General features: G+C 53.5%; 58 protein-coding genes and 1 tRNA gene (2 of these 59 running past the window's edge). 40 read left to right on the top strand and 19 right to left on the bottom strand.

Annotated features, from left to right (window positions below):
* The 10 genes from TLL_RS08855 to uvrC form a co-directional block, all read left to right on the top strand.
* Positions 1–219, top strand: the 3' portion of a protein-coding gene (locus TLL_RS08855) for a VOC family protein (protein WP_011057581.1). It extends 207 nt beyond the left edge of the window; only the last 219 of its 426 coding nucleotides appear in the window; the start codon falls outside the window, past its left edge; the stop codon is at positions 217–219.
* 55 nt (positions 220–274) lie between these two features.
* Positions 275–1,768 (top strand): leucyl aminopeptidase, encoded by a 1,494-nt coding sequence (locus TLL_RS08860; protein ID WP_011057582.1) that lies wholly within the window; start codon positions 275–277, stop codon positions 1,766–1,768.
* Positions 1,769–1,775: 7 nt separating this feature from the next.
* Positions 1,776–2,504 (top strand): RsmE family RNA methyltransferase, encoded by a 729-nt coding sequence (locus TLL_RS08865; protein ID WP_164920927.1) that lies wholly within the window; start codon positions 1,776–1,778, stop codon positions 2,502–2,504.
* A gap of 56 nt (positions 2,505–2,560) precedes the next feature.
* The gene (gene rpsL, locus TLL_RS08870; protein WP_011057584.1) at positions 2,561–2,965 is read left to right on the top strand and encodes a 30S ribosomal protein S12; all 405 of its coding nucleotides are present in this window, start codon (positions 2,561–2,563) and stop codon (positions 2,963–2,965) included.
* Between the two features lie 67 nt (positions 2,966–3,032).
* Positions 3,033–3,503 carry a 30S ribosomal protein S7 gene (gene rpsG, locus TLL_RS08875; protein ID WP_011057585.1) on the top strand — a complete coding sequence of 157 codons (471 nt, stop codon included), beginning with the start codon at positions 3,033–3,035 and terminating at the stop codon, positions 3,501–3,503.
* A gap of 74 nt (positions 3,504–3,577) precedes the next feature.
* A complete protein-coding gene (fusA, locus tag TLL_RS08880; protein WP_011057586.1) occupies positions 3,578–5,653 on the top strand; it encodes an elongation factor G in 2,076 nt (691 codons plus the stop codon).
* A gap of 17 nt (positions 5,654–5,670) precedes the next feature.
* Positions 5,671–6,900 carry an elongation factor Tu gene (gene tuf / locus TLL_RS08885; protein WP_011057587.1) on the top strand — a complete coding sequence of 410 codons (1,230 nt, stop codon included), beginning with the start codon at positions 5,671–5,673 and terminating at the stop codon, positions 6,898–6,900.
* 102 nt (positions 6,901–7,002) lie between these two features.
* Positions 7,003–7,317 (top strand): 30S ribosomal protein S10, encoded by a 315-nt coding sequence (gene rpsJ, locus TLL_RS08890; protein ID WP_011057588.1) that lies wholly within the window; start codon positions 7,003–7,005, stop codon positions 7,315–7,317.
* An 87-nt stretch (positions 7,318–7,404) separates the two neighbouring features.
* A complete protein-coding gene (locus tag TLL_RS08895; protein WP_197524104.1) occupies positions 7,405–9,123 on the top strand; it encodes a M61 family metallopeptidase in 1,719 nt (572 codons plus the stop codon).
* Between the two features lie 12 nt (positions 9,124–9,135).
* Positions 9,136–11,016: an excinuclease ABC subunit UvrC gene (gene uvrC / locus TLL_RS08900; RefSeq protein ID WP_011057590.1), complete on the top strand. Its 1,881-nt coding sequence runs from the start codon at positions 9,136–9,138 to the stop codon at positions 11,014–11,016.
* 55 nt (positions 11,017–11,071) lie between these two features.
* On the opposite strand, the gene TLL_RS08905 is transcribed toward uvrC, so the two are convergent.
* Positions 11,072–11,143: transfer RNA gene (locus TLL_RS08905), tRNA-Gly, on the bottom strand.
* A gap of 238 nt (positions 11,144–11,381) precedes the next feature.
* On the opposite strand from TLL_RS08905, the gene TLL_RS08910 reads away from it, so the two are divergent.
* The 5 genes from TLL_RS08910 to TLL_RS08930 all read left to right on the top strand — a co-directional run bounded on the left by TLL_RS08910 (position 11,382) and on the right by TLL_RS08930 (position 16,304).
* On the top strand, positions 11,382–12,398 hold the full coding sequence (locus TLL_RS08910) for a succinate dehydrogenase/fumarate reductase iron-sulfur subunit (protein WP_011057591.1): 1,017 nt from the start codon (positions 11,382–11,384) through the stop codon (positions 12,396–12,398).
* A gap of 45 nt (positions 12,399–12,443) precedes the next feature.
* A complete protein-coding gene (locus TLL_RS08915; protein WP_011057592.1) occupies positions 12,444–12,602 on the top strand; it encodes a chlorophyll a/b-binding protein in 159 nt (52 codons plus the stop codon).
* Positions 12,603–12,605: 3 nt separating this feature from the next.
* A complete protein-coding gene (locus TLL_RS13070; protein ID WP_011057593.1) occupies positions 12,606–13,679 on the top strand; it encodes an ABC transporter ATP-binding protein in 1,074 nt (357 codons plus the stop codon).
* Between the two features lie 94 nt (positions 13,680–13,773).
* The gene (gene sds, locus TLL_RS08925) at positions 13,774–14,745 is read left to right on the top strand and encodes a solanesyl diphosphate synthase (protein WP_011057594.1); all 972 of its coding nucleotides are present in this window, start codon (positions 13,774–13,776) and stop codon (positions 14,743–14,745) included.
* A gap of 203 nt (positions 14,746–14,948) precedes the next feature.
* Positions 14,949–16,304 carry an LCP family protein gene (locus TLL_RS08930; RefSeq protein ID WP_011057595.1) on the top strand — a complete coding sequence of 452 codons (1,356 nt, stop codon included), beginning with the start codon at positions 14,949–14,951 and terminating at the stop codon, positions 16,302–16,304.
* On the opposite strand, the gene TLL_RS08935 is transcribed toward TLL_RS08930, so the two are convergent.
* The gene (locus tag TLL_RS08935) at positions 16,301–16,957 is read right to left on the bottom strand and encodes an ATP-dependent Clp protease proteolytic subunit (protein WP_011057596.1); all 657 of its coding nucleotides are present in this window, start codon (positions 16,955–16,957) and stop codon (positions 16,301–16,303) included. The two genes, TLL_RS08930 and TLL_RS08935, sit on opposite strands and share 4 nt — an antisense overlap.
* A 106-nt stretch (positions 16,958–17,063) precedes the next feature.
* Between TLL_RS08935 and TLL_RS08940 the strand changes: the two genes are divergently transcribed.
* From TLL_RS08940 to TLL_RS08970, 7 genes are all read left to right on the top strand, one after another.
* On the top strand, positions 17,064–17,927 hold the full coding sequence (locus tag TLL_RS08940) for a prohibitin family protein (RefSeq protein WP_011057597.1): 864 nt from the start codon (positions 17,064–17,066) through the stop codon (positions 17,925–17,927).
* A 54-nt stretch (positions 17,928–17,981) separates the two neighbouring features.
* Entirely contained in the window at positions 17,982–19,334 is a 1,353-nt protein-coding gene (lysA, locus tag TLL_RS08945; protein WP_011057598.1) for a diaminopimelate decarboxylase, read from the top strand.
* Between the two features lie 20 nt (positions 19,335–19,354).
* On the top strand, positions 19,355–20,233 hold the full coding sequence (gene cdaA / locus TLL_RS08950; protein ID WP_011057599.1) for a diadenylate cyclase CdaA: 879 nt from the start codon (positions 19,355–19,357) through the stop codon (positions 20,231–20,233).
* 22 nt (positions 20,234–20,255) lie between these two features.
* The gene (uppS, locus tag TLL_RS08955) at positions 20,256–21,005 is read left to right on the top strand and encodes a polyprenyl diphosphate synthase (protein ID WP_164920928.1); all 750 of its coding nucleotides are present in this window, start codon (positions 20,256–20,258) and stop codon (positions 21,003–21,005) included.
* Positions 21,006–21,093: 88 nt separating this feature from the next.
* Positions 21,094–21,756: a uracil phosphoribosyltransferase gene (upp, locus tag TLL_RS08960; protein WP_164920929.1), complete on the top strand. Its 663-nt coding sequence runs from the start codon at positions 21,094–21,096 to the stop codon at positions 21,754–21,756.
* Between the two features lie 3 nt (positions 21,757–21,759).
* Positions 21,760–22,665 carry a homoserine kinase gene (gene thrB / locus TLL_RS08965; RefSeq protein WP_011057602.1) on the top strand — a complete coding sequence of 302 codons (906 nt, stop codon included), beginning with the start codon at positions 21,760–21,762 and terminating at the stop codon, positions 22,663–22,665.
* Between the two features lie 92 nt (positions 22,666–22,757).
* Positions 22,758–23,828 carry a RuBisCO accumulation factor 1 gene (locus TLL_RS08970; protein WP_011057603.1) on the top strand — a complete coding sequence of 357 codons (1,071 nt, stop codon included), beginning with the start codon at positions 22,758–22,760 and terminating at the stop codon, positions 23,826–23,828.
* A 7-nt stretch (positions 23,829–23,835) separates the two neighbouring features.
* Here the strand turns inward: TLL_RS08970 and TLL_RS08975 are convergent, their stop codons facing one another.
* Together TLL_RS08975 and TLL_RS08980 are read right to left on the bottom strand one after the other, a co-directional pair.
* Positions 23,836–26,058, bottom strand: coding sequence for a polysaccharide biosynthesis tyrosine autokinase (locus tag TLL_RS08975; protein WP_011057604.1), 2,223 nt, complete (start codon positions 26,056–26,058; stop codon positions 23,836–23,838).
* An 11-nt stretch (positions 26,059–26,069) separates the two neighbouring features.
* Complete coding sequence (locus TLL_RS08980; protein WP_011057605.1) at positions 26,070–27,203, bottom strand: SLBB domain-containing protein; 1,134 nt, start codon at positions 27,201–27,203, stop codon at positions 26,070–26,072.
* Positions 27,204–27,349: 146 nt separating this feature from the next.
* Between TLL_RS08980 and TLL_RS08985 the strand changes: the two genes are divergently transcribed.
* Positions 27,350–28,072 carry an ABC transporter ATP-binding protein gene (locus tag TLL_RS08985; RefSeq protein WP_011057606.1) on the top strand — a complete coding sequence of 241 codons (723 nt, stop codon included), beginning with the start codon at positions 27,350–27,352 and terminating at the stop codon, positions 28,070–28,072.
* Positions 28,073–28,104: 32 nt separating this feature from the next.
* Positions 28,105–28,413, top strand: a complete 309-nt coding sequence (locus tag TLL_RS08990) for a DUF427 domain-containing protein (protein WP_011057607.1) — start codon at positions 28,105–28,107, stop codon at positions 28,411–28,413.
* Here TLL_RS08990 and TLL_RS08995 read toward each other — a convergent pair.
* On the bottom strand, positions 28,343–29,275 hold the full coding sequence (locus tag TLL_RS08995; protein ID WP_126986764.1) for a methylenetetrahydrofolate reductase: 933 nt from the start codon (positions 29,273–29,275) through the stop codon (positions 28,343–28,345). The two genes, TLL_RS08990 and TLL_RS08995, sit on opposite strands and share 71 nt — an antisense overlap.
* Positions 29,276–29,330: 55 nt before the next feature.
* Entirely contained in the window at positions 29,331–30,701 is a 1,371-nt protein-coding gene (gene glmM, locus TLL_RS09000; protein WP_231833758.1) for a phosphoglucosamine mutase, read from the bottom strand.
* Between the two features lie 183 nt (positions 30,702–30,884).
* Between glmM and rfaE1 the strand changes: the two genes are divergently transcribed.
* Entirely contained in the window at positions 30,885–31,907 is a 1,023-nt protein-coding gene (rfaE1, locus tag TLL_RS09005) for a D-glycero-beta-D-manno-heptose-7-phosphate kinase (protein WP_011057610.1), read from the top strand.
* Here rfaE1 and TLL_RS09010 read toward each other — a convergent pair.
* A complete protein-coding gene (locus TLL_RS09010) occupies positions 31,904–33,628 on the bottom strand; it encodes an N-acetylmuramoyl-L-alanine amidase (protein ID WP_165442186.1) in 1,725 nt (574 codons plus the stop codon). The two genes, rfaE1 and TLL_RS09010, sit on opposite strands and share 4 nt — an antisense overlap.
* A gap of 413 nt (positions 33,629–34,041) precedes the next feature.
* On the opposite strand from TLL_RS09010, the gene TLL_RS09015 reads away from it, so the two are divergent.
* Positions 34,042–34,266, top strand: a complete 225-nt coding sequence (locus tag TLL_RS09015) for a hypothetical protein (protein ID WP_011057612.1) — start codon at positions 34,042–34,044, stop codon at positions 34,264–34,266.
* 68 nt (positions 34,267–34,334) lie between these two features.
* On the top strand, positions 34,335–34,613 hold the full coding sequence (locus TLL_RS09020; protein WP_011057613.1) for a hypothetical protein: 279 nt from the start codon (positions 34,335–34,337) through the stop codon (positions 34,611–34,613).
* On the opposite strand, the gene TLL_RS09025 is transcribed toward TLL_RS09020, so the two are convergent.
* Together TLL_RS09025 and TLL_RS12655 are read right to left on the bottom strand one after the other, a co-directional pair.
* On the bottom strand, positions 34,610–35,812 hold the full coding sequence (locus TLL_RS09025) for an anion transporter (RefSeq protein WP_011057614.1): 1,203 nt from the start codon (positions 35,810–35,812) through the stop codon (positions 34,610–34,612). The genes TLL_RS09020 and TLL_RS09025 overlap by 4 nt on opposite strands.
* Positions 35,813–35,986, bottom strand: coding sequence for a hypothetical protein (locus tag TLL_RS12655; protein ID WP_011057615.1), 174 nt, complete (start codon positions 35,984–35,986; stop codon positions 35,813–35,815).
* Between the two features lie 273 nt (positions 35,987–36,259).
* On the opposite strand from TLL_RS12655, the gene TLL_RS09030 reads away from it, so the two are divergent.
* Positions 36,260–36,565 (top strand): DUF3155 domain-containing protein, encoded by a 306-nt coding sequence (locus TLL_RS09030; protein ID WP_041429094.1) that lies wholly within the window; start codon positions 36,260–36,262, stop codon positions 36,563–36,565.
* A 241-nt stretch (positions 36,566–36,806) separates the two neighbouring features.
* On the opposite strand, the gene TLL_RS09035 is transcribed toward TLL_RS09030, so the two are convergent.
* Complete coding sequence (locus TLL_RS09035; protein ID WP_011057617.1) at positions 36,807–37,226, bottom strand: hypothetical protein; 420 nt, start codon at positions 37,224–37,226, stop codon at positions 36,807–36,809.
* A 51-nt stretch (positions 37,227–37,277) separates the two neighbouring features.
* Entirely contained in the window at positions 37,278–38,234 is a 957-nt protein-coding gene (locus tag TLL_RS09040; RefSeq protein WP_011057618.1) for a hypothetical protein, read from the bottom strand.
* A gap of 110 nt (positions 38,235–38,344) precedes the next feature.
* On the opposite strand from TLL_RS09040, the gene TLL_RS09045 reads away from it, so the two are divergent.
* Positions 38,345–39,190, top strand: a complete 846-nt coding sequence (locus TLL_RS09045; RefSeq protein WP_011057619.1) for a transglutaminase family protein — start codon at positions 38,345–38,347, stop codon at positions 39,188–39,190.
* On the opposite strand, the gene cax is transcribed toward TLL_RS09045, so the two are convergent.
* Both cax and TLL_RS09055 read right to left on the bottom strand, forming a co-directional pair.
* A complete protein-coding gene (gene cax, locus TLL_RS09050) occupies positions 39,187–40,254 on the bottom strand; it encodes a calcium/proton exchanger (protein ID WP_011057620.1) in 1,068 nt (355 codons plus the stop codon). The genes TLL_RS09045 and cax overlap by 4 nt on opposite strands.
* A gap of 96 nt (positions 40,255–40,350) precedes the next feature.
* On the bottom strand, positions 40,351–41,790 hold the full coding sequence (locus TLL_RS09055) for a DUF3084 domain-containing protein (protein WP_011057621.1): 1,440 nt from the start codon (positions 41,788–41,790) through the stop codon (positions 40,351–40,353).
* Positions 41,791–41,892: 102 nt separating this feature from the next.
* Between TLL_RS09055 and xth the strand changes: the two genes are divergently transcribed.
* Entirely contained in the window at positions 41,893–42,678 is a 786-nt protein-coding gene (gene xth, locus TLL_RS09060; RefSeq protein ID WP_164920930.1) for an exodeoxyribonuclease III, read from the top strand.
* On the opposite strand, the gene surE is transcribed toward xth, so the two are convergent.
* Positions 42,664–43,461: a 5'/3'-nucleotidase SurE gene (gene surE / locus TLL_RS09065; RefSeq protein WP_011057623.1), complete on the bottom strand. Its 798-nt coding sequence runs from the start codon at positions 43,459–43,461 to the stop codon at positions 42,664–42,666. The genes xth and surE overlap by 15 nt on opposite strands.
* Positions 43,462–43,641: 180 nt before the next feature.
* Here surE and TLL_RS09070 point away from each other — a divergent pair, with 180 nt between their 5' ends.
* From TLL_RS09070 to TLL_RS09110, 9 genes are all read left to right on the top strand, one after another.
* A complete protein-coding gene (locus tag TLL_RS09070) occupies positions 43,642–43,878 on the top strand; it encodes a hypothetical protein (RefSeq protein ID WP_011057624.1) in 237 nt (78 codons plus the stop codon).
* A gap of 182 nt (positions 43,879–44,060) precedes the next feature.
* The gene (locus TLL_RS09075) at positions 44,061–44,642 is read left to right on the top strand and encodes a thioredoxin family protein (RefSeq protein WP_011057625.1); all 582 of its coding nucleotides are present in this window, start codon (positions 44,061–44,063) and stop codon (positions 44,640–44,642) included.
* A gap of 118 nt (positions 44,643–44,760) precedes the next feature.
* Positions 44,761–46,788, top strand: a complete 2,028-nt coding sequence (locus TLL_RS09080) for a BamA/TamA family outer membrane protein (protein ID WP_011057626.1) — start codon at positions 44,761–44,763, stop codon at positions 46,786–46,788.
* Positions 46,789–46,799: 11 nt separating this feature from the next.
* Positions 46,800–47,657, top strand: a complete 858-nt coding sequence (gene lpxC / locus TLL_RS09085; RefSeq protein WP_011057627.1) for a UDP-3-O-acyl-N-acetylglucosamine deacetylase — start codon at positions 46,800–46,802, stop codon at positions 47,655–47,657.
* 61 nt (positions 47,658–47,718) lie between these two features.
* Positions 47,719–48,180, top strand: a complete 462-nt coding sequence (gene fabZ, locus TLL_RS09090) for a 3-hydroxyacyl-ACP dehydratase FabZ (protein WP_011057628.1) — start codon at positions 47,719–47,721, stop codon at positions 48,178–48,180.
* A gap of 12 nt (positions 48,181–48,192) precedes the next feature.
* On the top strand, positions 48,193–48,999 hold the full coding sequence (gene lpxA / locus TLL_RS09095) for an acyl-ACP--UDP-N-acetylglucosamine O-acyltransferase (RefSeq protein WP_164921189.1): 807 nt from the start codon (positions 48,193–48,195) through the stop codon (positions 48,997–48,999).
* 35 nt (positions 49,000–49,034) lie between these two features.
* Positions 49,035–49,496, top strand: a complete 462-nt coding sequence (locus TLL_RS09100) for a tRNA (cytidine(34)-2'-O)-methyltransferase (RefSeq protein WP_011057630.1) — start codon at positions 49,035–49,037, stop codon at positions 49,494–49,496.
* 323 nt (positions 49,497–49,819) lie between these two features.
* The gene (locus TLL_RS09105; protein ID WP_164920931.1) at positions 49,820–51,070 is read left to right on the top strand and encodes an HlyD family secretion protein; all 1,251 of its coding nucleotides are present in this window, start codon (positions 49,820–49,822) and stop codon (positions 51,068–51,070) included.
* A 3-nt stretch (positions 51,071–51,073) separates the two neighbouring features.
* Positions 51,074–53,242, top strand: coding sequence for a glycosyltransferase family 2 protein (locus tag TLL_RS09110; protein WP_011057632.1), 2,169 nt, complete (start codon positions 51,074–51,076; stop codon positions 53,240–53,242).
* Here the strand turns inward: TLL_RS09110 and TLL_RS09115 are convergent.
* The 3 genes from TLL_RS09115 to TLL_RS09125 all read right to left on the bottom strand — a co-directional run bounded on the left by TLL_RS09115 (position 53,239) and on the right by TLL_RS09125 (position 55,896).
* The gene (locus TLL_RS09115; protein WP_011057633.1) at positions 53,239–54,423 is read right to left on the bottom strand and encodes a hypothetical protein; all 1,185 of its coding nucleotides are present in this window, start codon (positions 54,421–54,423) and stop codon (positions 53,239–53,241) included. The two genes, TLL_RS09110 and TLL_RS09115, sit on opposite strands and share 4 nt — an antisense overlap.
* 222 nt (positions 54,424–54,645) lie before the next feature.
* Positions 54,646–55,230: an RdgB/HAM1 family non-canonical purine NTP pyrophosphatase gene (gene rdgB / locus TLL_RS09120; protein ID WP_011057634.1), complete on the bottom strand. Its 585-nt coding sequence runs from the start codon at positions 55,228–55,230 to the stop codon at positions 54,646–54,648.
* A 3-nt stretch (positions 55,231–55,233) separates the two neighbouring features.
* Positions 55,234–55,896: a retropepsin-like aspartic protease family protein gene (locus tag TLL_RS09125; protein WP_011057635.1), complete on the bottom strand. Its 663-nt coding sequence runs from the start codon at positions 55,894–55,896 to the stop codon at positions 55,234–55,236.
* An 87-nt stretch (positions 55,897–55,983) separates the two neighbouring features.
* On the opposite strand from TLL_RS09125, the gene TLL_RS09130 reads away from it, so the two are divergent.
* Positions 55,984–56,553, top strand: a complete 570-nt coding sequence (locus TLL_RS09130) for a Uma2 family endonuclease (RefSeq protein ID WP_011057636.1) — start codon at positions 55,984–55,986, stop codon at positions 56,551–56,553.
* A 6-nt stretch (positions 56,554–56,559) separates the two neighbouring features.
* Here the strand turns inward: TLL_RS09130 and TLL_RS09135 are convergent, their stop codons facing one another.
* Entirely contained in the window at positions 56,560–56,964 is a 405-nt protein-coding gene (locus tag TLL_RS09135) for an NIL domain-containing protein (protein ID WP_011057637.1), read from the bottom strand.
* Between the two features lie 310 nt (positions 56,965–57,274).
* On the bottom strand, positions 57,275–57,364 hold the 3' portion of the coding sequence (locus TLL_RS09140; RefSeq protein WP_011057638.1) for a CapA family protein. It continues 1,434 nt past the right edge of the window; only the last 90 of its 1,524 coding nucleotides appear in the window; the start codon falls outside the window, past its right edge; it ends in the stop codon at positions 57,275–57,277.

Here is a 57,364-nt window from a genome sequence, read left to right on the forward strand (position 1 = left end):
GGCTACTACCATCTTTCCTTTGATCTCAGTGACCATCCTGACCCCCTTGAAACATGGCTCAATCAGGTGGGAGAAACCCTAAAGGCCCAGAGTTTACCCTTTGAGCTATTGCTAAAGCCAACGCAGCAGGTGATTGGTTCATCCCTTTATCACATCGCCTTTATCCGAGACTGTGATGGTTTGCCCATTGAATTTTTGCAGTGTCTGGGTTCCTGCTGAGGCCTAAACGCCGATAAAATAAGGGGGCTGAGAGATTTTTGGGTCGTAGATAGGCATGCAACTGCAAACGGTTCCTACAGCAATTCCCGACTGGTCGGGGGATCTACTGGCGATCGCCGTCTTTCAAACGGAAGGCACCCTCACCCTCACCGACCCCTACACGACCCTCGATCAACGCCTCAATGGCCTATTGCAGGAACTCATCAACGAAGGGGAATTTCAAGGCAAGTCTGGTACCTCCCTCCTGATGCGCCTATTACCCAACTTTCCCCTTAAAAAACTCCTTCTTGTTGGCCTTGGCAATCGCGAAGACTTTAACTTAGAAGCCCTCCGTCGCACTGCCGCTACCATTGCCCGCACCGCCCGCCGTGAACGCGCAAAAACCTTAGGCATGGCACTGCCCCATGAAACTTTAGAGGCGGCTGATGCCGCCCAAGCCATTGCCGAAGGGGTTATCCTGGCCCTCCACAGTGATGTCCGCTTCAAGACTGACCCCGAAGCGCGCAAACTTTTGCCCTATCCAGAAGTCGTCACCCTTTTAGGGCTAGGGGAACAAACTGCCGCCTTGACCCGGGCGCAGCAGATTTGCGATGGCGTGATTCTGGCGCGGGAACTTGTCAACGCCCCCGCCAATGAAGTAACCCCCGTCACTCTTGCCGAAACCGCTCAGCAGTTGGCAGCCACCTATGGTCTGACGGCAAAAATTCTGGAACGAGAAGACTGTGGGGCCTTGGGGATGGGTGCTTTTTTAGGGGTGGCTCAGGCCTCTGACCTGCCGCCAAAATTCATCCACCTCACCTACACATCCCCCGGTACTGTTCATAGGAAAATTGCCCTTGTGGGCAAGGGGTTAACGTTTGATTCCGGCGGCCTCAACCTCAAGACCCAAGGGGGCATTGAAACCATGAAAATGGACATGGGGGGAGCCGCAGCCGTTTTGGGAACAGCCAAGGTCCTCGGTCAACTCAAACCCCCTGGCATTGAAGTCCACTTTATTATTGCCGCCACGGAAAATATGATCAGTGGTCGTGCGTTGCATCCAGGGGATATTCTCACCGCCTCCAACGGTAAGACCATTGAGGTCAACAACACCGATGCGGAAGGTCGCCTCACCCTTGCTGATGCCCTTGTCTATGCCGAAAAACTGGGCGTAGATGCGATTGTGGATTTAGCCACCCTGACGGGTGCCTGCATTGTTGCCCTGGGGGATAATATTGCCGGTCTTTGGAGCAATAACGCAGAGTTAGCCCAGGCGCTGCAAAAGGCCAGCGATCGCTGCGGGGAAAAATTCTGGCAAATGCCCCTTGAAAATAAATACTTTGAGGCTATGAAGTCCCAAGTGGCCGACATGAAAAACACAGGCCCGCGATCGGCAGGGTCAATTACTGCCGCCCTATTCCTTCAGCAATTTGTCGACCATACCCCTTGGGCGCACCTTGACATTGCTGGCCCAGTCTGGACCGAAAAAGAGGATGGCTACAACAATCCCTGTGGAACCGGCTACCCCGTGCGTACCCTGGTGGAGTGGCTATGCAGTCTCAGTTCCTAGGCACTCAATGCGATCGCCCCAACGGCTCATTGTTCAAGGTCGCCAAATTCTCGATCAGTGCGTTACCTTGACTGCTGAGCAGCAGCATTATCTATACCATGTGCTGCGTCTCAAAGTAGGAGATGAACTCTGGATTCTTGACGGTCAGGGTCAGCGGTGGCTGGGGCAAATCCAAGGGAAGACCGTCAAGCTGCTGCGCCCTGATTGCCGTGAGACGGAACTGTCCACTGAGATTATTCTCTGTCTAGCTCTACTCAAAGCAGCGAACTTTGAGCAGGTGTTGCAACAGGCAACGGAATTGGGGGTCAAGCGCATTGTGCCCATTCAAACGGCGCGATCGCTCCTGCAACCCAGTATCAATAAATACCAGCGCTGGCAACGCATTCTCCAAGAGGCCGCCGAGCAAAGTGAGCGTCTTTATGTGCCTGCCCTCAGTGACCCCCTCTCGGTTGCCGAAATGGTCAGCCTCACCCCCAAGGGCTACATTGCCAGTTTGGCTGCCCCGGAACTCCTGTGGGACTGCTTGCCCCAGATGAATCTGTCTGAGCCCATTTATCTAGCGATCGGGCCAGAGGGCGGATGGACAGCCTCAGAACTCGAGCAAGTCTTAGCTGCTGGGTGGCAAGCAGTTTCCTTGGGGCGGCGGACCCTGAGAGCCGTCACCGCCGCGATCGCCAGCCTGAGCGTGGTGAGTCATTATGCTGAGCGACATTGCGTCAGCCCACAACAGCATTGACAACACAACGGCTACCTCGATACACTAGAGTTTCGGTGAAATTAACGTAAGCAGCAATGCCCACCATCCAGCAACTGATCCGCCAAGAGCGGGAACTGTTGAAAAGAAAAACAAAGTCTCCTGCCCTCAAAGGCTGCCCTCAACGACGTGGGGTATGCACACGGGTCTACACAACAACACCCAAAAAGCCCAACTCTGCCCTGCGTAAAGTGGCACGGGTACGCTTGACCTCTGGCTTCGAAGTGACCGCTTACATTCCGGGAATTGGCCATAACTTACAAGAGCACTCCGTGGTCATGATTCGCGGCGGTCGTGTTAAAGATTTGCCGGGCGTGCGCTACCACATTATTCGTGGCACCCTGGATACCGCCGGTGTCAAAGATCGTAAGCAAGGTCGCTCCAAATATGGTGCCAAGCGTCCCAAACCCGGTGAGGCTGCTGCGACCGGTAAGAAAAAATAATTTCCACTCTCTTATCTTTTTGAGTTCATCCTGGAAACCTTAAGCTTCACTAGAACACAAAACACCTATGTCTCGTCGCACTCGCGCTCAAAAACGGCCTACTGCCCCTGATCCGGTCTATAACAACGTGCTGGTGAATATGTTGATCCAGCGGGTCATGCGCAATGGCAAAAAATCCCTTGCCAGTCGCATCGTCTATGAGGCAATGAAAACCGTCCAAGAGCGCACCGGTGAGGATGCCCTGCAAATTTTTGAGCGTGCAGTGAAAAATGCAACGCCCCTAGTGGAAGTCAAAGCCCGTCGTGTGGGGGGTGCCACCTACCAAGTCCCGATGGAAGTTCGTCCCGATCGCGGGATTTCCCTGGCCCTGCGCTGGTTAGTGCAATTTTCCCGCAAACGAGCCGGTCGGTCGATGTCAGCCAAACTGGCCAATGAATTGATGGATGCTGCCAACGAGACGGGAAGCACCATCCGTAAACGGGAAGAAACCCACAAAATGGCAGAAGCCAACAAGGCCTTTGCCCATTACCGCTACTAAACCGTCACACGGTCCAAGAGTTGGATACAATTATTTAAGAATTCTAACGTAATGCAACAAACAAGGAGGTAGCTGTGGCACGGACGACCCCGCTAGAGCGAGTGCGAAATATCGGGATTGCCGCTCACATTGATGCGGGTAAAACAACCACAACTGAACGTATTCTCTTCTATTCCGGTGTGGTGCACAAAATTGGTGAAGTGCACGAGGGGACCACGGTTACCGACTGGATGGAACAGGAGCGAGAGCGGGGCATCACCATTACAGCAGCCGCCATTAGCACCTCTTGGAGAGATCACCAAATCAACATTATTGACACTCCCGGCCACGTGGACTTCACGATTGAGGTGGAGCGCTCCATGCGGGTTCTCGATGGGGTGATTGCGGTATTCTGCTCCGTTGGTGGTGTGCAGCCCCAATCAGAAACCGTGTGGCGGCAAGCCGATCGCTACAGCGTTCCCCGCATCGTTTTTGTCAACAAGATGGATCGCACGGGGGCAAACTTCTACAAAGTCCATGACCAGATTCGCGATCGCCTACGGGCGAACGCCGTGCCGATTCAGTTGCCCATTGGTGCTGAAGATCAATTCAAAGGCATCGTTGATCTGGTGCGCATGCGCGCCAAAATCTACAAAGACGACCTTGGCAAGGAAATCGAAGACACTGAAATTCCTGCCGAGATGACTGAACTGGCACAGGAGTATCGCACCAAGCTCATCGAGGCTGTTGCCGAAACCGACGACGCCCTCATGGAAAAATACTTCGAGGGGGAAGAACTCACAGAAGAGGAAATCCGTGCGGCTCTACGCAAAGGGACGATCGCTGGCACCATTGTGCCCATGCTTTGCGGCTCTGCCTTCAAAAATAAAGGCGTGCAATTACTCCTGGATGCCGTGGTGGACTACCTACCGGCGCCCATTGACATTCCTGCCATTAAAGGTCGTCTGCCCGATGGCACAGAAGTGGAGCGGGCTGCCGATGACGATCAACCCCTGGCGGCACTCGCTTTTAAGATCATGTCGGATCCCTATGGCCGCCTTACCTTTGTGCGTGTTTATTCCGGTGTTCTGAAAAAAGGTAGCTATGTGCTCAATGCCACCAAAGGCAAGAAAGAGCGCATTTCTCGTCTAATCGTGCTGAAGGCCGATGAACGGATTGAGGTGGATGAATTGCGAGCTGGCGATCTAGGAGCTGCCTTAGGTCTCAAGGAAACCTTCACAGGGGATACCCTCTGCGATGAAAGCTCGCCCGTGATTCTTGAGTCGCTGTATATTCCAGAGCCAGTTATTTCCGTGGCCGTAGAACCCAAAACTAAACAGGACATGGAAAAGCTCTCCAAGGCTCTGCAAGCCCTCTCTGAGGAGGACCCCACCTTCCGCGTCAGCGTTGATCCTGAAACGAACCAAACCGTGATTGCGGGAATGGGGGAACTACACCTCGAGATTCTTGTGGATCGGATGCAGCGGGAGTACAAAGTGGAAGCCAACATCGGCCAACCCCAAGTGGCTTACCGCGAAACCATTCGCAAACCCGTCCGGGCTGAAGGCAAGTTTATCCGTCAAAGTGGTGGTAAAGGTCAGTATGGTCACGTTGTTATTGAAGTAGAACCTGCTGAACCCGGTACTGGGTTTGAATTTGTCTCCAAAATTGTCGGTGGTGTCGTACCCAAAGAGTACATTCCACCCGCTGAGCAGGGGATGAAGGAAGCCTGTGAATCGGGGATTTTGGCAGGGTACCCAGTGATTGACCTCAAAGTCACACTAGTGGATGGCTCCTACCACGAGGTGGACTCCTCAGAGATGGCTTTCAAAATTGCTGGCTCCATCGCCATTAAAGAGGCAGTCATGAAAGCCAATCCAGTACTGCTGGAGCCAATGATGAAGGTCGAGGTCGAGGTTCCAGAAGAATTCCTTGGGACAGTGATGGGAGATCTAATTGCCCGTCGCGGTCAAATTGAGGGACAAACCGTAGAAAATGGCATTGCCAAAGTGACGGCAAAAGTTCCTCTCGAACGGATGTTTGGTTATGCCACTGACATTCGCTCGAATACCCAAGGTCGGGGAATTTTCTCGATGGAATTTAGCCATTACGAGGAAGTCCCCCGTAATGTGGCTGAGGCGATCATTGCCAAAAATAAAGGGAACGCATAGTCTATACGAGGAACAACATGGCACGCGCTAAATTTGAACGAACCAAACCCCACGTTAACGTTGGTACCATTGGTCACGTCGACCACGGTAAAACGACACTGACTGCAGCCATCACCATGACACTGGCTGCCCAGGGGAAAGCTCAGGCTCGCAAATACGATGAGATTGATGCTGCCCCTGAAGAAAAAGCCCGTGGGATTACGATCAACACCGCTCACGTGGAGTATGAAACTGAGAAACGCCACTATGCCCACGTGGATTGCCCCGGCCACGCTGACTATGTGAAAAACATGATCACGGGTGCCGCTCAAATGGACGGTGCCATTCTGGTCGTGGCCGCAACGGATGGTGCAATGCCCCAAACCAAAGAGCACATTCTCTTGGCCCGTCAGGTGGGGGTGCCCAGCATCGTCGTCTTCCTGAACAAAGTGGATATGGTGGATGACGAAGAGCTGTTGGAGCTGGTGGAACTAGAACTGCGAGAACTGCTTAATGAATATGAATTCCCCGGCGACGAAGTGCCCATCATCCGTGGTTCGGGTCTGAAAGCCCTCGAAGCCATGACCGCCAACCCGAAAACTCTGCGCGGTGAAAACGAGTGGGTAGATAAAATCTACGAGCTCATGGATGCCGTGGATAACTACATTCCTACCCCTGAGCGGGATGTGGATAAGCCCTTCCTGATGGCTGTGGAAGATGTTTTCTCCATTACCGGTCGCGGTACTGTGGCGACGGGTCGGATTGAGCGCGGTCGCATTAAACTCAACGAAACCGTTGAACTCGTGGGCCTGCGGGAAACGCGGACAACGACGGTCACCGGTATTGAAATGTTTAAGAAGAGCCTCGAAGAAGGGATTGCCGGTGACAACGCCGGTTTGCTCCTGCGGGGTCTAAAAAAAGAGGATGTGGAGCGGGGGATGGTGATTGCTAAGCCCGGCTCCATTACGCCCCACACCAAGTTTGAGGGTGAAGTGTACGTGCTCACTGAAAAAGAGGGCGGTCGTAAAACTCCCTTCTTTGCGGGTTATCGTCCTCAGTTCTATGTGCGTACCACTGATGTGACTGGCACGATTACCTCCTTTACGTCTGACGATGGTAGTGCCGCTGAAATGGTGATGCCTGGTGACCGCATCAAAATGACCGTGGAACTGATCCAGCCCATTGCCATTGAGCAGGGGATGCGCTTTGCGATCCGTGAAGGTGGTCGTACCATTGGGGCGGGTGTCGTCTCCAAAATCATTGAGTAGTTGATGCTTGAGGCCGTTAGCCCCTTTGCAGGGTTAGCGGTCTTTTTTTGTCTTAATTTTTGTTTGGTTGTTTTTGAACCTTGACAAGTAAGGAAGATTCCTATGGCTGCTTTACAACAGAAAATTCGTATTCGCCTTAAGGCTTTTGATCACCGCTTGCTCGATACCTCCTGCGATCGCATTGTCGATACCGCGAAAAGAACCGGTGCTTCTCCGGTGGGTCCGATTCCCCTACCTACGCGCCGTCGAATTTACTGCGTCCTGCGATCGCCCCACGTGGACAAGGACTCGCGGGAGCATTTTGAAACCCGTACCCACTGCCGTATTCTCGATATTTACCAACCTTCGCCCAAAACCATTGATGCCCTGATAAAGTTGGACCTGCCGGCGGGCGTGGATATTGAAGTGAAATTGTAAGCCTTGCCAAAGTTCACTACACTGAGGGATATGACGCATACGATCATTCATCCCTCTTCCTCCAAATCTTCTTTTGAGTCCCCTGCTATGGCCTACCGCATTAACTGCCAGCAGGGGCAGACCCATCTTTTATGGGTGACGCTGCGGCTAACGGCACCGCAAACCGATGTCCTTGATCTGCATTTACCGGTGTGGACGCCCGGCTCCTACCTCGTGCGGGAATATGCACGGCATCTTCAGGACTTTACAGCAGCAACTGCCGATGGCACGCCCCTTGAGTGGTGGAAGTGTACTAAGAACCAGTGGCAGGTAGCCTGCACGCCGGGTCTAGAACTCAAAGTACGCTATGCCATCTATGCCCATGAACTCTCAGTACGCACGAGCCATTTTGATCGCAGCCATGCCTACTTCAACCCAGCAGCGGTTTGCCTCTATGTGCCGCAGTATCGCGATCAGCCCCTCACCATCACGATTGAAGCGCCACCGGACTGGCGGGTGACGACTCCCCTGGAGGGGTGGGGTGAAGATGGCCGCACCTTTTGGGCGCCTAACTACGATCTCCTTGTGGATAGCCCCTTTGAGGTGGGCACCCATGGAATTTACACCTTTGAGGTGGACGGCAAACCCCATGAATTGGCGGTCTGGGGCAAGGGAAATTTTGATCCAAAGCGGGCGATCGCTGACATACAGCGGATTATTGAGACGGAGGCCAGTTTTTTTGGCGGACTGCCCTACGATCGCTATGTCTTTATTTTGCACCTTACCCACAAAGGCTATGGCGGTCTCGAGCATTTGAATAGCTGCTCGTTAATTTTTCATCGTTTTGGCTTTCAGCAGCCAGAGCAGTATTGCCGTTTCCTTTGTTTAGTGGCCCATGAGTTTTTCCATCTCTGGAATATCAAACGCATCCGTCCCCAAGCTTTCGAGGTCTTTGACTACGACAGCGAGAATTACACCACCAGCCTCTGGTTTGTCGAGGGGGTGACCAGTTATTTTGATCAGCTCATTCCCCTGTGGGCGGGGCTATTTGATGCACCGACCTATCTGAAACTGCTGAGCGACAGCCTGAATCGCTATTTCCACACACCGGGCCGCTTTGTCCAATCCCTGAGTGCTGCTAGTTTTGATGCTTGGATTAAGCTCTACCGTCCGGACGAAAATAGTATTAATTCCCAGATGTCCTACTACCTCAAAGGGGAGTTGGTCGCACTGCTGCTGGATTTGCGGATTCGCTTGAACTTTAATCACCAGCGATCGCTCCTGGATGTCCTGCGGCGGCTATGGCAGCGGTATTGTGAAACCGGTGAAGGCTACACGCCGGATGAGTTGTGGCAAACCATTGAAACTGTTGCCGATGAAAACCTGAGCACCTGGCGCGAGCAATTCATTGAAGGAACAGTGGAACTTCCCCTTCAGGAGTGGCTGACTAAAGTTGGGCTAGAACTGGTTCCCCAAGACGCGCTGCCCTATACGGGACTTCAATTTCAGCAGGAACAGGGGTCTCTTCAAATCAAGGCCGTCCTGCGGGACTCCCCCGCTGAACAGGCAGGCTTAGGGGCTGGAGATGAAATCATTGCCCTCAATGGTTGGCGCGTCAAGGCACAAGACTGGTCAGAGCGATTGCGGGAATACACAGCGGGAGAGACGATTCACCTGACATGGTTCCATGATCAGCAATTGCAGTCAGGGGATTTGATTTTGGGAGAACCCCAACCCCACTATCGCTTGCAATGTCGAGCCGATGCCACGCCGAGCCAGCGGGCACATCTGGAAGCCTGGTTGGGAGCAACCGCCACTCAGCTCTAGGGAAGTAGCCCCATGCTTCAGCCCTTAATTCAAGATCGCGATCGCTTGGAACAGGTGCTGCGGCAGTTGCCTTTGGCACCGGGCGTCTATTTCCTTAAGGATAAGACAGATCAAATTCTCTACATTGGCAAGTCCAAACGCCTGCGATCGCGGGTGCGTTCCTATTTTCGTGAACCCGCTCAACTGGGACCCCGCCTTGAGCGAATGGTCTATCAGGTGGCGGAGATTGAGTTCATTGTCACAGATACGGAAGCTGAGGCGCTGGCTCTGGAAGCCAATTTAATCAAGCAGCATCAGCCCCACTTCAACGTTCTCCTCAAGGATGACAAGAAATACCCCTACGTTTGTATTACGTGGTCCGAACCCTATCCCCGTATTTTCATTACTCGCAAACGCCAGTTTGGCAATGGGGGGGATCCCCGCAGTGATTCTGCCAAGGATCGCTACTATGGTCCCTACGTGGATAGCTTTCGCCTGCGCCAAACCCTAGCCCTGGTGAAGCGGCTTTTTCCACTGCGGCAACGTCCCCGCCCCCTCTTTAGGGATCGCCCTTGCCTCAACTACGATATTGGGCGCTGTCCGGGGGTCTGCCAAGGCCTGATTTCTCCCCAAGAGTATCGGCAAACGCTACAAAGGGTGGCAATGATCTTCCAGGGACGCACGGGAGAACTGGTGGCACAGTTGCAGGCACAAATGGCCCAAGCGGCAGCAGATCTCAATTTTGAATTGGCAGCCCGACTGCGAGATCAAATCCGCGGCCTGGAACATTTAGGCGTGGATCAAAAAGTTTCCTTGCCCGATGACACCGTCTCCCGAGATGCCATTGCCCTTGCGGTGGGCGATCGCCATGCAGCCATTCAACTGTTTCAAATTCGCGCTGGTCGCTTGGTGGGGCGTTTAGCTTTCGTCGCCGATGCCCAAAGCGGCAGTGCCGGTACAATTTTGCAGCGGGTCCTTGAAGAGCACTATGCCCAAGTGGAGGATGTAGAAATTCCCAGTGAAATTTTGCTACAGCATCCTCTCCCCGAACCAGATTTCCTACGCACGTACCTCAGTGAAAAGAAAGGCCGCGCCGTTACCCTCACCGTTCCCCAACGGCAGGCAAAAGCAGAACTCATTGCCATGGTGCAACGAAACGCAGAATTAGAATTGGCACGGCTACAACAGGCTAGCGATCGCACCCAAACTGCCCTTGAAGATTTAGCCCAGCTCCTTGGCCTTGACACCCTCCCCCACCGCATTGAGGGCTACGACATTTCCCACATTCAGGGGTCTGACGCGGTGGCCTCACGGGTTGTCTTTATTGATGGCCTGCCCGCCCAGCAGCACTATCGCCACTACAACATCCGCAATCCCGAGGTAAAGCTTGGCCACTCCGACGACTTTGCCAGTCTTGCTGAGATTCTGCGTCGCCGCTTTGCCCCCTACCTTGAAGGGCAGGGGGAGACCCCCGATGACTGGCCAGATATCATTCTCATTGATGGCGGCAAGGGACAACTGTCCGCTGTGGTTCAGGTGTTGGAGCCGCTCCTAGAGGAACTCACCCTTGTTAGCTTGGCCAAACAACGGGAAGACATTTTTCTCCCCCATCAACGCCAACCTCTCCCTGCAGATCCAGAGCAACCAGGGGTGCAATTACTGCGCCGCGTGCGTGATGAGGCCCATCGCTTTGCCCTTAACTTCCACCGTCAGAAACGTGCCCAACGCCAACGGCGATCGCACCTCGACCAAATCCCCGGCTTAGGCTACCAACGTCAAAAGGAACTCCTCGCCACCTTCCGCTCCATTGACTATATCCGTATGGCCACCCCTGAACAGTTGGCACAGGTGAACGGGGTTGGCCCCCGCCTAGCGGCAAGAATTTACCGCTATTTTCATCCTGATGCTGATTAGAGAAAAGCTAGGCGTTTCCCAGTTTTCCAAGGAGGCAGTTGATTGCCATTTTCAAAGCGGGTAACGCGATTCGAACGCGCGACATCAACCTTGGCAAGGTTGCGCTCTACCACTGAGCTATACCCGCAACAGATTTTTAGCTTAAAAAATCAGGAGGCATCTTGTCAAGCCCCCCAAGGGGCTACCCAATGAATCATTAACACGAGGGGATAACACCGTCTTTCCCCTTTGAAGAGTCACACAAGAGAGGCTCCCCCAAGCCCTAAGAGGGCTGGGGTGAGGAACGAAAGTTGGGATTTGGTGACTTTCGTCATGACCGCAGTGCGTGGTATAGACTGGAAACTAGATTGGGCTAACAGCCGCATATGACCATTCAGTTGAGGATTCGTCGCCAAGGGCCCGACAAGAACGCCTACTGGCAAACCTTTGAACTAGAGATTGATCCTTCCCTCACGATCCTGGATGCCCTCATTCAAATCAAGGAATCCCAAGACGGTAGTCTTAGCTGTCGCAAAAATTGTCGCAACACCATCTGCGGCAGTTGCGCGATGACGATTAATGGTCGTTCTGCCCTTGCCTGTCAGCAAAGTATTCTTGCCGAGCTAGCCAACAGCCCTGTGCCCAACCAAATTGCGATCGCCCCCTTGGGGAATTTGCCAGTCCTCAAAGACCTTGTCGTTGACATGAGCGATTTTTGGCAAAAACTTTCAGCCGTCAATCCCTATGTGAGTACAGCAGCACGGCAAGTGCCTGAGCGAGAGTTTCTCCAATCCCCCAGCGATCGCGCCAAGCTCAATGCCTCGGGCAACTGTATCCTCTGTGGTGCCTGCTACGGTGCCTGCAATGCCGTGGAAGTGAATCCCGCCTTTGTCGGTCCCCATGCCCTTGCCAAAGCCGCTCGCCTTGTGGCTGATACCCGCGATAGCGACACTGACCAACGCCTAGACCAATACAACACCGCCACCAGTGGCGTGTGGGGCTGTACCCGCTGTTTTAATTGCAATACGGTTTGCCCTGTGGGTGTGCAACCCCTTGATCGCATCAGTGAGATCAAGCAGGCGATCCTCGCACGCTCAGGGGAAGCAACCCACAATCAAGACCGTCCTTTGCGTCATCGTCAAGTGCTCTTGGAACTGGTCAAAGAGGGTGGCTGGGTGGATGAGCGGCAATTTGGCCTACGGGTGGTGGGCAATGGCTTTCGAGATGTCGGCGGAGTTATGAGCCTGGTCCCCTTAGGTTGGCGGTTATTGCGGCGCGGCAAGTTTCCCCTGCGATTTGAAAAGTCCGCCGGTCAAGCACAAATTAAGGCGGTGGTCACCGCCCTACAGCAAAAACAGCCCTACTCTAAAATAGAAGCTAAAAAAAAAGGGATGAAATGCTAAAGTCCCTAGGGCAAGCTAAAGAAGTTGTTTTGCATTCGTAACACCATGAGTGAACCGACACCCGATGATTTGACCCCCCAATTTGGTTGGTCGCGCTATGCAGAGCGGATGAATGGTCGCTTTGCGATGATTGGCTTTATTGCCCTGCTCCTGCTGGAGTGGGTGAGTGGCGAAGATTTCTTTACGTGGGTGGGCCTGCGATAGGTTGTGACGGCAACACTGCGCCTCGAGGGAGTTACGCGACGATTTGCGCCGGGAGTAGGGATTGGTCCCCTATCTTTAACCGTACCCGCAGGGGAGTTTTGGGTAATTGTTGGGCCGTCTGGTTGTGGTAAATCCACCCTATTGCGGCTCATTGCCGGCTTGGAGCAGCCCACTAGCGGCGACATTTATATTGGCAAAACCTGTGTCAACGGCCTCAGTGGGCGCGATCGCGATGTGGCCATGGTCTTTCAGAACTATGCCCTCTATCCCCACATGACGGTGGCCGAAAACCTTGGTTTTGGTCTGAAAATGCGCGGTGTTGATCCGACAGCACGGCAGCAGCGGGTACTGCAAGTGGCTAAGCTACTGGGGATTGAGTCCCTGTTGCAGCGCAAACCACGTCAACTGTCTGGTGGTCAGCAGCAGCGGGTGGCCCTGGGACGAGCCTTGGCGCGATCGCCCCAAGTGTTTTTGCTCGATGAACCCCTCTCCAACCTCGATGCACAACTGCGGGAGCAAACCCGTGCTGAACTGAAACAATTACATCGCCAACTCGGCATTACCACCCTCTACGTCACCCACGATCAGGTGGAAGCCATGACGCTTGGCGATCGCATTGTGGTGCTGGATCGCGGCCAAATTCAGCAAATTGGCACCCCTGCGGATCTCTATGAGAGACCGGCTAATACAATGGTGGCGCGATTTTTGGGCACCCCACCGATGAATTTACTGCCCGCTCGCTGGCATAGCAGTCGCCTTTGGATAGGACAGCAGCCCTTGCCCTGTCCTGATACCCCCTCCTGGCCGCTCAACAGTGAACAGACCCTCACCGTCGGCATTCGCCCAGAACATTTGCACCTCGGCGAGCAGGGTTTAGGAGCGATCGCCACCCTCGTTGAACCCCTAGGCCGCGAAGCCATTGTCCGCTGTCGACTCCTGGAGAGTCCCCAAGACCTGCTGTGGCTGGCCCCTAGTCACCAAATCCCTCAAATTGGTGACCCTCTCCAGCTGCAGGTCAGCCATCTTTATCTGTTTGATGCCACAACCGGGGCGGCCCTCAATTCTAAGCCTTCCTGAAAATTCATCGGAACCCTTACCCAAGATTGGAGGGTTCGCTTAGAATACAACTAGGATTCTGTAAAATTTCGTAACTTATGCGGCCAGCCCGTCCATGACTTCGGTAACCTCTCTTTTTTCACCTGTCGAAGCGGATCTCTGCGTACTCACGGAGAACCTGAAGGCACTCATTGGAGCTCAACACGCCGTACTCTCTGCTGCCGCCGAACATCTTTTTGCCGCCAGTGGCAAACGCATCCGACCCGCCATTGTCTTTTTGGTGTCGCGAGCCACGCTCCCGGATCAGGGGATTACCCCCCGGCACTGCCGCTTGGCAGAAATTACGGAAATGATTCATACTGCCAGTCTCTTTCACGATGATGTAGTGGATCAAGCGCAACTGCGGCGCGGTGTGCCCACAGTCAACAGCGTCTTTGGCAATCGGGTGGCCATTCAAGCGGGAGACTTTCTCTTCGCCCAAGCCTCTTGGTACTTAGCGGATTTGGATAACCTGCAAGTGGTGAAGCTCCTCTCCCAAGTCATCAAGGACTTCGCTGAAGGGGAAATTCGCCAAGGCTTTAACCGCTTTGACACCAGCATTACCCTAGATGACTATCTGCTGAAAACCTACTACAAGACGGCCTCCCTCATTGCCAACAGTGCCAAGGCCGCTGCGGTTCTCAGTGAAGCGCCGCCAGAAACCATCGAAGCCATGTACACCTACGGCAAAAATTTGGGCTTGGCCTTTCAAATTGTGGATGACATCCTCGACTTCACCCGCTCAACGGCAGAACTAGGGAAACCTGCGGGCTCGGATCTGCGGGATGGCAACCTAACGGCGCCTGTCCTTTTTGCCCTACCCAAAGCCCCCTACCTACACACCCTCATCGAGCGCGAGTTTAGTGAAGAAGGTGATCTGGAAACCGCCCTCAACCTAGTGCGCCAAAGTGGGGCCATTGAAGACGCTCGTAATTTAGCCAAGGAATATGCCCAAGCGGCTCTACCGGCGCTTGAAGTACTGCCGCCATCAGAACCCCGTCAGGCCCTTAGCCAGTTGACGGATTATGTCCTTGAACGGCTCTACTAAGCTGACAGCGGCACAATCGGCAATGACCCATCCCCAATGCATAGATATCAGGGACTGATCGAAAAGTAAAAACAAGCCTTCCTTGGGGCAGTCCAATAGGTATCAGTGCGGGGTTAGTCATCAGTCCCCTACACTTACACTAGAGACAGGGGTTGCGTCTACCCGACCATCCCACGATTTGTGTTTGTTTTGGGAGTGAATTTGTGGCACGAGGCGTTAAACAACGGAAACCGGTGAGTTCTACTGCAGGTGGTCGGGGAAGTCAAAGAGCGTATCAAAAAAGCAGGGGCCAGCGATCGCGCCCTTCGCCGTGGCGTACCCTAGGTTGGATTGCTGCCTTTAGTGGCGTGTCCCTAGTGTCCGCCTTTGCAGGCATGACGGTTGTTTTGATGTCACCCTTTCAGGGGACCAGCCCTCGTCGGGATCTCTCTTGGCTGGAAATGATGACACGGGGGTTCCAGTATGGCATGAGTCGGCCAGTGAACCTCTTGGTGCTGGGGGTGGATAACGTCTTGGATGCCCCCAAAGGCTCCTCGGCACGGTTCCGTGGTCGCACTGACACGATGCTGCTGACGCGGTTTAACCCTGAAAATGGCACGATTACGGTCTTGAGTATTCCCCGTGATACCCGTGTGGAAATACCCGGCTATGGTACCAGCAAAATTAATGCCGCCAATGTCTATGGGGATGTGGAACTAACGGTGCAAGTGGTGAGTCAAACCCTCAACTATACTCCCATTGATCGCTACATTCGCATCAATACAGATGCATTTCGAGAACTGGTAGATCTGGTGGGTGGTGTCGAGGTCAATGTGCCCAAGCGGATGGTTTATACCGATCACACCCAAAAACTCTACATTGATCTTCAACCGGGTCTGCAAACCCTGAACGGGGAGCAAGCGGAGGGCTTTGTTCGCTTTCGTTACGATGAACTGGGGGACATTGGTCGTGCCCAGCGGCAGCAACTGCTGATCAAGGCACTACAAGAGAAACTGGCGAATCCCGTCATGCTGACCCAGTTGCCAAAACTCTACAGCGTTCTCCAAAAATATGTGGATACGGATTTAACCTTTGCCGAACTGATGGCGATCGCTCAATTTAGTCTGCGCATTCAACCAGACAATCTCCATTTGATCCTATTACCGGGGCACTTTAGTGGTGATGGCTATGGGACGAGCTACTGGCTTCCTGACTATGACCGCATTGATCGGGTGGTTGCTGAGCACTTTAGCGATCGCCCCTCGAAACTGGTTGACCAGAGGGGGAGTGAGACGGGTACGCTGCGCATTGCTCTGCAAAATGCCTCTGGTAGCAGTGGTGCCGCCCAAGACATGGCGGATTTTCTTGCCCGCCACGGCTATACCAATGTCCTCATCAGTGAGGATTGGTATCAGCAAACCAGCGAAACAGAGATCGTGGCCCAACAGGGGGATCTGGGAGCGGCGCAAGTGATTCGCTCTGTCCTTGGCATGGGGCGAGTGTCCGCTAACTCTACAGGTGTGCTGTCTTCCGATATTACCATTCGCATTGGTCGCGACTGGGCAGCCGTCTTGCACTAGGTGAGAGTTGCGGGTAGTTTCTTGGTCACCGCTTCGGGTTCAAGAATGCGGTCAATAATGCCGTATTCCTTGGCCATTTGAGGGGTCATATAGAGCAGCCGATCCATATCGCGGGTGATGCGCTCCGGGGGTTGACCGGTATTTTGTGCCAAGATCTCCACCATCATCGCCTTATTGGCCAGCACTTCCTTGGCCCGAATTTGGATATCGGTGGCCTGCCCTTGGGCATAGCTTTTGGTTTGGTGCAGGACAATTGTGGCGTGGGGTAAGCTGGCGCGACATCCCTTGGTGCCGGCTGAGAGCAGCATGGCTGCCATGCCCATGGCCTGGCCAATACAGATGGTATGCACAGGGGGCTTAATGTAGCGCATGGTGTCGCAGATGGCAAAGGCTTCCGTTTCAAAGCCAACGGGTTCACCATCGTAGCGGGATGTACCCGTCGAGTTAATGTAGATGCGGATGGGTTTTTCAGGATCGTCGTATTGCAGATAGAGCAGTTCCGCAATGATCAATTCCGTAACCGCTGGCACCAAAGGCATGCCAAGGTAGACGATCCGCTCCTTCAACAGCAGGGAAGGGAGATCGGGAGGGGGCGTGCGATAGTAGGCATCACCATAGTAAGCCGCTTGGGCAGCAGTAATGGGCAACGGCATAGGACGCTCAGCAAATGACAGACTATCTGTACTCTAGCAAGGAATTGCCTTCAGGATCGGCGGGAAGCACCCCCTATAATCAAAGCAGAAATCCAATTCTTTGGGTATGAATCAACGCCTCAGTTCACGGCTCACCTCCGCAGTGGCGGCGATCGCCATTGTCTTGCTGGTTCTGCTTTTGAATGCAGTGGTGATTATCAATCCTGGCCAAGCAGGGGTGCTGAGTATCTTGGGAAAGGCTCAAGATACTCCCCTCCTTGAGGGGATTCACTGGAAACCTCCCTTTATTGCCAGCGTGGATGTCTATGACGTAACCGTACAGAAGTTTGAGGTGCCAGCGGAAAGCGCTACCAAGGATTTGCAGGACATTACCGCCAGTTTTGCCATTAACTTTCGCCTAGACCCTATGGCCATCGTGGATGTGCGCCGCACCCAAGGCACACTGGAAAATATTGTTGCCAAAATCATTGCCCCCCAAACCCAAGAGGCCTTCAAAATTGCTGCGGCGCGCCGCACGGCTGAGGAGGCCATTACCAAGCGAGACGAATTGAAGCAGGATTTTGATCACGCCCTAGAGGAACGCTTGTCTAAGTACCACATTCTCGTGCTCGATACCAGTGTTGTGAACCTTGACTTTTCGGAAGAATTTTCCAAGGCGGTGGAGGATAAGCAAATTGCGGAACAGCGGGCACAACGGGCGGTCTACATTGCCCAAGAGGCAGCTCAACAGGCGCAGGCGGAAATTAACCGTGCCCAAGGGAAAGCAGAAGCCCAACGCCTCCTTGCCGAAACCCTCAAAGCGCCGGGTGGTCAGTTAGTGCTGCAAAAGGAAGCGATCGAGGCATGGCGCGAAGGTGGTGCCCAAGTGCCCCAAGTGATTGTCATCAATGGCCAGGAAGGACTGCCCCCCTTTTTGCTGAACTGGAGCAGCGAGCAATCGGTAAGGGAGCGATCGCCCAAATCCCCCTAGAATTGAGAATAGCAATTTGTCCTTTTATTCTTTAATTGCTCGCGATATTGACCCATGATCTCCACCTCTCTTGCTGCCAATCAACAAATTTTACCTTTGACTGCGCAAACCAATGCCCGCGGCCATCTCACCATTGGCGGGTGTGATGTGGTGGAGTTAGTGGCCCAGTTTGGCTCTCCCCTCTACATTCTTGATGAATTCACCTTTCGCACCGCCTGCCGTCAGTATCAAGAAACGCTCCAGCGGGCCTATGGCGGTGAATCTTTGGTGCTGTATGCCTCAAAGGCTTGGAACTGCTTGGCCACCTGCGCCCTTGCCCACAGTGAAGGTTTAGGAATTGACGTCGCCTCAGGGGGCGAGCTCTATACTGCCTTGAGTGCCGGCGTCCCTGCCAGCCATATTTACTTCCACGGCAATAACAAGTCCCCCCAAGAACTCCTCTATGCCCTTGAGGTCAATTGCACCATTGTTGCCGATAACTGGCTAGAGCTAGAACGCCTTGCTGCCTACGTTGAGGAGCATGATCTGTCGACCCCACCCCGGGTCATGTTGCGGTTGACACCGGGAATTGAATGCCACACCCACGAATATATCCGCACCGGGCATCTAGACAGTAAATTTGGCTTTGATCCGCAACAGTTTCCAGAGTTGCTCCAGTTTGCCAAGGCGCATCCAGAACTAGACTGGGTCGGACTGCACGCCCACATTGGCTCTCAAATTTTTGAGGAGCAACCCCACTTAGACCTCTGTGATGTACTGGTGGATTGGCTGGCTCAAGCCCGTGCGGCGATGCTACCCATGCGCGAACTGAATGTAGGGGGTGGACTGGGCATTCGTTATGTAGAATCCGATAATCCGCCGGCGATCGCCCACTGGATAAAGGCAATTAGCCATCAACTGAGCCAAGCCTGTCAGCAACGCCATCTTCCCTTACCAAAACTCATCTGTGAGCCAGGTCGCTCCATCGTGGGGCCGGCGGCAGTGACTGCCTACACTGTGGGTAGCCGTAAGGTGATTCCTGAGCTACGCACCTACATCGCTGTGGACGGCGGCATGTCCGATAATCCACGACCGATGACCTATCAGGCACAATATACAGCCCTGTGTGCTAATCGCATGACCACTGCGGCGACGGAAACCGTCCGCGTAGCCGGCAAGCACTGCGAATCGGGCGATATTCTGCTAGCCCATGCTACCCTACCGCCCCTACAAGCCAACGATATTTTAGTGGTGGCCAGTACGGGTGCCTACAACTACAGCATGGCCTCCAACTATAATCGCGTGCCGCGGCCAGCGGCTGTCATTGTCTGTGATGGCGAAGCTAACCTGATTCTGCAACGGGAAACCTACGCCGATTTGGTGGCTCACGATGTCCTACCCCTGCGCTTGAGCACCCCTACCCCTTAGGAGGTGACGACAAAGATGGGATGATGGCTCTCCTAGGTAACTTGCCGTGGTTACTCCTCTCCTCGGAGACCCTGGCCAAGGTGCGCACCGTCGTAGATGTGGTTTTGGTCTTGGCTTTAACCTACGGTATTTTGCGGGTCGTGGCTGAGCGGCGAACCCTGTGGATGGTACGGGGCTTTATCGTCCTCCTCTTTGCTGCTTCCTTCAGTCGTGCCATTGAGCTTTATTTTTTAGGCTTTGTTCTCCACAACCTGGTCATTGGTTCAGCGGTTGCCTTAGCGGTAATTTTGCAAGGGGAAATTCGCATTTTTCTTGAACAACTGGGACGGGGTCAACTTCTTAGCTTGATGCAACCGGTGGTGGAGTCGAGTCTGACCAATGATGCTGTTGATCTAATTGTGACGGCTGTAAAGGGGTTATCTCAGGATCGTACGGGAGCACTCATTCTGCTGGAAACCCATACAAAGCTCAGTCCCCAAGATTTTACCCATGCAGGGATCGCCCTCAATGCCCGCCTTTCGCCAGAACTCATTACCTGTATTTTTCAGGTGAGTTCACCCCTGCACGATGGGGCAATTTGGGTGCGGGGCAGTGAAGTGGTTGCGGCAAAGCTGATCTTGCCCCTGTCGGATCGCACGGGACCGTGGCAGTTGGGCACTCGCCACCGCGCGGCCCTAGGCATTACCGAACGCATTAGCCACTGTGTCTGTGTGGTGGTCTCTGAGGAAACGGGGTCAATTTCCCTTGCCTTTAAGGGAGAGCTTCAGCGTCCCCTCACAAGCAGTAAACTAGGGGAGCTATTGCGGCAATATGTGCAAAATCAGGCAACAGAAACTTCACAACCGACTCAACGTCGTCACAGCTTAAAATTTTGGAAAATGGTATGGCCACTGCGCTAATTTCCCTCAGTAGGATGTGTCCATGACGCTACAGCCCCATTCACTGATTGAGTTACCCGCCGATTTAGATCGCGATCGCCTACCACGGCATGTGGCGGTGATTATGGATGGCAATGGCCGCTGGGCAAAGCAACGCAATTTACCGCGCATTATGGGACATCAACGGGGGGTGGACACTCTCAAGGATTTGCTGCGCTGCTGCAAAGACTGGGGCATTGAAGCGCTGACCGCCTATGCCTTCTCCACAGAAAATTGGGGACGACCCCTGCCAGAGGTAGAGTTTCTCATGACCCTCTTTGAGCAGGTATTGCGGCGAGAGCTCGGGGAAATGGTGGCCGAGGGTGTGCAAATTCACTTTGTGGGTGACTTGACGTGTTTGCCAAAATCCCTGCAAGCAGAAATTGAGCGAGCCGTGGCAGCTACGGCCAATAACCAAAAAATTAAATTTGTGGTGGCAACGAATTATGGTGGGCGACGGGAAATCATCCACGCTTGCCGTTCGATTGCCGCCCAAGTAAAAGCTGGACTCCTGGATCCTGCGGATATTGATGAGGTGCTCTTTGAACGCCACTTATACACAGGTGGCCTGCCGGATCCCGATTTACTCATTCGCACCAGTGGCGAGCTGCGCATCAGTAACTTTTTCCTGTGGCAGGTGGCCTATGCGGAAATTTATGTCACCAAGACCCTGTGGCCAGATTTTGACCGGTCTGCTTTCCATGAGGCCCTGCGGGATTACCAACAACGACAGCGGCGCTTTGGCCGTGTCTAATTTGGCCGTGTCTAAGTACATCTAAATAAAAGCGATCCGTTTCGATGGACAATAGGAAAGCCCATCGGGTATGTGTTGGAGCGATACTGTGACCCCCCAATTGCGCGTTTACGTCCCCCCCCACCCGCTGATTCAGCATTGGCTAACCGTGGCTCGCGATCGCAACACGCCCACCCCTTTATTTCGGGTGGCCATGACCGAACTGGGGCGCTGGCTGGCCTATGAAGCGGTGCGGGAATGGTTGCCAACAGTGGAAACAGTGGTTGAAACCCCCTTAGCCCCCTGTGGGGCCATGGTCGTGAATCCCCAAGTACCCCTGGTCGTGGTACCAATTCTGCGGGCGGGTTTAGCCTTGCTGGACGGTGCCCAAGGGGTCTTACCAACGGCAACAACCTACCACCTCGGGATTGTGCGGGATGAGACTACCCTTGAACCCAGTTGCTATCTCAATAAGTTGCCCCCTCGGCTCGACCCCCAAACCCGTGTCCTCATTAGCGAGCCGATGTTGGCGACGGGAGGTTCAATCATGACAGCCATGCAGGAATTGGTGCAGCGGGGCATTGATCCCGCCTTGGTGCGCATTATTTCGGTGGTCACTGCCCCCCCGGCGCTGCAGAAACTCGGTGCCCATTTTCCCGCAGTGCAAGTCTATGCAGCCACAATTGATGAGACATTGAATGAGCAGGGCTTTATTGTGCCGGGCTTAGGGGATGCGGGCGATCGCGCCTTTGGTACTGGGGAGGAAGCATAGGGGATGATAACAGTGGTCACTGTGCCGGCGACAACGGCTAATTTGGGTCCGGGGTTTGACTGTTTAGGGGCCGCTTTGACCCTCACCAATAGGTTCACCTTTTCCTTGAGCGATCGCCCCCATGTCAGCGTGCGGGGGCCTGAGGCAGCCGCTGTCAGCAGTGGCCCCAACAACCTGGCCTATCGTGCCTACAGCCGTTTCTATGAATATCTAGGGCGGGAAGCTCCCCCCGTATATTTAGAGATTGATCTAAGGGTTCCCCTCGCACGGGGTCTTGGCAGCTCAGCAACAGCAATTATCGGTGGCTTAGTGGGGGCAAATCGGCTGGCGGGTTTTCCCCTCAGTCATACCGAGGTTCTGGAATTGGCCATTGAAATGGAAGGCCACCCCGATAACGTGGTGCCAGCTCTACTAGGGGGCTGTCGTCTGGCTGTGCAGGAGGATGCTGGCGGATGGCATTGGCTAGAGATTCCTTGGGATCAGGATGTGGTGCCTATTTTGGCAATCCCCGACTTTGAGCTGGCCACGGAAACCGCACGGGAGGTACTGCCCCCCCACTGTGCCTACGGTGATGCCATCTTTAATATCAGTCACCTTGGTGCCTTGTTGCGGGGGTTGGAAACGGGGCAACGAGAATGGCTGCAACTGGCGTTGGCCGATCGCCTGCATCAACCCTACCGCCAAAGTCTGATCAAAGGCTATCCCGATCTCCACAGGGCGGCTCTTGAGGCGGGTGCCCATGGCCTCGTTATTAGTGGAGCAGGCCCAACTCTCTTAGCTCTTGGGGATCCCGTAACTGCTTCAGCCATTGCCACTGCCCTCAAGGAGACTTGGGCAAAGTTTGATGTGCAGGCACAGGTGGAGATACTGGCAATTCAACACCAAGGCACGACGGTGTGCGATCGCTAGAAATCATAGAAGTCAATGTATCGTCTCAATGTATCGTCAGTGATCCGTCAAATGAAAAATGAAGTGCTTCCCGGCCGCTAGGAGGTGATTTGATGAGTCAAGACCAAGATGCCCTGACAACGGAAGTGCTGCAACGCCTGCGCCGCAAAGAGGGAACTTGGCAGGATTGGGGGGCAGGATGCCGCCAACTGCAAAAACAGGGGCTATCTCCCCAAGCAATTTTTGAGGCCACGGGCATTGAACCCATCCACCAAAATCAACTCATTACTGCCCTGCAAGTGAGTCAGAGCCTAGGGGAAGCACCCGAATCGGTGCGTGCCTATTTTCAAACGCGGGGCAGTGATCTGCTCTATGAACTGCGGGTGTTGTCAGCGGGCGATCGCCTGGCAGCAGCGACGCTGATTGTCGAGAAACAACTGGATGTCACTGCGGTTCATGAGGTGTGTCGTGCCCTAAAAGCGGTGAGCTATCGCAAGGATAACAGTGAAGGCTTTGGTGAAAGTGTTGGCGATCGCATTGGTCGCTACTATTGGCAACTGGCACGGCAGCAGCGAGATTTAGCCCAGCGATCGCGCCTCATTGCCCAAGGGCTGCGCTTTGTTGAATCTGCTAGCGGTCGGCAAGCCCTAGAAAAATTACTCACGGACTTCACCGTTGTCCCCGCGGTCAATCAACCCCGCCTCCCCCTTTACCGCTTGGATACGGCTGAGGAAGTTCCCTACTTGGTTCCTGTGGCCGGTACCGCCCCCCTGACAGCGACTGTCTTGCAGCAGGTTCCCCGCCTGAGCTGCACTGAAGTATTTCGCGTGGTTGCGGTTCCCCAAGGAATGAGTCTTGTCGCTCTCCCTGCTTGGCAAGTGCTCCTCAATGCCGTTGATCCAGTGGCGATCCTTTGGCCAGCGGCAGACCTCCCGGCAGAATTACCACCAAGCCCGGAGGGACTGCCCATTGCCCAGGTGCTCCTGGTTGTGGATCGGGGTCTGGCCGAGTGGGACCGCGATCGCTACCTGTTGATTGCCCCTAGCCCCTCTGAGGCAGTTCAACTGGCTTGGTTGCCTGAACCGCCTACAGCTACGGTTGTTGGCCAACTCCTGCTAGTTCTGCGCCCTCCCCAAGTGTTGGATGAGAGCCTCAATAGGGAACTCTGGTTTTTTGAGGAATAACTTCGCTTCAGGCGAGATTAACCACAATCCCCAGAGGGCTGACACTCCCTAAGCTGTAATCTGCCAAGGCTAAAGCCACAGGCTGCCGAGGGGCCCCCAAATTCACCACCACAAGGGTCTGCTCCACCAGTCCCGACCAGAGTTTGCCATCAGCAAAGTGGGCCAAAGGCGGTGTATCCACAATCACCAGATGAAAGTAATTTTTAAGGTGAGCCATGAATGGTTTCAGCGTGTCTTGACTGAGGAGCCGCATCGGCTGTTGCTGCAACTCGCCGGCGGTTAAAATGGCGAGGCCGCGCTGAGTCTGGGCAATGTTATGCCAGTGTCGCCGATGAATTAACCAATCTGCCAAGCCCTGTTCATTGGTCAGTCCAAGATAGCGGTGAATCTTAGGTTGGCGCAAATCCCCATCAATGAGCAGAACCCGCTGACCCGTGCCTGCGGCAGCCAGGGCAAGATGGAGAGCAACGGTGGTACGCCCATCCCCAGGTAGGGCTGAAATGATGGCCAATGACTGCCCCAGACCCACCGCTTGCAGGTTAGCCAACAGATGGTGAAAGGACTCTTGGAACTTCATTCCTTCCCCCACAGTGGGTAGGACTTGGGTCACTTGCCACAACCCCAAGTTGCCCTTGACGACGCGCTCTAGGCGGAGATTGATTTGGGGGGTTGCCTTGGGAATGTTGCCAAGGAGGGGCAAGCCTAGGCTTTCTTGCACCTGGGCTGGACTGACAAACGTAGGGGCGGCAGCATCTGCCAGATAAATGGCCAAAACGCCCAACAGGAGACTGGCGATCGCCCCTAGCGCCAACAGCAGTAAGCGCGGGAATGTGGGTTGGATAGCAGGATTCTCTAAATCCGTCAACACTTGCCAGGCGAAGTTATTCTGCGCCAGTTGCAGTTGCACTGCCTGTCGGGCTTGATGAAGCATCTCTAGGGAGAGCTTCGCCCTCTGAATCTGATGTTGAAGGCGCTCAATGGCGGGGAGTTGGCTACTCAGTTGTTGTAATTGTTGGGCAATCGCCGCTTGGGGAGCTGCCAGCTCAGCATCATAGCGCCGCTGGTTTTCGTATTCAATCCACGCCGTAATGTAGTTGGTAATTAGCGTTTGCGAGACCGTTCCCTGAAAAGCTAGGGCAGTGGGGTTATCCACTGGATATTGCTGACCAATCACTTGGCGGGCGATCGCCTGCAATTGCTCTAGTAAAACTCGGCGTTGTTCCTCTAGAGCTTGGAGGATGGGTGTCCCTTCTCGAAAAATAGCTAAATTCTTGGCAATTTCTTGATCCAGTTCTTGAATGCGTGCCAGTTGCTGCTGATAAGCGGGAGAAGTACTCAAATTTGCTGCCGCTAGGGCTTCGGCGGGTGTCATCTTGAGTTGTTCTTGGAACCCTTGAAAACGACCGTAGGCTTCCACGGCCTTAAGGCGAGCAGCTTGGCGCAGGCTATGGATTTGGCGATACTGTTCCGTCAAAAAGCGCAGTTGCTCTGAAGGTTGCAGGCTGGTACCTTGGGTCTGGCCGGCTTGGAATTGCCGCTGGAGCTCCTCTAATTCTGTAAGGTGCTGATTGATGTGGCTGTCAAGTTGCTTTAGGGTGCGATTGAGTTGTTCTTGGCGATCGCGCTGACTGTAGTCAACAAATGCTTCGGCGACGGCCTTTAACACTGCGGTCACCATTTCTGGCTGGCGATCGCGGTAGGTCACTTCTAGCACTTTTGTTTGTGTCGGCAGTTGGTCTGTTGCTGAACTAACCACTGGTCGAATTTCTAGATGCTCAGCTAAAACCCGTGTGCTCAGATGGGGGTACTGCTGTTGCAGTTTTTGGGCAATGGGTGCCAGTACTTTGTCACTTTCCAAAACGACAATCTGTGATCCCACATCCGTTTGCGGGAAGGCGGTTGGGGAGGGTGTGGGCAAATGGTCTGCAGGGAACGTCCCCATAATGCCCTCCCGTAGTGGTGGCGTTGGCGGAGTTTGGGGCTCACTCACCGGTTCCATCAAGAGACGAAAATGGGCCTCGTAGATTTCGGGGTACCAGAGAACATACCCGCCCATGACCAAGAATGAGAATAAAACCGTGCCTGAGAACAGTCGCCATCGTCGCCGCCAGCGATCGCCAAACCTCTGCACTCCACCCTTGGTTTGGCTCTTGGTGGTGCTGAGGAACCGCGATGGAGGGTGCTGGCGATCAACGATCCGTAAATTGGGTACCTTTTGGGGGAGTGACATCAGTCGTACGCCTAATTAAATATGTTCTCCACTAAGTTGAGAAACACGCCTAAGGTTCCTAATACACCAATAGGACGCAAGGCATTCCCAATCGTATCCCCCACCTGCGTTAGCCCTGACCGTTCCACCACAATCACATCCCCCTGTTGCAATACAGGATTGGTGTTGGCATTCGGTTGGGCTGCCAAGCTAAAGGGAATCCGTCGCCGACTAACCGTGCCATCGCGATTAAGGCGGACCAGCGTCACCGTAGACCGATTGGCACGTTGCACATTGAATCCGCCAGCCGCGCCAATTCCCTGAGTGAGGGTGGCATTTGCTGGCACTTCGACCAATCCCGGTCGCAATACTTCACCCACAACCTGCACCCGAATCACCTGCGGCGAAAAGGTGGCAGAGGCGACCCGAATCGCTTCAGCCGCATTCACTTCCTTCGCCTTGGGCACCACAATCACATCATCACTGCGCAGGGTAATATCTTGACTGGCATCCCCCGACTGAATCATCTCCCAAAGATTAATTTTCGTGACTGCGGTTTGGCCATTCCCCAGTTGGCGGCGGATCTCAATGTTGCGAATATCGGCCTCTTGGGTAATTCCACCGCTTTGAGCAAGGACTTCGCTCAGGCGAGGCCATGCTAAGCCACCGGAAAGGTCGATACCAGGGCCAGAAGCTAATACAGACGTAAAGGGAACAACATAGGATCCTGGACGGGTCACCTCACCCGCCACCAAAATCTTCATGGGGCGCGGGGTCTGCAATGTAACCGTTACTGCTGGAAAGCGCATGACCTTACTGTAAGCGTTGAGAATCACCTGCTGCGCCTGGGGTAGGGTTAAGCCACCCACTATCACTCGCCCCGCCAAGGGTAGAGTGACTGAACCATCGAGATTAACAGTAAATTGTCGTTGACTAGTCACACTGGGTGGAAGGTTAACCACTTCAATAAAAAGCACGTCCCCTGCACCCAAGAGGTAGTCCTGAAGGGGGTTAGCGCTGGTGAAACTGGGGGAACTTGGGCTGAGGGGCATCGGTTGAGCCATAGCCAAGGGGGGTGTCAGAAGGATTGCCCCAAGGGTAAATCCACTAGCAATGGCCAACAGGATGGCAGTATTTTTTTGCCTTGGCCAGGATGGATACCCCATAGTTGATTCTCCCCACTGACTTCCCAATGTTCTAAGTAACCTATACCATTGTTTCCTGTTCTACCATAGGTGATGGGTGGCAGGATGACCGCCCTAGCCTGAGAAAAGGCCTTAAAATGGGGGGGATACCACGTCCCCAGTAGGTCATGCCCAATCAACCGCTCATTTGTCTAGAGAACATTTCCAAGGTTTACGGCCAAGGGGAAACCGAAGTGCAGGCCCTCAGGGCTGTGAATTTGCAAATTCAGCAGGGAGAGTACTGTGCCATTATGGGGGCGTCGGGGTCAGGGAAGTCCACAATGATGAATATTATTGGCTGTTTGGATCGCCCCACCTCTGGCCGCTACTTTCTCGATGGCCAAGATGTGGCCTATCTGAGTGATGATGAACTGGCCCATATCCGCAATGTCAAGATTGGCTTTGTCTTTCAACAGTTTTACTTACTAGGGCAGCTAACGGCACTGGAAAATGTGATGCTGCCTATGGTCTATGCCCAAGTGCCGCCTAAGGAACGGCGCGATCGCGCGATTGCCGCCTTGGAACAGGTAGGCCTAGGGCACCGCCTTGAAAATCGTCCCAATCAACTCTCGGGGGGACAACAACAACGGGTGGCGATCGCCCGCGCCATTGTCAATCGGCCGTTGGTGCTGCTCGCCGATGAACCCACCGGTGCCCTCGATAGTCACACCACTGCCGAAATCCTGGCTATTTTTGGTGAACTCAATGCCGCCGGCATGACCGTCATTATGGTGACCCATGAACCGGATGTGGCAGCGGTCACCCACCGCATTATCCAGTTTCGTGATGGTCAAATTCGTTGCGATCGCCCCAATCTCCCTAGCCCACTGGCGGCATCAGTTTTATCTTAGGAAGGGAAGCTGCTGAGAAAAAAGTAAAAGGAATGGCAAAAGCAGTTTGGAAAGGCGTGACCTTAGCCGAGAGCGATCGCTACGAAGTGGTCGAGGGCAATGTTTACTTTCCGCCAGAAACCCTCAATCTGACCTATTTTCAGCCCAGCGATACTCACACCGTTTGTGGTTGGAAAGGCACAGCCAGCTACTACCACATTGTTGTTAATGGCGAGGTGAATCGCGATGCGGCGTGGTACTACCCCGATCCCAAGCCTGCGGCAGCCCATATCAAGGGCTATGTGGCCTTTTGGCGAGGGGTGCAGGTGACGCGCTCAGGGGAGGAATCCCCGCACGGTTGAGAATTTCGGGAATCAAATCCTCACGGCGCACCGCCATTAAGTGCACCCCCTGACAGAGTTCCCGTGCTTGTTGGACCTGTTCGGCTGCAATGGTTATGCCTTCATCGAGGGGATCAGGTGCTGCGGCCAGCCGATCAATAATGTGCTGGGGAATCGAAGCCCCCGGCACTGCCCGATTGATAAACAGGGCATTTTTAGCAGACTTAAGAAGAAAAATTCCTGCAAGAATGGGCCGACCACAATCCGCGGCAATCTGATCCATAAACTTAGCTAGCCGCTCAAAGTCGGTAATCAACTGCGTTTGGAAAAACTGAGCGCCCGCTGCCAGTTTACGCTCAAACCGTTGTTGCAGACCCGACCAACTGGCAGACTGGGGATCAACGGCGGCGCCGGCAAAGAAATGTGTTGCTCCATCGGCTAGGGGGCGCTCTTCGCTATCCACCCCTCGATTGAGTTGGCCAATGACGCGCAAGAGACGGACAGATTCCAAATCAAAGACGGGCTTGGCTTGGGGATGATCCCCAGCTTTGACGGGGTCGCCCGTAAGTGCCAAAATATTGCGTAAACCAAGGGCGGCAATGCCCATGAGATCCGCTTGCAGCGCAATGCGGTTGCGATCGCGACAAGCTATTTGACAAATCGGCTCAAACCCCTGCTGTTGCAACAAGTAGGCGGCTGCCCAAGAACTCATTCGCAGCACAGCGCGACTGCCATCGGTGACATTGACAGCATGAACTCTCCCCTTCAGATGGGCTGCTTGGCGCAACATTGTACTGGCATCCCTACCCTTAGGGGGACACACCTCGGCGGTAATGAGAAACTCACCCTGCTCACAGGCAGCTTGAAAACGCGAGACTGACAAGGAAGTGGCTAGAGCGCGACTAGGCAACTATCATACACACTCGTGGTGCCCCTTCCTAGGCGGCCAAGTGGGCACTCACCGTCTGCACTAGTGTCTCTGTCCAATAATCAGCAATATTCTGCTGTTCTGCTTCCACCATGACGCGGATAACCGGCTCTGTACCGGAAGCACGCACCAGGACTCGCCCGCGATCGCCCATATCCAGTTGAGCTTTGGCAATCATCCGTTGGAGAGGTTCACACTCTTGCCAGCGAAGCCGCCGCTGGCGATCCTCAACCCGGACATTGCGGAGAATTTGCGGGTAGGGAGTAAAACTTTGGTCCCGCAGTTGCGCTAGGGATAGACCAGAATCCTGAACTAGGGTCGCCAAGTGAACTGCCGTGAGCAGGCCATCCCCCCCCACACCATAGTGGCGGCAGAGGATGTGTCCCGACTGTTCTCCCCCCAGCATGGCACCGTGGCGCAACATTTCTGCATGGACGTATTGATCGCCCACCGCCGCCCGTACCAGTTGTCCACCCCGTGCTTGCCAGGCCCGCTCAAAGCCCAGATTTGACATCACAGTGGCCACAATTAAATCCTTGGGCAGTTGTGCCTGCGACTGGAGTTGTTGTCCCCAGAAATAGAGAATGTGATCGCCATCAACCACCCGTCCTTGACTATCCACCGCCAGGACGCGATCGGCATCGCCATCAAAAGCAAATCCCATCGCAGCACGGGCTTCACGGACAGCTTGCTGCAACGGTTCCAGATAGGTAGAGCCACAGTTGACATTAATCCGATTGCCATCGGCGCGATCGTGGAGAGCAATCACCTCAGCCCCTAGGGCATGGAAGACCGTCGGTGTCACCGCCACCGCCGATCCCCAGGCCAAATCCAACACCACCCGTAGTCCTCGCAGGGGTTGACGATCCTGAAGGGGAGCTTGGACCGCATGGCGATAGCGCTGGACCAATTCGGGGCGATGATGCAAATGTCCCCAATCCTCCCTATAGGGGAGCGATCGGCCGGCATTTAAGTGGGCTTCAATTTCTTTTTGCAGATCAGGGCAAAGTTTGCTGCCATCACTGCCAAAAATTTTAATACCGTTATCGGCGGGGGGATTATGACTGGCAGAAATCATCGCACCACCAATGGCTTCTGTGGTGGCTGTTAGGTAGGCAATACAGGGGGTCGGACACAGGCCCACATGCCACACCTCAAAACCAGCGGCAGTTAAGCCTGCAGCCAAGGCTGTAGCCAACATATCACTGGAGTTGCGGGAGTCTTGACCAATGATAAAGGGGCGCTGGGGTGCATCTGTCGTTTGTCGCAGAACTTCTCCCACCCAGTATCCCAAGCTCAAGGCTAAGTTGGGGGTTAGCAACTCTCCCGCCCGTCCGCGAATGCCATCGGTTCCAAACCGAATCGGCTGCTGCCCAGTCATCGTTGATTCCTCACGCCACACCAACACTCACAATTTTCTAGTCGATTCCCTTAGCTATGCAGAAGAGGATTTGTAACATTTATTCACTATCTCTGGACTATACCATCTCTATACACTTTTGCTATCGCCGTAACGTCCCCCCACAGGAGTATTCTGGATCAGCGAGAATTGAGGCGAAGCCAAATGTTACCACCTGACCTGCGCCAGCAATTGCAATCCTGCCAAGGGCGACTCCTACACCTTTTGCAGTCCTTTTCTTCAGCACGGGTACTCGTGGTGGGGGACCTCACCCTCGATGAATTCCTGACAGGGCAGGTGGAGCGCCTCTCCCGGGAAGCTCCTGTGCTGATTTTGCGCCATGAGTTTACCCGCCAAGTCCCCGGGGGCGGTGCCAACGCTATCTACAATTTGGCCAAGTTGGGCGCTCAGGTGCAGGCGGTTGGTCTTGTCGGTACCGATCCCCAGGGGGAGGCACTCTGTAGCATTTTTCAGGAGGCAGGGATTGATACACGGGGCATCTTGAAGGATAGCGATCGCCCCACAGTGACCAAAACCCGCATTTCGGGCCATGCTCGCCAGTCGGTGACCCAGCAAATTGTCCGCGTCGATCGCAAATCCGATGATCTCCCTTCCCCGGCCCTTCAGGAAGCGCTAGCTACCTTCATTCGCGAGCAGCTGGGGACTGCCGATGCGGTAGTTTGCTCCGACTATGGGGATGGTGTCTTTACGCCCCCTGTGATTGCCGCTGCTTTGGAGCATCAGCGCACGATTGTTGATAGCCAACGGGATTTAGCCCGCTATCGCGGTGCTTTCCTATTTACGCCAAACCTGCCAGAAGCGGAGGCAGCAGTGGGCTACCCAATTCGGACGGAGGCGGAGGTCCTGCAAGCGGGGGAAGACCTGCTGAATTTGACCGGGGCTAAATATGTGCTGATTACGCGGGGGGATGCTGGTATGAGTCTCTTTAGCCGGGAGGCAGCGCCCTATCATTTGCCCGCCTTTAACCGCACAGATGTCTTTGATGTAACTGGTGCAGGCGATACGGTTGTGGCTGCTTTAACCCTTGCCCTTGTGGCGGGGGCTAGTCTTTGGGAGGCGGCCGTTTTAGGCAATTTAGCCGCCAGTATTGTCGTACGCCAGTTTGGTACAGCCACCACCTCCACCGCAGAGATGGCGGCAGCCCTTCGCTCTTTGCTGGAAGATTAGGGCCGCGTGGCCTGCTGCAACCATTTAAGAAGGCCTTGGGCAAGGGTGCGAGCAAGCTCACCTTGGGCTTGGGGGTTAACAATCCACTCAAACTCTTCGGGGTGAATCATGAAGCCCAGTTCTAGCAGCACCGCAGGGGCAATTGTCGGACGAGTTAGGGCAAGGTTATTCCAAAACACACCGTACTGCGGCCGCCGCAGTTGCTGACTCAAATAATTCCCTAGGAAAACCGCAAGGTCATGGCTTTGAGGGTGATACCAAAAGGCGCCAATTCCTTGGGTATTGCGGGCATCGCCAGCATCGGGAAGAGCATTGTAGTGCAGGCTGAGGGCAAGGGTGGGTTGAGCGGATTCAATGGCGAGACTGCGATCGAGTAAGTCCAGATCAATATCCTCTGTGCGCGTTAAAATGACCGTTGCCCCAAGGCGTTCTAGCTCGGGTGCCAGTTTTTTTGCCAGTGTGAATGTGACAACCTTCTCTGGGGTACCATCTGGGCCCCGTGCCCCCAGATCCTCAGGCCCGCCATGGCCAGGATCGATGAGGATTTTAATTCCCCGCAGGGGTTGTGTGCCCTGTTGGAGTTGTGGTGGATGGCGCAGTTGCAGCAGCAGCCGATTCCCTTCATAGGCGACGCGATAGCCCCACTGTTGGCGATGATGCAGCGTAAACCGATACTCCACCCGTTGTTGATCAAGGGGGGACCAATCAAGGCGCTGAATGACGGGATCAGTATCGACGCGAATGATGTCGGTTTGGGGAATCGTGTTGTGGAGCGTCAGCGTGAACTGGCGATCGCCCTGCTGAATGGAAATTGGCACCGGCACATCCAAAGGAAAGCTGATTTCTGTCCAACCCGACCGCTGACGACTGGTAATACTGCGAATGGTGGCTGTTGTCGGCAGCGCACTGGAAAGGAAGCGCACCTCATCGGCGCGGATCCAACCCCCATAGTCCAGATGCAACCAATCCCCCGTTTGTCCTCGCACCCGTGCTCGCGTTCCCACTGGCAGGGGCGTCAGCCGCGAATAATCGGTGCTGGGCCCAGTGCGTGCTACGCCCCCAAAAGGGCGGTTGACTTCAACAACAGGTAAGTGCGTCGGCTCAGCCACACGAATGCGGGCACCCAGTTGCCGCTGGCTTGCAAATCGCCATTGAATTGGGCCATAGTCCCCCACCTGGGTCAATTGCAGGCAGTTGCGGTACAAAGAAGGGCGAGCAGTGACCCCATCGGCTTGATCAATCAGGGCGGCAAGATTAGAGGGCAGTTGCACTTGGGGGGGTAGGGGTTCTAGGGGCAGAAGGTGCTGACCCACTTGCACTTCAACGGCGCGATCGCCAGGGGCAGCAGCGGTAAAGCAAACAATATCATTGGGCAGCCGCACTAAATCGGCTGTTGGCTCTAGGGGTTGTGGGCTGGTCGGTATTTCGGGCACGGTGCGGGTGATGGCAAACTCGAGGCGTTGATCTCCCGCTTGGAGAGTGATGCGATTCAATCCGGGTTGCAGAGGAATACTGGGGGCAAAGTGTCCCGCTGGCGAGCGATCGCCAATCACTTGACCATTGAGCGTCACTGCGACCTGGGGCGGGGCTGTACCAATAAAGAAAATCTGGGGGGCACTGGTGGTGTGCTGCCGCGGCGGATAAACCACTTGTAGGGAACCCTGTGCTGTTGCTGGCTGGAGTGAACCCACGATGACTGCACTCAGGAAACTCAAACTCACCCCATTCACCCCCAACCCTCATACCTTTCTTAACCTTTTCTTCAGATTACAGCGCTTTTCTAAAATGCGGGATACCGATGATGCCGTTTTGCCTATTTTGCCTATTGTGATCCTGCTTCATCCTTGTGGAAAGAACTGTTATAAAAGTCAATTACTTCTCAGAAAAGAGAAGAAATTCTCTCTTAGGCCACTTATAGAATTCTTTGATCCCTGGCAAATTAGCATATTTTTTAACATTGGGATCATTGCCATCTCTGGGAAATCCATCCATAATAGGAAGTATCCTCTCTCATAAATTTTCTTAATGTTGCGCAACACTATTTCTTTAGTTTTGTTGTTTTGCAACGTGAGTTTGCGCAGCACTTTTATCACAAGTCGGTGTCCATCAAAAAGAATTTAAGGATTATTTAACTATGGTTACGATGCAAACGATTCACTGTCCTCACTGTGGTAAATTAGCGCTGCGCCAGCGCTATGGTTCCGTGAGTCACACCCAATGTCCCCACTGTGATTACGTCCTAACAATGTGCGATCGCACGGGACGGGTGCTAGAGGCCTATACGCCGGAAATTACCCATGTGGGTCAGTATGGCCCCAATCTCACCTGCACCATAGAGCGGACAAGGGCACTCTGCTAGCAAGGATTTATTAGAAGAATCTAAAGATTGATGAGGGAAATCCTGAGAGTTGTTAAGATAGTTTACATATGGCTATCTTACTTCTACTGGTACTGGCATTGGTGCTGTGGTCGGTGCGACTCCTTCACGGCGCCTATCGCCTTCGGGATTTTTCCTTACTGCTGGCGAGCGGCCTTGTGGCCATCTCAGCGGGAGGTGTCATTTTTGTCTATAGCCTGATGAATGGCTGCGTTGGCTATCTCAGTCAAGCTCAGCCTATTCCTGAATCCGATGCTGCTGTCATCATGTCTGATGTGGCCTACTTTGAGAGTGCCTCTGGAACCACAAACACAACCTTTAGCCCCTAGATTCGACTAACAATCCAAGCATAGGCGATCGCCAGGGTGAACACCGTGAGTGGAGCACCAAAGCGAAAGTGCTGCCAAAAGGAAAACCGCTGCCCGGAGCTAGCAGCTGCCTCCACTGTAATTAAATTAGCCACAGCGCCAAAAAGGGTGAGATTCCCCGCGAGGGTACTCGTGGCTGCCAGGAGGTACCAGAGTTGATCGGCACTTTTGGGGATAAACTGCCCCAAGAGCAGCACCGTCGGCACGTTAGAGATCAAATTCGACAGCAATGCTGTAATCACCACGAGGGGCAAGGGCTGATTCAGCCAAGGGCGCAAAATGCCTAGTAAATCAAGGTTTTGCATACAGCGGGTCAGAATAAACAGACCCGCAAACAGAACCAATAGTGACCAATCCACCTGAGCAAGTACCCGCTCTGGCTGAAGACGGCGGGTAACCAGCAAAGCTGCGGCTGCCAATAGAGAGGATTCTGCTAGGGGAAAGCCCAGCAGAAAGGCCAAAAACATCAGCCCAGAGACAATCAGTGTCTTGTGGAGTAACCCTTTTTGCACCGGCGCTGCTGGGAGTGTAGCTAATGTAAAGGGTTGGCGCGATCGCACCTCCGGATAGAGCCACCCCAACCAGGCCACTTGCAGACCCAACCCCACCCCTGCAACGGGTACCATCACTTGGGCAAACGGAAGATACCCTAACTCGGAAAACGATCCCACGAGAATATTTTGGGGATTGCCGCTAAGGGTAGCTACAGAACCGATATTGGTTGCCCCTGCGATCGCCAGCAGGTAGGGCACTGGATTCAAACCCAAAACATGGGTAATGCGCAGGGTTAAAGGCGTCGTTACAAGGGCAAGGGTATCATTCAGAAAGACCGCCGATAGTATTCCCGTCGCCACGGTGAGAAACACCAGCAACCCCCAGGGACTGCCACTAAAGCGCACCACGGTCACCACCGCTATTTGAAAAAAGCCGCTTAAGCCGAGATAGGCATTCACAATCATCATGCTCAGCAAGAACACGATGGCTTGGGGATCAATGGCTTGCCACGCAGTGGGTAGATCAATCGCCCCTAGGGCAATCAAAAGAGCCGCACTCACAAGGGCGATCGTTGCGCGATTCATGTGTAGCCCCGGCACCCCCCCAAGGGCCAAGGCACCGTAGCTGAGGGCGAGAATCAGGAGTTGCAGCAGAAACCGCAGCACCTACTGTTGGGTTTGAATTTTCTCGGCCTCTAGGGCATCAAGCAATTTCCCAAGGGCCGCAAGATCGTCACCATCATATTCCCGCTTCCACAGCAGTTGGGAAATTTGGTTTTCAATGGCTGAGGTTAAGACTTGGGTTTCGAGCACCCGTTGCACTAAGCGTTGGATCATCATAGGGATTTGGCAGCTTAGACAGTTGTTCTCTAGGGTAGCCCATTGGCTGTGGATCAAATCGAAGGAACCACTTTCTCAAGTGGCACAATTTGCGATAGTGGGGGCACTGGGATCAGCAAAGCATTGATCCTGAGCCGGGGATCGTTGTCCCATCAATAAGTCGTGTTTCGATAAATTAAGGAAAGTTGAAATTCTAGGATACACCAGATATACTAAAGGGCGACTTTTGTAAACTCAATAACAGTACTTTAAAGGCAAAGGAGGTAAGGCAACTTGGCCAGAAGACGGAAGCGGAAGAGCCGGCGGCGTCTCGAAGGGCGCAAAATCCTTGAGTGCGTACCTCAATATAGCATCGAAAGTGGCGAAGATAAACCCGTGACAGCGGCGCGAAAATTTATTCAGGCCAAGGGGATCACCCCACCCGCTTTAGTGCTTGTTAAGCGGAATGAGCACACCACCGATCGCTACTTCTGGGCAGAAAAGGGCCTGTTTGGTGCGCAGTACGTTGAAGAAAACCACTTTTTATTCCCTAGCCTAAGGGAACTTGCAGAAGAGAAAATGGCAGCCACCACCCGTTAGGCTGTTTTTTTTACAAGCATCCTTTTGAGGGGGAGTCAGGACTTGCTCTTGGCTCTTTTTGCTTTGGTGGCGAGGGGCTCAAGATTTGATCTTTTTGCGCCATTTACTTATGGCAATTTGGCAACCGTCCTCATAAAATAGAAATAGCGGAGACACACGTTTCCGTTCACTCCTCACACCACACCCCGCCTGGACAGTTATTGGTTCGGGCGGCTTCCTTTTTGTAAAGGTTTGTAAAGACTTACAACTCCCAAACGTGGCTAGAATCCTTGAGATAACCCTTCACCTTTGCCAAATCCGCTAGCTGGGTAAAGGGGCTGGTTTGAGCGTATTTGACTAGGGTCTCTAAAAGCATAGCCAGTTGAGTATTATCGCCACGCTCGATCGCCCCATCAATGCGCTCAAAGAGTTGCCGGAAGTTCCGTGCCCGCTCATCGAAGGCATGGTTAAGATAGCCTATGACAAACTCCTGAGTCTGCCTAATCTTGGCAATGGTTGCTTCCTTCTCTGCTTCAATTTGTTGACGCTTGGTAATTTCCTGCTCTTTCAGCTTTGCGTACTCTAAATACCTGTCGTAAAGAGAAAAAAGTGAAGTAATTGTGTTGACAAGAGCAACTACAGTAGTTCCGCTGACAGGAGCATCTACAGGCTGTCCGTACACGATTTTTCCCCCATAAATTCCGTCCGCTAGGCATTGGCTTTGAGCATTTTTTTACTTGCCACTTAATCTGTTGCCAGTACAAGGATCAGTGTCAATAATTTCATACAGTGCTTTGACCAAAAGAAATACTCGCTGAAACGTCTCTGCATCCCGCTCGACCTCAAACCCGTTGTGAATTGCCCTCTCCAAGTCGTTTAAGGCGATGTGGCAACGAGGAGAAAGCTCTTCTAGACATCCTTGTAACTCTGCGATCCGTGGTTGAACACCTGTTTCCAGATACTTAATGTAAGCATCTATCTTAGCGATTTCTTTATCTACTTCCGCTGCAAACTCAGTCGCCTCGGTGAGATCTTTTTCTCCCTTTCCTGCCAGCATTATTCCCCCTATCATTAGCGCGGGGCCAGCCATAGCAGCATTAAGCACAAGGCTGCCCAGAGCCATACCTCCTCCACCGGCTGCCAGTGAGCCACCACCCAACCATGCTAGGGTTGCATTGGTTGCTGCTGCGCCACTCAATGCTCCAATGGCTGTTCCTGTACTTGCGGTTCCCACTAAACTGGCCAGCTCAAAAACAGCCATTTGGACGACTGCTGCTGTTCCTCCCATTGCGACGATAGTTGCACCAGTAAAGCCTAAATTCTCGAATAGCTTGTCTTGAGCAGCACCACCATCGAGATGACTCTTAACTTCAGATAGGGTCAAACGTTGTAGAAATTCAAGTTCACTTACTGATAGTTTTTGCTTTAATTGCTTACAAAGGTGCCTGAAGCGCAAGACGATAAGGTTAAAGACCGTATGTCTTTGCTCATCATATGCCCTCAGTCGGCTTTCGGTAGAATCCTTTACAGAATTGTACCTGTTTGCCTTGGCAGCGTAGCGCTGCTTTGCTTCTTCAATTTTCTTCTGGGCTTCTTCAATTTTACTCCAGCCTTCGGCACCAGTGGCGATACCGATGACACCAGTGACGCCGGCAGCTGCTCCCAAGAGGATAGGAATGATGAAAACCATAGGGATGATTAAATGAGATGAGTGAGAGGATATCTAACTGGTACCACAAAAAGTGATACAGTCAAACCATAGAACTACAGATTTTATGTTTCTTAACTAAGAAAATTAAAATGCAATACCGCATTTGTCATCAAACCACCTACACCTACAGTGCTCCCGTTGCCCTTGCCCCCCACGATTTGCGCTTGATTCCCCGCAGTGATGGCCACCAACGCCTGCGATCGCTCTCCCTGGAAATTTTACCGACTCCCCAAGGTCATAGTTCTGTCCTCGATGTCTATGGTAATCACATTCAGCGCTACTGGTGGTTACCGCAGCCCACTACTTCCCTCATGATTCAGGTCACTTCTGAAGTAGAAACCTATTGCGACAACCCCTTTAACTATTTGCTCGAACCATGGGCAGTCACACTCCCTTTTAACTATCCCCAGCGGCTGGCAACTAGCCTGCATCCCTATCTATCACTGCCAGTGGATCCGGTTGCCTATGAGCTGGCTTGGCAAATTTTAGCCAGTGGCGATCGCCAGGTCCTCACATTTCTCAGTGACCTCAATAACAAAATTTACCGTACTTGTCAGCACCAAATTCGTGAAACCGGTGCCCCTTGGCCCCCCTGTGTCACTTGGGCAAAACAAACGGGTTCCTGTCGCGATACGGCAGTTTTGTTTATCCATGCCTGTCGGGCTGTGGGCCTGGCGGCGCGGTTTGTCAGTGGCTATCAGGAAGGGGACTTGGAGAATCCTGAACGGCACCTCCATGCTTGGGTGGAAGTGTATTTGCCGGGGGCAGGCTGGCGGGGCTATGATCCCACCCACGGCCTAGCGGTGAGCGATCGCCACATTGCCCTTGTGGCTGCCGCTGATCCGGCAGATGCTGCCCCCATTGAAGGCGTCCTACGGGGACAGGGGGTCACCTCCACCATGAGCTATCAACTACAGATTCAGCGCCTCTCCTAGGTATGGAAGAAAAAGGCAGTACCGAGAATCCCATAGGTCGCCAAAAGTAGCGCTCCCTCTAGCCAGTTGGAGCGGCCATCTAGGCTAATCACATTGGCAATGACAACCGCAATAATCACCGTCACCACCTCAAAAAGACTAAAGTTCAAATCCATTGGCTGACCGATGAACTGGCCAATAAGCACAAGAATAGGTGCCACCAAAAGCGCCACCAACAGGGATGACCCCAAGGCAATGGAAACAGACAGATCCATATTGTTTTTCAGGGCAACCCCCACAGCAGTCACATATTCCGCTGCACCGCCCACCAACGGCAAGAGAATGACCCCAGTAAATAGGGGCGTCAAACCCAGTCCTGCCGTTGCCTCCTCGACAGCACCAACAAAGATTTCTGACTCAAAGGCCACCCCAATGGTGGCAATGATGAGAACGGTAAGCCAAAGGGGGAGGTTAGGCTTTTCGTGGTGTCCTGCCTCGCCTCCTAGTTCCACCTCACTGACATCGTAAAGATAGCTGTGGGTTTTCAGGGAAAAGATTAACGTCAGCCCATAAACGAGAATCAGAATGATGGCTGCCACAACTGACATTTGGGAAATTGCCCCTGGCGGCACCCTATCGGAGGTATAAATCACCATTGCTGGCAAAAGCATGGCGGCGATCGCCACCGTCATCGAGGAAGCATTGACCCGTGCCACCACTGGGGCAAAGGATTGTTCCTTGTAGCGAATGCCCCCCAGCAGCATGGATAGCCCCATCACCAGCAAAAGGTTCGCCATTAGGGTTCCCGTAATACTGGCTTTGACAATATCCACTAAACCCGCTCGCAGCGCCACAATGGCAATAATGAGTTCCGTGGCATTGCCAAAGAGGGCATTTAAGAGGCCACCGATCGTCGGACCCGTGGCAAGGGCCACCTCCTCCGTTGCTGTACTCAACCAAATCGCCAAGGGGACGATCGCCAGGGCTGCCAAAATAAAGACAGTGAGAGCGCCCCATTCCAGTTGTTCCGCAGCAATGGAGAGGGGAATAAACAGCAAAAAAACAATCGACACCAGTCGCTTCATGGGGCATCCCTTACACCGTGAAAGGACAAAAATTTCCTCTATCCTAGCCTGTGGTTTTTATGGTGCCCTTCCCAGGAGCAAGCAAGAGGGGCATCCCTAGCCACTGCGGAGGATCACCCGCTGATTTTGGCGGGCGACAAGGGAGAGGGTGAGCGGGCCAGCGGTATAAACCGAGGTGGGAGTGACGGCGCTAATGTCAATCGTCCCTTGGTGATCTTTGAGCTCAAGAACAAATTTCACCAGTTCAATTTGGCGAAAGGAGCCAACAGTGCCAGTGACCGGATCTGGGAGAACGCCGGAGGCGATCGCCCGTTGATTACTGACTGTAAATAACTGATCCAAACGTTGCAAAATCTGTTCATCGGTCATCTGGCTGGGATCCAAAGAGATGGTGGCCAGATTTTCACCCTCGCGGAAAACCTGCTGATTGCGCGCCACTTGGGGCACCACAAGAATATTGCTTTCCCCCTGTAGATAATTGGCCGCTGCTAAAATGCGCACCACATAGGATTGGCCATCACTAATTTGGCTGCGCAGGCGGTGCACATCTGCGGTGGTGATTTGAATCACCTGATCCGTCGGCTGGAGGTTCTGGGGACTATTGAGGACAATGGCATTCCGCCGCGCTTCCCGCAGGAGTTCCTCAATGACTTGGGTGGCTTTATCTGGATCCTTGACATTTTGAATCACAGCAGAGGCCAAAACTTGCCCCGTGCGAATGGCGATCGTCCCCCGCCGTAGTCCCAACAACAGGATGTTCACGTTTTCTTCAAGGCGTTGGCGACTGGCCTCAAGGGCAGCAATTTCCTGCTGAAGACTACGCTGTTGATTCCGTAACACCTGCTGCTGCTGATTGGCCGCCGCCAGTTGATCCTGAATGCGATCAATCTCTGCTCGGAGGCGATCCTTTTGGGCTTCCACTTCGGCAAGGCGTTGTTGAGCCGTGCGAATGGCGGTTTCTAGGGCTGCTTTTTGTCCAGCCACCTCCTCGAGACGGCCTTGGATGGCTTGTCGCTCCCGTTGCAGGCGCTGAATTTCTCGCCGCAGGCGTGCCCCTTGGGCTTCAAAGTTCTCGAGGTTTTTTTGGGCTTGAGTGTAGCGGTGTTGGAGTTGCTTGAGTTCTGCTTCTGTAAGGGTCTGACGATTGACAGCTTGCTCTAGCACTCGGTTCGTTTGACTGAGGCGTTGGCGAATATTGGCCAGTTCAATTTGGGATTGTGCCAGTTCTGCTTCAATTTCGTCCTTTTGGGCACGGGTTTGCGCCAGTTCTTGTTCGGCAGCCGCTTGTTGACGGCGAATTGTATCAATGCGCAGGACGCCATCGCGCAATTCACGGCTGAGGGCAAAGAGAATGGCCAAAGTGGAGGCAGAAATTAAGCTCCCTGTGAGAATGGTAATCAGAACAGCGGTCTGCCGTGGCCGCAAATTAAACCAACTCAATCGAGCTTTGCCCACTTTTGAGCCAAGGCGATCGCCCACTGTCGCGATCGCGCCCCCAAGAATAATCACAGCCAAAACCAGAACATACCCAGCCATATTTCGGGTACTGCTGCCACTCCCCAACTATACTTTCTACAGTACGTGCCGATGCTGCCCCCGATAAGGGCTCGGGCAAATCACTTGGACTGCAATCAACCAATGCCAAAAATTGCCACCTGGAACGTTAACTCAATTCGCACCCGCCTTGACCATGTCTGCCAGTGGTTGGATAGCACTGGGGTGGACTACCTCTGTCTGCAGGAGACCAAAGTCACAGATGCTGAGTTCCCACGTCAGCCCTTTCTGGATCGGGGATATCACGTTTATTGTAGTGGTCAAAAGGCCTATAACGGGGTGGCCATTCTCAGTCGTCAGCCCCTGGCGGGGGTAGAAGCAGGCTTTGCCCCCCAATTGCCCAGCCACAGTGAGTTGGATACCCAAAAACGGCTCATTCGCGCCCAATTCGCCCCTGATGTGATCTTGGTGAATGTCTATATTCCCAACGGCGGCGAGTACGACAGTGAGAAATACCACTACAAGCTGCACTGGCTGAAAACGCTCTATGTCTATCTCGAGCAACTCACCACCCAAGGGGAAGTGATTCTCTGTGGCGATTTTAATATTGCCCCTGAAGATAAAGACCTCTTTGATGCGAGCGATCGCGCCACAAAAGTGGGGGCCACCGATGCTGAACGCAACCTTCTGGCAGCCATTCGCGATCTTGGCTTCCATGATGCCTTTCGCCAGTTTACTGAAGCGCCGGGGCACTACTCTTGGTGGGATTATCGCTCAGGTGCCTTTCGCCGCAATCATGGCTGGCGCATTGATCACCTCTATGTTACCCCCGGTGTCAAAGCCCGGGCCTGCAACTGTCACATTGATATTGCCCCGCGGCGCTTACCCAAGCCCAGTGACCATGCACCCGTCATCCTAGAGATTGAATAGGGGCTGTACGGTGCGCAGCCACTCCGTTAAATCCTGTACCCCTTGGCCGTAGGTGAGATCAAAAGTCAGCGGCGTAATACTAATCAAGTTTTGGGCAATGGCTTCCACATCCGTGGGCGCTTGATTGGGGTCTTGGGGATATTCTTCGACCACTTCCCCCGCCAGCCAGTAGTAGGTTTTGCCGCGGGGGTCAACGCGCTTTTGGAAAAGGTCATGGTAGCGCCGAATTCCCTGCCGGGTAATCACAACGCCAGCAATTTCACTGGCGGGCAGAGCAGGCACATTGACATTGAGGAGCACTTTGGGCGGAAGGGGGGCATTTTCCAGTGCTTTGAGGAGACGATTGGTAAAGTCAGCGGCCGGCTGAAAGTCATGAACCGTGAAACTGGCGAGGCTGATGGCAATACTGGGAATGCCCTCAATTACCCCCTCCATAGCAGCAGACACCGTGCCGGAGTAAAGAATATCTGTGCCGAGGTTGGAGCCTTGGTTAATCCCAGAAACGACAAAATCCGGGGGTTGCTCTAGGAGCGCACCCAGGGCTAACTTCACACAGTCGGAGGGGGTACCAGAGCAGGCCCAGGCCTTAATCCTGGGGTGAAAGCGATCGCTGACGACTTCGGCGCGAATCGGATCAAACACAGTGAGGCTATGCCCTGTAGCGGAGCGTTCGCGATCCGGACACACGACGACGACTTCATGGCCAGCGATCGCCAGTGTATCTGCCAACGTCCGAATACCGGGGGCAAAGACCCCATCGTCATTGGCAATGAGTAACCGCATTTGTTGCCCCCTGAATCCTGAAGTATTGGCCAAACATTACAGTTGATTGCAAATCCCAACACCCTCCCTGAGAAATGTTAACCTCTAGAAGGGTCAAGTGGCGCACTCCATGGCCCACCTTGGCGAACAGTTTGAACGCACCATTCCTGACATGACCGCTTTTGGGGATTGACAGGATTTATGGAACGCCTACTGAACCATGAGTTGAAGGAGAACACTGTGTCTGTGCATCAAAGTCATTCGTTATTCCGTGAAGACCTCAGCGAATACGTTGCCCATTTGCAACTGCACATGGCACTTCAGGCGCGCAATTTAGTGCCCGCCCTCAAACACACTGGCGATAGCCGTGAGCAACTTCTCCATCAAACCCAAGCCAACTTCGAGAAGTACGTCTCCCGTCAAAGCTATATTGACTAAAGCAATTTTCCTTTGTGCTCAAAAATCAACAGCTCTGCTCCCTTAGCAGCAGCAATCCTGCTGCTTTTTGCGTTGGTTGGGGGAGTCACTGCTTCCACCCCTTTGAGGAACACTTGCCACAGAGTACACTAGGGGCGATATTGCTATTTGTAACACTCTTGTCAGCGTTCTCAGGAGGTTTTATGGCGCGGACAGAATCCACGATGCTTGCCCTTGGTACTGTTGCTCCCGATTTTCAACTGCCCGATGTGGTGAGTGGCCAAACGATTTCCCTCAGCACCTTTGCCGATAAGAAAGCCCTACTGGTGATGTTTATTTGTCGCCACTGTCCCTATGTGAAGCATGTTCAACAGGAACTGGCGAAGCTGGGGCGCGACTACAAAGACACAGGCTTAGGAATTGTTGCCATTAGTGCCAATGACGCCGCTAACTATCCCGAGGATGCCCCAGAGTCCCTGAAGGCGATGGCCACTGAACTCGGGTTTACCTTTCCCCTTTGCTACGATGAGAGCCAGGAAACGGCCAAGGCCTACACCGCTGCCTGTACACCGGATTTCTTCCTCTTTGATAGCGATCGCAAGCTCGTGTATCGCGGACAACTCGATGACAGCCGCCCCCAGAATGGCCTACCGGTGACGGGCAAAGACTTGCGTGCCGCCATTGATGCTGTGTTAGCCGGTCAAACCCCCAGTGAGGATCAAAAGCCAAGTCTCGGCTGCAATATCAAGTGGAAACCGGGCAATGAACCGGCCTATTACCGCTAATCCTGGAAAGCGGAAGAGAAGGGCACTTTTATTGCCGCTTTTGAGTCCTTAGCCTACTGTGATATCAGTGCCAATGGGTTTGGCTGTGTTGATGGGATTTCTTTTTTAGGTGTGAGCAGTGAATAACGAACTTTTTTCGCCAGTGGGGATGCCGTCAATGGGATCTGCCCTGAAAACCGTAGGAGTCGCAATAGCAACGGTGGCGATCGCCCTCGGTTCTTTGAGTCCCAGCCGTGGTCAAGAAGCCCCCACACTTTCTCAAAACCAACCAGCCGCAACCCCAGCACCCCCGACACCACCATCCCCAGAGCCTGTGCCTGAAAGCCCGCCAGCGGCACCCTCTACCCCTGCGCCTGTGGGTCAGCCCCCCGCTGATGAACCCAAAGTATTGATTGCTGAAGTGGTGGTTGAAGGAGCCACCCCTGAACTGGAGCAATTGGTCTATCAGGTCATTAGCACTCGACCGGGCAGTACCACTACCCGCACGCAACTCCAACAAGATACCAACGCCATCTTTGCTACGGGGTTTTTTGCCGATGTCAATGCCGTCCCTAGGGATACCCCCCTCGGTGTGCGGATTACCTTTGTCGTGCGCCCCTATCCGGTACTGCGAGCTGTTCAAGTGGCGGGCAATCAAGTCCTCACCCAAGAGAAAGTGAACGAAATTTTTGCCCCCCAAATTGGCCGCACCCTCAATCTTAGAGAGCTCCAAGCTGGGATTGAAAAAATTAACACGTTCTATAGGGATAATGGCTACATTTTGGGTCAAGTTGTTGGTACCCCCCAAGTCGATCCCGATGGTGTTGTCACGTTGCAGGTGGCTGAGGGGGTCGTTGAACAGGTTACCTATCGCTTTCTGAATAAAGAAGGGGAGCCGACGAAACAACGTACCCGCGACTTTGTCATTAGCCGGGAAATGGACACCCAACCCGGGGTCGTCCTTAATCAAAAGACAGTGCAGGCAGATTTGCGACGCCTCTTTGAACTGGGACTTTTTGAGGATGTGCAAGTTGCCCTTGAACCCGGCCAGGATCCCCGCAAGGTGAACTTAATCCTCAATATCAAAGAGCGCAATACGGGCAGTGTCTCTGCGGGGGCAGGTTATAGCTCGGCCGCAGGTCTATTTGGAACCGTAGCATTCCAGCAAAACAACCTCTTTGGCCGCAACTGGAAATTGAGTGCGGAAGCCCAAGGGGGGACTGAAGGGGAATTTCTCTTTGACCTTAGCTTCACCGATCCATGGATTAAAGGGGATCCCTACCGCACCTCCTACACCGTCAGTGCCTTCAACCGCCTGACGGTTCCCTATACCTTCAGTAATGGCCCCATTGATGTTCGTTTGGCCAATGGCGATTTTCCGCGGATTAACCGCTTGGGCACTGCCCTCTTCTTTACCCGTCCCTTTACCAAGGATCGCGATCAGGTGCGTACCGCTTGGACCGGTTCCCTTGGCTTGCAATATCAACGCGTCACATCCCTAGACGGCGGTTTTACCCGCTTCAACACCGATGCTTTAGGCAACTGTTTAACCTTTCCAGACAACGGCGTCTGTCGCGGCTTCAATGACCTGTTTACGGTGCAAGCGGCGATTCTGCGGGACTTGCGCAATGATCCCTTGCGTCCCACCAGTGGCCAAGTGATCCGCCTAGGCGTGGATCAGTCACTTCCCATTGGTGCGGGTAGCATCTTGATGAATCGGGTGCGGGGTAGCTATAGCTTCTATATCCCAGTGAAGTTTCTGCGTATTGAGGGGCCGCAAACCTTTGCCTTCAATATTCAAGCGGGCAACATTTTTGGCGATTTGCCCCCCTATGAATCCTTTACGATTGGGGGTGCTAACTCGGTGCGCGGTTGGGAAGAGGGGGCGATCGGTTCTGGGCGTGCCTTTGTACAGGGGACGGTGGAGTATCGGTTCCCAATTTTTAACATTATTGGTGGTGCACTCTTCGTAGATGGGGCCAGTTTGCTCGGTACCCAAAGCAGCGTACCCGGTCAGCCGGGAATTGTGCGCGGTAAACCCGGAGAGGGGCTAGGCTATGGAGCTGGCCTGCGGGTGAATACCCCCTTAGGCAATATCCGCATTGACTTTGGCTGGAACAATCAAGGGGGCAGTGCCTTTAGTTTTGGTATTGGTGAACGCTTCTAGGAGAAAGCTCCATGATCGCGGCCTCTGGACCGACACCATTGGTGGCAACGACTCAACGGACCCTTGCTGGAACTGCCCAATGGTCAGGGGTGGGCTTACACTCAGGCCAGTGGGTTGCGCTCACCCTTCAGCCGGCAGCCGCCAATACCGGACGCCAGTTTGTGCGCCTTGATCTGGAGGGGCAGCCTGTCATTCCTGCTCGGATTGAGGCTGTGAAATCCACTCAGTTGGCAACGGAGTTGGTGGCCAATGGCGCCAGTGTGCGCACGGTTGAGCATCTCTTGGCAGCGCTGGCGATCGCCGGCATTGATAATGTCACGATTCAGATCACAGGTCCTGAGGTGCCCGTGCTCGATGGCTCGGCACAACCTTGGCTCGAAGGCATTCAGAGGGTAGGTGTTGTCCCCCAGGAGGCCCCTCGACCAGCAGTCATCTTGAAGGAACCGGTCACCATTTACGAAGGAGAGGCCTTTGTTAGTGCCATTCCTGCCCCTGAGCTACGCCTCACCTATGGCATTGACTTTCCCTATCGGGCAATAGGTCGCCAGTGGTGTAGTTTTACGCCCTCAGAACTAGCGACGGAGGTCGCCCCGGCTCGCACTTTTGGTTTTGCTGAACAAGTGGACTATCTGCGCAGCCAAGGTCTGATTCAGGGGGGCAGCTTAGAGAATGCCCTTGTGTGCAGTGCCAGTGGTTGGGTCAACCCGCCGTTACGCTTTGCCGATGAACCCGTTCGCCACAAGTTACTCGATCTCTGGGGCGATTTAGCCCTCCTCGGAACACCCCCCATTGCCCATTATGTGGCCTATCGCGCTAGTCATCATCTGCATACCCAATTGGCCCGGGCGATCGCCCAACAGAGGGTTTAGGGGCAACCATTCTCCCCTATGATTTGGTTATATCTTTAACTTGCAGCCGACACCGACCCCTATGCCAACGTTGACTGATTCCCCACCAACCACTGTACTGACGGTCACTGAGCTACAGCAGTTGCTCCCCCACCGCTACCCTTTTTTGCTGGTGGATCGGATCATTGACTATGTCCCCGAAAAGTATGCTGTGGGGCTAAAAAACGTCACCATCAACGAACCCTTTTTTCAAGGGCACTTTCCGGGTCGCCCGATCATGCCGGGGGTGCTCATTGTGGAAGCCCTTGCCCAAGTGGGCGGGGTTGTGCTGATGCAGATGAACTGGGCAAAGGATAAACTTTCTGTGTTCGCGGGCATTGATAAGGTGCGCTTTCGCCGTCCAGTCGTCCCCGGAGATCAGTTGATCCTGCGGGCGGAGCTTCTTGTTGTCAAACAACAGCGCATTGGAAAAATGCAAGGACGGGCTGAGGTGAATGGTCAATTGGTCTGTGAGGGCGAGATGATGTTCTCGCTGGTGGACTAGTCACAATCAATGATGCAAACACTAATCCATCCTACTGCTGTCATTCATCCCAGTGCTGAACTACATCCCACAGTTCGCGTCGGCCCCTATGCTGTGATTGGTGAACAGGTGCGCGTCGGCGCCCATACGGAAATTGGTGCCCATGTGATTATTGAAGGGCCAACGGAGGTGGGGGTCGGCAATCGTATCTTTCCGGGAGCGATCATCGGCACTGCCTCTCAGGATCAAAAATATACAGGGGCCAATAGTGCCCTGCGCATTGGTGATTACAATACGATTCGCGAGTTCGTGACGATTAACCGCGCCAATGGTGAAGGGGATGCCACAATTATTGGTAACCACAATCTGCTACTGGCCTATGTTCATGTAGCCCATGATTGCGTGATTGAGGATCAGGTGGTCATTACGAATGCCGCCTCGATCGCTGGCCATGTTTGCATTGAATCAAAGGCCCGCATTGGCGGTATGGTGGGTATTCACCAGTTTGTCCATATTGGTCGCTTGGCAATGGTGGGGGCAATGGCACGGGTAGATCGGGATGTACCGCCCTATATGCTGGTGGAAGGTCATCCAGCACGGGTTCGTGCCCTCAATCAGGTGGGACTGCGGCGGGCAGGTGTCACAGAGGCAGAAATGCGCGACCTCAAGGAAGCCTTTCGCATTCTTTATCGCCGTGAGTTGCCCCTTGCCCAGGCGATCGCCCAATTGGCAACCTTACCCCCTTCTGAGCATTTAGAGCATCTCCAGCGCTTTTTAACCTATGCCCGTGAAGAGGGACGGCGCGGCTTAACCCCCGGTGGTCGGGCAACCATGGACTAAAGGATCAAGTCTCTAGTTGCCACTTGCTCAATGCCATGCCTGCTGTGGTGCTTGTCCATCCCCAAATCCCCCCCAATACGGGTAATATTGCCCGCACCTGTGCGGCCACCCAGACACCGCTGCACCTGATTGAACCCTTGGGGTTTGAACTCAGCGATCGCTACCTCAAGCGCGCCGGTCTAGACTATTGGCCCTACGTCACCTTGTATTGCCACCCCGACTGGCCAACCTTTCTGAAAACGGCCCACCGCCACGGACGCTTAATTGCCTTTGAACCTGCCGCCCAGCAGATTTACTGGGACTTCACCTTTGCTGAGAGTGATTGGCTGGTCTTTGGTAGTGAACCCGCGGGTATTCCTGCGGATGTTTTAGCCACCTGCGATGTCTTCCTCAAAATTCCCATGTGGCAGCCTGCTGTCCGCAGTCTGAACCTCTCGGTATCGGTGGCGATCGCCCTCATGGAAGTTTACCGCCAACTCTATTGCTCAACTGCTTGATACGTGCCATATCAAAAAGCGACTTTTGTTCCTGATCCTCGCCATTCCCTTTGGGGTATCGTTTACAGTTGTCCTGTGGCAGACATTCAACGACTAGACGTCTAGGAAGGTATTGAATAGGGAGATTACTGCCATAAATTTTTTAGAGTCATAACGTCCACAGGTCAGGCGATAACGGCTCTGACCTAGGTTGCAGGGGAGAATTTTATTGATGACCCCCTGAGGCCTGTAGCCAAGGATTTAGAGACAATTCTCAAGGGGGCAAAGGAGCACGGGCTTCCTGTTGATGACATTGCTGAGTTGTGAAAGTGGAGAGAGCGAATATGACTAACTCATCTTCCAGTGCAGCTGCCACCAAACCCCCAGGCAGTAACGAACGACGCCGCATTTTTCGTATCGTTCGCATCGGTCTTGGCATCACCCTTATTGGCCTAGCTGTGTATCTCCTCTGGTGGCGACAGCGGTATGTGGTCAGCCGCGTGGGCTACCTCAATGGCACAGTGATGACACTCTATGCCAGAATTGCCGGTACATTAACCCTGGAACCGCTGCGCCCCGGCGAGCTCCTGAAAGCAGGAACGACTATTGGCTTCATCCGCAACGATCGCAATCCTCAACTGGAAACCGATCGCCAGAATTTGGAAACCCGACTCGGTGTTGCCCTTGCCCAACAGCGCGGTCTGCAAGAGAAACGCAACAGCCGCATGGCTTTGATTGCTCAACTGGAGCGCTATCAGCAAAGTCAACACATCCTTGAAACCCGCTTTGCCCAAGAAGCAGTACAGCGCACCCTCGGAGAACTCCGCCAAGCTCAAGAAGCGTTGGCCATTGCCCGCATTGAAGCCGAGCGCTATACCGCTTTGGTGGAAGCAGGCGCTGTGGCTCGCCAAGTCGCCGATGAAGCCGTTTCCCGTGCCAAGCAAGCGGCGAAATTTGTTGAGAGTCAACAGGCCGAACTGCGCCGCCAACAAACAGCTCTCCAAGCGGCTCGCCAAGGACTGCAACTGGATGCTTCGCGTACCTTTAGCTTTCCCCAAATCCGCCTCATTGATTTGCAAATTGAAGTTGTTGATATTGACGCTGAACTTTTGGCACTAGCCACAACCATTGCCGAGCTCCGCCGTGAAATTGCCAATATCAAACAGCAACTTTCCCTGCAACGCCTGGCGACCGTGAACGTACCGACCACCGTGGTCGTTTGGTCAGTGATCCACAAAACAGGGGAGTTCGGTATTCCCCTGGCAGCGGGCGATCCGATCGTTAAAGTTCTAGATTGCAGTGATGTCTGGGCAACGGCATTGGTAGCCGAGCGAGAAAATCCTCGTCTGCGGGTGGGTCAAGAGGCTACTGTGCGCTTGCTGGATGGGAGCGATCGCCGGCTTAGGGGCATTGTGCGGGCGATTCGTGGTGGCCCTGGCAAAGTTGAAGTGGGGGAAAACGTGGCCGTGCCCCCTCCGGATCTGGTGCGCAACGAACTGGCGGTTGACGTTCAACTCCAGAACCTACCAGAAGACTTCAGTGCCGAACGTTTCTGCGGTGTTGGTCAAAGTGTTGAAGTGGTGTTTGGAGGCTAAACCATGCGCCTCAAATCGTTGCCAACCGATGGCTGGCTTTTGCTCCTAGGCATTCTAGCCCTCCTAGGAATATTGCTTTGGCAACTGGACTGGCGGAATTTACTACCGAATCTTGTCGGTTTTTGGCATGAGGGACAGGCCATCATGCGCCCCCAAGGAACTACACTTGAAGCATTGCTGTTGCCCGCCTTTGTTTGGCTTGCCATCACATTTTTACTCAAGGAACTCTCCCCCAAACCCACTTTTTGGTCACGGCTTATTGTTAGTGTAGGCATTGCCTTACTGGGAATCCGTTACGAATTGTGGCGCTTCTTTGGCAGCCTCAACCTGGATGATCGCCTCAATGGCACGATCTCCCTTGCCCTCTTTTTGGCGGAACTGCTGACGGTTCTCAATAGTGTGGCCTTTTTCTTTCACTGTATTTTCTCTATTGACCGCACTCCTGAAGCTGATCGCCTGAGCCAAGCAGTGATTCGCGGTGAGTATCTGCCTTGGGTAGATGTGATCTTACCAACCTACAACGAAGGTGTCGAGATTTTGCGCCGCTCCGTGATTGCCTGCCAAGCCATGGACTACCCCCACAAGCGCATTTACCTCCTCGATGATACCCGTCGCCCCGCCGTGCGCGCCCTTGCCAAAGAACTGGGCTGTGAATATCGCGATCGCCCCGACAACCGCCATGCCAAAGCCGGGAACATTAACCATGCTCTGCCCACGCTCACGGGGGAACTGATTGCCGTTTTTGATGCCGACTTCATGCCGACGCGGAACTTCCTCACCCGCACTGTGGGCTTTTTCCAGGATGCCAAAACAGCCATGGTGCAGACGCCGCAGCATTTTTTCAATGAGGATCCGGTCACTGTCAATCTTGGCCTAGAGGGAATTGTCAATAATGAGCAGACGCTCTTCTTTCGCTTTATTCAACCCAGCCGTGACTTCTTCAACGCCGTGGTATGCTGTGGCACTTGTTTTGTGATTCGCCGCAGTGCCCTTGATGAAATTGGTGGCATTCCGACGGACAGTATCACCGAAGACTACATGACAACCATTAAGCTGCAAACCCGCGGCTATCGGGTGAAATACCTCAATGAAGCCCTGGCCGCTGGCATGTCACCGGAGACAATTAGTGCCTACATTAATCAACGATTGCGCTGGGGGCAAGGCACCTTGCAAATGCTTTTTCTGGGGGGGAATTTTCTCACAGCCCCCAATCTGCGACTAACGCAGCGTCTCTCCCATGCCCTCAGTATCATCTACTGGTTTCTTTCCATTCCCCGGGTGATCTTTCTTTTGGCACCCCTGGCCTTTTTGCTCTTTGGTATTGCCCCTTTGCGAGCCACAGTGAACGAGATTCTCTACTTTTATTTTCCCTACTACTTGGGGAATATCATGGCCTTTTCATGGCTGACGGAGGGTCGCCGCTCTGCCTTTTGGTCCGATGTCTATGAAACAATAATTGCCTTTCCTATGGCGATAACCGTGATTCGTACCCTCATTAGTCCGAGGGGCAAAACCTTCAAAGTGACCCCCAAAGGGGTGGTGGATCCCCATCGCATCAATATCAACTGGCCCTTGATTCGTCCTCTGATGATCATTGCCATTTTGACAATTGGGGGTCTGATTTGGCGCAGTTCTCCCCTTCAAGAGACTATTGTCAATCCCGATAGCTTGGCGGTGAATGTCGTCTGGTCAATTTATAACCTGTCACTGCTGTTGGTGTGTATGCTGGTGGCCATTGATGTGCCCCAGCGGCGCCATCCGCGCTTCTTGCGCTCTGAACCCTGTGAATTGATTGTTGGGGGCGATCGCTACCGCGGGCAAACCGTTGATATTTCCGAAGAAGGGGTACGGATACGCCTCAACCGTTTTCCGCCAGAATCGCTCGGTCAGTCAGTGGGTGAACTGCACTTCCTTGAGCCCAGTCCCTTCATCAACCTACGCTTACCGGTCCAAGTGCGTTGGTCAAGAACTGCAAACCTAGGCAGCAAGAGCCTAGTGCTAGAAATTGGTGTTCAATTTCTCTCCTTGTCTATTGCACAACAACGGCACCTGATTAACTATCTCTACTGTCAACCAGGTCAATGGGATGAGGTGCGTGTTCCTGAAGTTAAAACCACTTGGGCACTGCTGCAGAGTATCTTTCGCTTGTATCCCCTTGCAGAGAGCCGCTAACCATTCAGAAGGGCAAGGAGATTTTGAATTGCCATACTGGTTGCGCGAATTGCTGCATGAATATTGGCATTTTTGGGCTCAACTTGCAGCAGATAGGCCAAGCTAGATTGGAGATACGTCAGGGCCATCTGAGTGTTGGAATCAATGTGCTGGTAGGCTTGGGGTGAGTAGGGCTGACCATAACTGGGATGGGGATAGCCGACGGAGTGCTCATAGTTTGCCCCTGGATACCCTTGGGAATAGTCGTAGTTGGGGTGGGGATAGCCAACGGAGTGCTCGTAGTTTGCCGCTGAATACCCTTGGGAATAGTCGTAGTTCGGATGGGGATAGCCAACGGAGTACTCGTAGTTCGCCGCTGAATATCCTTGGCTGGCTTCAGCCGGTTGTGCAGGCTCAGAGAGCGTTGAAACGGTTGTTGCAACCGTAGGTACCTGTGGCGCTGAAGGCAAAATAACGGCTTGCTCTTTTTCCCCTGGTTCACCAGCAGGGGAGGGAACTGGCGTTGATGGGGTGCCACTGGCTTTGGCAGCCATCATTTCCGTGGCCTCGAGGATTTGGGTGGGCTCACTGTCGATTTCTCCCATACGTTCTCCCCGTTTGTAGCCAGTAATTTGGCTTGGACTTTCCTCAGTCCCTTGCTCGTCTTTTTTCAGCCACACAAGGAAGTCGGCGGCATTGTAAGTGACTTCTCCCCCCAAGGTACGAATGGCAACAAAGCCATTGGCCGCATTGACACTTTGAATAGGATACCAGGTGCCCCGATAGAGAATCATCGCATCCATACCGAGGGAGTTGCCTCCTGTAAGAACACCGCGTCGCTTACCCCGTGCCCAGCGGTCTTTCCACAGCACTCCCGCTTCGGTGTATTGGATCACATAGCCTTCGGGAACATTGCGGTGTTCATAACGTAAAAATCCGGGGGTTTGAGCGATGCCGACTTGGAAGATTTCATAATCTACCATTACCTCTTGAATCAGAGGTCGATAGGGTGATGCATCCCGCACTTCAATGGCAAGGGTGGGGGCCTCTGTTTTCACCCGTGCAACAATGCCATCTTTGTAGGAAATGAGCTGGACTTCATCAAACGTTGTTTCTACGCGCAGGTGCCGATTCGAGAGCATTCGCGAATTTTTCTGAATCAAGTCTTTAATAAATTGGTCTATTAATTCGCGATCGCCCATAGTCTTTGCTTTGAATCACCGTAAGAAGCCTGCGAGCCACTGGGCCTAGGGAGCCTATCCTTTTGTGTTCATTATATTCCCCATGAGTCTCTTTCTATAGAGGGCATTGCTTAATGCAACTTTCGAATACTAGAGCCATTCTTGCATCGTGGCCACAGGTTAGCTTAGCAACCCTACAAATGCCAGCCTAGGACAAAAAACTTCCTACCAACAACCGCAAATCTACGGATTCAAGGTCTGGAAATACTCCCGCAGCCGCTGCAAAGCCTGACCGCGATGACTCACTTGTTGCTTTTCGACGGGACTCATCTCGGCAAAGGTACGCTGCTGACTGGGCACCCAAAAGACAGGATCATAGCCAAACCCCCCCTGACCCCGGGGAGCGGTTAAAATCTCGCCTGCACACCGTCCCTCAGTTGTAACGGCAATCGTGCCATCGGGACGTGCTAGGGCAATGACACAAATAAATTCAGCGGCGCGATCGCTCACGTCGGCCATTTCCCGCAATAGACGCTCAATGCGCTCAGCATCCGTAGCCCCATAGCGAGCCGAATAGATCCCCGGTGCCCCCTGAAGGGCATGAACTGCTAGCCCCGAATCGTCGGCGATCGCCCACTCTCCCATTACTTTGGCGGCAGTAGCGGCCTTCAAACAGGCGTTGGCCACAAAGGAATCCGCAGTTTCCGCAATCTCAATGGCGGCTGGCAGGGCTACCAACTCCCCAATCCACGGCTGTAACCACCCTTGAAACTCTTTAACTTTGCCTGCATTGTGGCTGGCTAAGACAGCTTGGGCAAGAATGGGCATTTCCTACGGACGACGCTGCAACTGAATATGATCTTGCCGCAAAGTGACATCGAAATGCTGAAGAAAATCTTGTCCCAAAAGGCCAATGGTCATTTCAGGCCCAGCCACGGCAACGGGCAATTGCTGACGATGGAAGCCACCGACGCTGATGGATTGGACATAGACAACTGGCAGCACCACTGGACCATTGGCAGTATGAAACAGGCGATGATCCACCACTTGAGCTGGGGTAATGCCTAAAGCCCGTGCCAGCGATCGCGTAATCACCGTCATACTGGCTCCTGAGTCCACCAGCATCTCAAACCGCAGTCGTTGGTTAAACGTCACTTGAATAACGGGAATCCCTCCCTGTCGCCGTAGAATCGGTATCATGCCCCTGGGTTGAGTGATCACTGTTGCCCCTGAGGGAGCAGGGGTTGGGGGCAGTTGTTGCAGTCGTAGCAATTCTTGACGATAGCTGCCAAGGGCTTGGGCCTGTTGGGGATACTCACGAATGACCTGATCGAGAATTTGCACCGCTGTTGCCCAGTCTTGGTTGGCGATCGCCCGATAAAAAGTTTCTGGCAGGACAACCGAAGGCTTTCCCTTGGCCGGAGCAATTAGGAACACCATGCCTGCCAGCGTCGCTAGTGCCCAATATCCCCAATATCCACGTTCTTGGGTCATGATTTTCTGCCTACCCTAGGATCAATAGTCGTCAATAGTAGAGTAGTCAATAGTAGCGAGATAACCGCTAGCTCTTCCAAACTGCCAATGAGCACGCAACCTTCGCCGCAACTGAGTCCTGAAGACTATTTGCAATGGGAAACCCAAAATGGGGTTAAGCACGAGTACAGCAACGGCCAAATATATGCCATAGCAGGAGCTAGTGATGCCCACGTCACCCTAGCCTTGAATTTGGCTACCCTTTTACACCCCACTGTGCGGCAACAGGGTTGTCGTCTCTACATTTCAGATATGAAAGTGCGCCTAGAAGAGCGCAACTGCTTTTACTATCCAGATCTATTTGTAACCTGTGATCCACGGGATCAGGAAACACGGCTCTATAAATCCTTCCCTTGCTTGGTGATTGAGGTGCTCTCTCCCTCAACCGAGGCCTTTGATCGCGGCGATAAATTCATTGACTATCAAAGCCTTGAGAGCCTCGAGGAATATGTACTGGTTAATACCCGCCGCCAGCGATTGGAAAGCTTTCGTCGCAGTAGCTCAGGCTTATGGGTTTGGCAGGCCTACTCCCCCCCAGAAGATGGGGTTGAGCTCAAGAGCATTGGCTGGCAAGGCCACCTATCTGCCATTTATGAAGATGTTACCCTAGAGCCCTAATCTCAATCAAAAGTTTGTGTGAATCGCCTCCATCGGACACGCGGCAACACACTGCTCACAGACAATGCAACGGGAACGGGTAAATTGGAGTTGAAACGTTTCTGGATGGAGTGTCAGTGCCTGAGTAGGGCATACCCCTGTACAGAGGCCACAGTGGACGCAGGCCTGCTCATCAATGACAATTTCACGACTGGCAAGGGACACCTCAATATTCTGCTGCCGCAACCATTCGAGGGCAGCCTCCATTTGGTCAATGTCCCCAGCCAATTCTAGAACCAGTTTACCCACTTGGTTAGGTGCCACTTGGGCACGGATGATATTGGCAGCGATATTAAAGTCCTTGGCCAAGCGGTAGGTAACGGGCATTTGAATCGTCCGCCTGGGGAATGTCAATGTAACTCGCTTTTTCACTGGTTGAAGATTTTTAGCACAACCTTTTTCACAAGTATCGCACACTCCCAACACTGGGAAAGTTAGTGCACAGTCTTTTTCATAGGAATTGAAAAACCAAAAATATTAAATTTTGTTTACTAGATAAATTTATACTTTTCTCCGATCCCTTCAGTCCCGTTCAGTTGTCAGCGCACTGGTAGTGAAAATATTATTCCGACTGTCTAGTGTTTAATTAAAGCGTATTGATTTTGGGGATTGTGTCAACGGAATCAAAGGTGAGTTAACAATGCTCCGGTAGCTTATTGTTATCCCATTCACCAAAGGAGGACTAGGATTGGGAATAGCTGTTGAGAATCTCGCCGAAGCGTCCAATCTGCAAGGGAGTGTTGGGAAAGTCGGCTTGGATTAAACGGCGAAT

Source organism: Thermosynechococcus vestitus BP-1 (assembly GCF_000011345.1).
GTDB lineage: Bacteria > Cyanobacteriota > Cyanobacteriia > Thermosynechococcales > Thermosynechococcaceae > Thermosynechococcus > Thermosynechococcus vestitus.

Coding starts and splice junctions, on each gene's coding strand:
- TLL_RS09115 (WP_011057633.1), bottom strand. CDS start 54,423: ATGGGCGATCGCGAATTAATAGACCAATTTATTAAAGACTTGATTCAG.
- glmM (WP_231833758.1), bottom strand. CDS start 30,701: ATGACTGGGCAGCAGCCGATTCGGTTTGGAACCGATGGCATTCGCGGA.
- rfaE1 (WP_011057610.1), top strand. CDS start 30,885: ATGTTACCACCTGACCTGCGCCAGCAATTGCAATCCTGCCAAGGGCGA.
- tuf (WP_011057587.1), top strand. CDS start 5,671: ATGGCACGCGCTAAATTTGAACGAACCAAACCCCACGTTAACGTTGGT.
- surE (WP_011057623.1), bottom strand. CDS start 43,461: ATGCGGTTACTCATTGCCAATGACGATGGGGTCTTTGCCCCCGGTATT.
- TLL_RS08895 (WP_197524104.1), top strand. CDS start 7,405: ATGGCCTACCGCATTAACTGCCAGCAGGGGCAGACCCATCTTTTATGG.
- TLL_RS08940 (WP_011057597.1), top strand. CDS start 17,064: ATGAATCAACGCCTCAGTTCACGGCTCACCTCCGCAGTGGCGGCGATC.
- rdgB (WP_011057634.1), bottom strand. CDS start 55,230: ATGCCCATTCTTGCCCAAGCTGTCTTAGCCAGCCACAATGCAGGCAAA.
- TLL_RS09125 (WP_011057635.1), bottom strand. CDS start 55,896: ATGACCCAAGAACGTGGATATTGGGGATATTGGGCACTAGCGACGCTG.
- rpsG (WP_011057585.1), top strand. CDS start 3,033: ATGTCTCGTCGCACTCGCGCTCAAAAACGGCCTACTGCCCCTGATCCG.
- rpsL (WP_011057584.1), top strand. CDS start 2,561: ATGCCCACCATCCAGCAACTGATCCGCCAAGAGCGGGAACTGTTGAAA.
- TLL_RS09015 (WP_011057612.1), top strand. CDS start 34,042: ATGGTTACGATGCAAACGATTCACTGTCCTCACTGTGGTAAATTAGCG.
- TLL_RS08910 (WP_011057591.1), top strand. CDS start 11,382: ATGACCATTCAGTTGAGGATTCGTCGCCAAGGGCCCGACAAGAACGCC.
- TLL_RS09055 (WP_011057621.1), bottom strand. CDS start 41,790: ATGGCTGGGTATGTTCTGGTTTTGGCTGTGATTATTCTTGGGGGCGCG.
- TLL_RS09110 (WP_011057632.1), top strand. CDS start 51,074: ATGCGCCTCAAATCGTTGCCAACCGATGGCTGGCTTTTGCTCCTAGGC.
- TLL_RS08990 (WP_011057607.1), top strand. CDS start 28,105: ATGGCAAAAGCAGTTTGGAAAGGCGTGACCTTAGCCGAGAGCGATCGC.
- TLL_RS09130 (WP_011057636.1), top strand. CDS start 55,984: ATGAGCACGCAACCTTCGCCGCAACTGAGTCCTGAAGACTATTTGCAA.
- cdaA (WP_011057599.1), top strand. CDS start 19,355: ATGATGGCTCTCCTAGGTAACTTGCCGTGGTTACTCCTCTCCTCGGAG.
- TLL_RS08975 (WP_011057604.1), bottom strand. CDS start 26,058: ATGTCACTCCCCCAAAAGGTACCCAATTTACGGATCGTTGATCGCCAG.
- TLL_RS12655 (WP_011057615.1), bottom strand. CDS start 35,986: ATGATGATCCAACGCTTAGTGCAACGGGTGCTCGAAACCCAAGTCTTA.
- rpsJ (WP_011057588.1), top strand. CDS start 7,003: ATGGCTGCTTTACAACAGAAAATTCGTATTCGCCTTAAGGCTTTTGAT.
- TLL_RS09045 (WP_011057619.1), top strand. CDS start 38,345: ATGCAATACCGCATTTGTCATCAAACCACCTACACCTACAGTGCTCCC.
- TLL_RS09075 (WP_011057625.1), top strand. CDS start 44,061: ATGGCGCGGACAGAATCCACGATGCTTGCCCTTGGTACTGTTGCTCCC.
- TLL_RS09020 (WP_011057613.1), top strand. CDS start 34,335: ATGGCTATCTTACTTCTACTGGTACTGGCATTGGTGCTGTGGTCGGTG.
- uppS (WP_164920928.1), top strand. CDS start 20,256: ATGACGCTACAGCCCCATTCACTGATTGAGTTACCCGCCGATTTAGAT.
- TLL_RS08935 (WP_011057596.1), bottom strand. CDS start 16,957: ATGCCGTTGCCCATTACTGCTGCCCAAGCGGCTTACTATGGTGATGCC.
- TLL_RS08985 (WP_011057606.1), top strand. CDS start 27,350: ATGCCCAATCAACCGCTCATTTGTCTAGAGAACATTTCCAAGGTTTAC.
- TLL_RS08970 (WP_011057603.1), top strand. CDS start 22,758: ATGAGTCAAGACCAAGATGCCCTGACAACGGAAGTGCTGCAACGCCTG.
- TLL_RS08980 (WP_011057605.1), bottom strand. CDS start 27,203: ATGGGGTATCCATCCTGGCCAAGGCAAAAAAATACTGCCATCCTGTTG.
- fabZ (WP_011057628.1), top strand. CDS start 47,719: ATGCCAACGTTGACTGATTCCCCACCAACCACTGTACTGACGGTCACT.
- lysA (WP_011057598.1), top strand. CDS start 17,982: ATGATCTCCACCTCTCTTGCTGCCAATCAACAAATTTTACCTTTGACT.
- TLL_RS09100 (WP_011057630.1), top strand. CDS start 49,035: ATGCCTGCTGTGGTGCTTGTCCATCCCCAAATCCCCCCCAATACGGGT.
- TLL_RS09105 (WP_164920931.1), top strand. CDS start 49,820: ATGACTAACTCATCTTCCAGTGCAGCTGCCACCAAACCCCCAGGCAGT.
- TLL_RS08860 (WP_011057582.1), top strand. CDS start 275: ATGCAACTGCAAACGGTTCCTACAGCAATTCCCGACTGGTCGGGGGAT.
- TLL_RS09070 (WP_011057624.1), top strand. CDS start 43,642: ATGGAACGCCTACTGAACCATGAGTTGAAGGAGAACACTGTGTCTGTG.
- TLL_RS08915 (WP_011057592.1), top strand. CDS start 12,444: ATGAGTGAACCGACACCCGATGATTTGACCCCCCAATTTGGTTGGTCG.
- lpxA (WP_164921189.1), top strand. CDS start 48,193: ATGCAAACACTAATCCATCCTACTGCTGTCATTCATCCCAGTGCTGAA.
- TLL_RS08865 (WP_164920927.1), top strand. CDS start 1,776: ATGCGATCGCCCCAACGGCTCATTGTTCAAGGTCGCCAAATTCTCGAT.
- lpxC (WP_011057627.1), top strand. CDS start 46,800: ATGATCGCGGCCTCTGGACCGACACCATTGGTGGCAACGACTCAACGG.
- thrB (WP_011057602.1), top strand. CDS start 21,760: ATGATAACAGTGGTCACTGTGCCGGCGACAACGGCTAATTTGGGTCCG.
- TLL_RS09040 (WP_011057618.1), bottom strand. CDS start 38,234: ATGGTTTTCATCATTCCTATCCTCTTGGGAGCAGCTGCCGGCGTCACT.
- cax (WP_011057620.1), bottom strand. CDS start 40,254: ATGAAGCGACTGGTGTCGATTGTTTTTTTGCTGTTTATTCCCCTCTCC.
- sds (WP_011057594.1), top strand. CDS start 13,774: ATGACTTCGGTAACCTCTCTTTTTTCACCTGTCGAAGCGGATCTCTGC.
- uvrC (WP_011057590.1), top strand. CDS start 9,136: ATGCTTCAGCCCTTAATTCAAGATCGCGATCGCTTGGAACAGGTGCTG.
- xth (WP_164920930.1), top strand. CDS start 41,893: ATGCCAAAAATTGCCACCTGGAACGTTAACTCAATTCGCACCCGCCTT.